Below are 55403 nucleotides of genomic sequence, written 5' to 3' on the forward strand. Positions count from 1 at the left end.
GATCAAACTCTCCATAAAATGGTTCCAACAGCACTCCGCACGCGGAGTGCAAGTGGATAAGTGTTGATCCATGCTTGTTCGCATGGCTGCTCCCGTAGGAGCTTCTGTGGTCCACAGATTCATCTGTGGGCCTTCACGAGTCTGGAGCAAACCGGGGGGTTTGCCGCTCGTACCCTCCTGTCGGAAGGCCCTGCTCTCGCTCTTCTTCGCCTGTCATGCTGCCCGCCTCGCTTGAGGCTCAGAAAAGATACACCCCACCCCCAGTCCTGTCAACACCCCCCACCCGAGTTCGGGGGATATCCCAAAACCAGCGGCTGGGCGGGCGTTGCCAGATACGCCACGCCGAGACGGTGGCAGTGGTCCTCTGTCCATACGGAGCCCTCACCTATACTCCCCGGTGGCAATCAGCCCGCGCTCCCGCTCAACGGGAAAGCTGCGGAAGGGAGGCACGCCCATGCAGGAATTACTTGAAAAACTGGCGTCGCTCCGGGAGTACCTTTGACATTCCCGGCAAGACAAGGCGCCTGAACGAACTCGACCGCGAACTCAGCGACCCCGAACTGTGGAACAACGCGGGCCGCGCCCGGCAGGTCACCCAGGAGGCCGGAAGCCTGCGCCGCATCGTGGAGGACTACACGTCTCTCCAGAGCGACGCCAGCGGCCTCTCGGAAATGCTGGAGATCGCCAGCGAGGAAGAGCAGGAGATGCTGGCCGAGGAGCAGGCGTCGTTGCAGACGCGGGTGGACGACCTTTACCGTGAAACGCTCTTCACGATGAAGCATTCGGACACCCCCGCCATCGTGCGCGTCAAAGGCGGAGCGGGCGGCACCGAGGCGCAGGACTGGGCCGGGATGCTGGCGCGGATGTACATGCGCTGGGCCGAGCGCCGGGGCTACAAGGTGGACATCCTTGACGAGCAGCCGGGCGACCAGGCGGGCTACCAGAGCATCGAGTTCATCATCCGGGGCGAAAAGGCCTTCGGGATGATGGCCCCCGAGCACGGCGTGCACCGCTTGGTGCGGGTGTCGCCCTTCGACGCGAACAACCGCCGCCAGACCAGCTTCGCGTCGGTGGACGTGGTGCCGGAGGTTCCCGAGGAAGAGATCGACATCCACATCCCCGATTCCGACCTGCGACGCGACGTGTTCCGCTCTCAGGGCGCGGGTGGGCAGGGCGTGAACACCACTGACTCGGCAGTCCGCCTGACCCACCTTCCGACCGGGATCGCGGTGGCCTCGCAGCAGACGCGCTCCCAGATCAAGAACCACGAGATCGCCCTGCAAATCCTCAAGCAGCGCCTCTACGACATCGAAATGCGCAAGCGCGAGGAGGAGGAAGCCAAAGCGAGGGGCGAGCAGAAGAAGATCGAGTGGGGCTCGCAGATTCGGTCTTACGTCCTCGACAAGCAGTACATCAAGGACCACCGCACCGGAGTCATGAAGCACAACCCCGACGACGTGCTCGACGGTGATCTTGACGACCTGATGTGGGCGGGGCTGGAGTGGATGGCGGGCAAACGCGCCGCCGACGATGCGGGAGACGACGAATAGAGAGGGCGACGCCCGAAGATTTCGACAGATTGCGGTGACAGGGCCGCTTTAGACTGGGGACACTGTAGGGGAACTTACGGGGTCCCCTTCACGTTGCCCCCTGCCATGACCCCAGAGCGTCCCTCCCCCTCCTCCGACCGAACCCCTCCGGGCTACCGCCTCCTGCAAGTGCTGGGGCGGGGGCAGACCTCGCTCGTGCACCTCGCGCGGGACCCGCAGGGCCGCGAGGTGGCGCTCAAGGTGCCGCTGGAGGGCACGCTGCGCCAGCAGGAGGCGGCCGAACGCTTTGCCAACGAGGTGCGGCTGACCCTGCAATTCCGGCACCCCCACGTGATTCGTGGGTACGCGGGCAGCCCGTTCGGGGCGCGGGCCTACCTGGCCCTGCGGCATTACCCGGAGGGCACGCTGGCCGACGCACTGGCCGGGCACGCGCGGGCGATGCGGCCGGTTCAGGCGCCGCTGCGCCTCCTCGCCGACCTCGCCTCGGGGCTGGCCTACCTGCACGCTCTGGGAGTGGTGCATCAGGACGTGAAGCCGCAGAACGTCTATCTCGACGGGGGGCGGGCCGCGCTGGGGGACCTGGGGAGTGCGTACTACACGGCGCAAGGCGGGTGCGCCAGCGGCAGCCCCTTCTATATGGCGCCCGAGATCTACCGGGGCGATCCCAGCAGTCCGGCGAGCGACGTGTACAGCCTGGGTGTCCTTGCCCACGAGCTGCTGACCGGAACGCGGCCCTTTCAAGGCGACACCTATGAGGACCTGATGGCCGCGCACCTCAACCGCTTCGCACCTCCCCTCTCGGCCCACTGCCCGGAGTTGCCCCGGCCCGTTGCCCGACTGTTTGAACTCTCTCTCGCCAAGCGGTCTGGCGACCGGCCCACGGCGGAGGCCCTGCGCCGCGCCCTGCTGACGGCTCTGGGGGAGGATACCGAGGAACCCGATCCACCTGCGCTCCCTGCGACCGAAGCCCCTGCCCCACGTCCCATCGGACGGCACGTGCCGATCGAGCCCCTCACACCTCCCACGCCGGAGACGGCCGCGGCCGGGAGCGGGAGCCGCTGGAATCCCTTCAGGCGCCGGAAGTAAGGACGGCGAAACGGTTCAGGCAGGGTGAGCCAGCGCCTTGACCATCTGCCGAATCGCCCCGAGGTGGTAGGCCACATGGGCGATGGCGCCCGCCAGTCCCCCGGTCGCGTCCCCGGACACCGGGAGGTCCGCCTGCGTGCGGGCGAAGACCACCAACTCGTCATAGGCCTGCCGCACCCGGGCCTGAAGGCCGACCCACTCCTGGGTGCTGACCTCGGCAGGATGAAAGCTCCCCTTCCAGTCGAAAGGTCCCCGGTCCCCGTCGCGTTCCCAGCGCACGACGACCTCCATATGCAGGGCCGTATGCCGCGCCTGCCCCGCGACCGACGTGCCGTTCACGTCCCGGCTGGCCTCCCCCGCACCGAGGCGGGCCAGGGTCGCCAGCAGGCCGTGGTTGCCCCCACCGTCCGCCGCCGTGCCGTCCAGAAAAGCCGTGCTCTGCCCCGGCTCACCGCCCTCGACCGCTTCCCGCAGGATGCCGAGCAGGCCGTCCATCCAGTGTTGTGCTTGATCGTCGCTCATACCCCAGCCTACGGGATGGCCCCGGCGAGGGCCTGCGCCGGGTGGCTCTGGCAGCCCGCCGGACACTCTGCTACAGTAGCCAGTTGCGCCGCCCGGCGAGGCTGGACCCTGCCATGCGCGGCGGAAAGCGAGGTGAACCATGAACCAGTACGACCTGAACCTGATCCTGAACCCCAACCTTAGCGCCGAGCAGGTGCAAATCGAGAAGGACTACATCGAGAACACCCTGCGCGGCAACGGGGCCGAGATCACGAACCTCGACGACCTCGGCAACCGCCGACTCGCCTACGCCGTGAACAAGGACCGCGAGGGCTACTACCTGATGTACACCATCCGGGCCGGGGGCAACCCCGAGCAAACCATCGCCGCTCCCCTGCGTCTGCGCGACAACGTGCGCCGCATCCTGGTGGTCAAGGACCGCCCGGAGTGGAAGACCAGGAAGGCCTGATTACGTTCTTGACGTAATGGGGCCGGAGTTGCTATGCTCCGGTCAACCCGCAAGGGCCAATTCCGCCAGCCAGCCAGAAGTTCAAGTTTTTCGCCAGCAAGTAAGGAGACCCAGTTATGGCCCGAGGCATGAACCACGTCTTTTTGATCGGTGCTCTCGCCCGTGATCCCGAACTCCGCTACACGCCCAACGGCACGGCGGTGTTTGAGGCGACCGTGGCCGGAGAGGACCACATCGTCGGCAACGACGGCCGCGAGCGCAAGCTCCCCTGGTACCACCGGGTCAGCATTCTGGGCAAGCCTGCCGAGTGGCAGGCCGAGCGTAACCTCAAGGGCGGCGACGCCGTGATGGTCGAAGGCAGCCTGGAGTACTCGTCCTGGGAAGCGCCGGAAGGCGGCAAGCGCAGCATGGTGCGCGTCAAGGCCCTGCGCATGGAGCAACTGGGTTACGCGCCCGAGCTCGTGCAGGATGCCGGAGGCGGCGTACGCATGGGCAGCGGCATGAACGAAGTGGTCCTGATCGGGAACGTGACCCGCGATCCCGAACTGCGCTACACCCCCGCCGGAGACGCGGTGCTCGGACTCGGCCTCGCCGTGAACGAGAGCTGGAATGACCGTCAGGGGCAGAAGCAGGAAAAGACCCACTGGATCGACGTGACGCTATGGCGTGAGCTCGCCGAGAGCATGAAGGACCTGCGCAAGGGTGATCCCATTCTGGTGCAGGGACGGCTCGTGAACGAGGCGTGGACCGACCGTGACGGCAATAAGCGCAACTCCACCAAAGTAGAGGCGACGCGAGTCGAAGCCCTTTCCCGAGGCGCGGGCGTACCCGGCAGTCCCGCAGCCACCCCCGCCGCGCCCCGCACGCAGACCGCGGGCAGCACGGCGCGTTCCCAGCCCAGCGGCGGTTACGGCGCGAGCCGCAGCAGCGCTCCGGCGCGGGGAGCGACCACGGGGACCCGTTCGGGGGGCTTGGATATTGATCAAGGTCTCGACGATTTCCCGCCGGAAGAAGAAGATCTGCCATTCTGAGCATGCTGGCGCGTACGTCTAAGGGTCGAAAGGTCCAAGCGTCCAAAAAATCAGGAATCTGGCCTTCTTAGACTCTTAGACCACGGCAAAGCGCCCCAGAACGCAGTTTTAGAGGACCCCCATGACCCAAGGAAATAACGCCGAGCGCAAGCCGCGCGGCAAGGGACCCAAGCGTCCCCGCAAGCCCAAGGTTGATCCGTTCTCCATCGGGGAACTGGAAATCACCGATTACAAGGACGTGAAGATGCTTCGCCGGTTTATTTCCGACACCGGCAAGATTCTTCCCCGCCGCCGCACCGGTCTCTCGGCCAAGCACCAGCGCCGCATCTCGCAGACGATCAAGATCGCCCGCCAGCTCGCGCTGCTGCCCTACACCGAGAAGCTGGTCCGGAAGTAAGGAGACTGGGACCATGCAGGTAATCCTTCTGGAACCCGGCCGCCTCGGCCAGACGGGGGACGTGGTGAACGTCAAGCCCGGCTACGCCCGCAACTTCCTGATTCCGCGCGGCATGGCGACCCCCGCCAACGCCGCCAACATGAAGACACTGGAAGCCCAGCTCCGTGCCCGTAAGAAGCAGCAGGAGAAGGAAAAGGCCCAGGCCGAGGACCTCGCCAGCCGCCTGACCGGCGTGGCCGTGGAACTCAGCGTCCGTGCGGGCGAAGGCAAGATCTACGGCGCCGTGACCCACAGCAACGTGGCCGACGCCCTCGACCAGCTCGGCTTCGACGTGGACCGCCGCCGGATCGAGATGCCCAAGACCGTCAAGGAGATCGGCGAGTACGACATCGTCTACCGCGCCCACCCCGAGGTCAGCATCCCGATGAAGCTCGTGGTGCACGCGCAGAAGTAAGCGCGAAACCCTTGCCCCAGGCCCCAGCTCCGGCTGGGGTTTTTTGTTGGCCTGGTGCGGGTGCCAGGAGGGCGTTCCCCAGGACGTAACGCCTGCGCCCCCTTCATCCGGGCTTAAAGTGAAGGCACCCACAACCCGAGCCTTTCCCCGGAGGTGCCCCCATGAAGACGCCCCTGACCCCCCTGGACCTCGTTCGGCGCGGCCTGAAGACGTACCCGCAGGAGATCGCGGTGACCCAGCCGGATGGCCCCAGCTTTACCTACCGCGAGTGGGGCAAGCGCATCTACCGCCTCGCGCGGGCGGTGGCGGGGGCGGTGCCGCCCAGGGCACGGGTCGCGGTCCTCTCGCCCAACACGCACGAGGGCCTGCTGACCTATGCGGGCGTGCCGTGGGCGGGCCGCGTGCTCGTGCCACTCAACACCCGGCTGGTGCCGGAGGAGTACGCCTTTCAACTGCGGCACGCGCGGGTCTCGCTGGTCCTCGCCGACGTGACGCTGGCCCCCAAGGTGGAGGACACCTGCCGCGAACTGGGCATTCCGCTCTGGACGCTGGGCCGGGGCAGCGACTTCAGCGAGCGGCTGGCGGCGCAGGACGCCTCGCCCCTCCCCTACGCGCTCGAGGACGAGGACGAGATCTTGACGATCAACTACACCTCCGGCACGACGAGCAGCCCCAAAGGCGTGATGTTGACCCACCGCAACTCCATGCTGAACGCGATGGGCGTGCTGTACTCGCTGCACTTCGACTCCGACAGCGTGTACCTCCACACCCTGCCCGACTTTCACGCCAACGGCTGGGGCGGTGTGTGGGCGCCTTTCGGGGTGGGAGCCACCCACGTGACCCTTCCGGCGGTGCGCGGAGACGCCATCCACGACGCGGTGCACACCTACGGGGTGACGCACCTCGCCGCGGCCCCCACGGTGCTGAGCCTGATCACCGACCCGGCGACCGCCCGGCCCACCCCCCGCCCGGTCCGCGTGGCGACGGCGGGCAGTCCGCCCCACGCCCGCACGATCGCGGACATGAGCGCCCTGGGGTTCGAGGTCTTGCAGGTCTATGGCCTGACCGAGACCAGCCCGCTGATCACGGTGGCCGAACTGTCCGGATCGCAGCGGGCGCTGCCCGTCCCCGACCGCGCCGCCCTGACCGCCCGGCAGGGGTTCGAGATGCTCCTCGCCGGGGAGGTCGAGGTGATGACTCCCGAGCTGACCCCGGTGCCGGCCGACGGCGACACGCTGGGCGAGATCATGGTGCGCGGCAATCTGGTGATGGCCGGGTACCTCGACAACCCGGAGGCCACCGAGAAAGCCTTTGGGGGCGGCTGGTTCCACACCGGGGACGTGGCGGTGCGGCACCCCGACGGGCGAATCGAGATCCGCGACCGCAACAAGGACGTGATCATCTCGGGCGGCGAGAACATCAGCTCGGTGGAGGTCGAGGGCGTGCTCTACGCCCACCCCGCCGTGCGCGAGGCAGTGGTGGTGGCCCACCCGGACCCCAAATGGGGCGAAGTCCCTTGTGCCTTCATCGCCCTGCACGAGGGCGCCGCCGTCACCCCGGAGGAACTCACCGCGCACGTCCGCGAGCACCTCGCCGGGTACAAGGTGCCCAGGCACTACCAGTTCCGCGACGACCTGCCCAAAACAGCCAGCGGCAAGTTCCAGAAGTTCCTGCTGCGCAAGGAGCTGTGGGCGGGGCAGGACCGCGCGGTGAACTGACGCTCCGGCGGGGTCCCCTGGTCCCTGTCCGGTCTGGGGGTGCCCACGCTCTTCTCTCGGCGCTGGGAGGCTTTTCCCGTGAGGGCAGGAACCGGGCGTTAGACTGCCGGGGTGGGGGCCGGACGGCCCCTCACGCTTCACGGTTTCGGGGCGCCCCCGGCCAGTTGGGACCGGGCGCCTCTGGTTAACATCAGCACGACAAAGGAGCCACCATGACCATTCTGTTTGTCATCCTGGCGCTCCTGGGGGGGGTGGTCGGTGGATTTTTCACCGGGCACACGCGGGGGCGCCAGCAGCAGCAGGCGCGGGACGACCACTGGGAGCGCGAGGCCCGCGCCGAGGCCGAGCGGATTCTGACCCAGGCCGAGGCCGAGGCCCGCCAGCTTCGCTCGCAGGCCGAGCAGACCCGGCTGGACGCGGCCCGCCGCCTTCAGGACGCCGAGGACCGCGAGCGGCAGGCCGCCGCTGGCGTAGACGCCGGGCGCGAGGAACTCCAGACCCTCCGCGCCCAGGTCGAGGCCGAGCGCTCCCGCGCCCTTCAGGAAGCGGCCCGTGAGCGCGAGACGCTCGGCAACGACCGCCAGGAAACCCGCCGCGAGCGCGACGAACTCAAGCGCGAGATCGAACGCCTCAACCGCCGGGCCGAGCAGCTCGACGCGCGGGGCGAGCGCCTCGACGCCCTAGAGGAGCGGCTGGAGGCCCAACTGCGGGCGCTGGCCGGACAGGAAGCGGAGCTGGGCGAACGCGCCCGGCAGATCGACCTGAAGCTCTACGAGGTGGCGGGCCTTTCGCCGGAGGCCGCCCGCGAGCAGATCCTCTCGCAGCTCGACGCCGAGCTGGAGGAGGAAAAGGCCATCCGCGTCAAGGCGATGGAGAGCCGCGCCAGCGCCGAGGCCAAGCGCACCGCCCGCAGCCTGATCGCGCAGGCGATTCAGCGCTCTGCCTCCGAGACGAGTGCCCAGCTCAGCGTGTCGGTGGTGCCCATCCCCAACGACGCGATGAAGGGCCGCCTGATCGGGCGCGAGGGCCGCAACATCCGCGCGTTCGAGGCACTGACCGGGGTGGACCTGATCATCGACGACACGCCCGAAGCGGTGATCCTGAGTTCCTTCAACCCGGTGCGCCGCGAGGTCGCCCGGCACGTCCTTGAAGCCCTCGTCGCGGACGGGCGCATCCACCCCACCCGCATCGAGGAGATGGTCACGCGGGCGCAGGACGAGATGAAGACCTTCATGCACGCCCAGGGCGAGGAGGCTGCCATCGAGGCGGGCGTGGTGGGCCTCAAGCCGGGGCTGGTGCAGTTGTTGGGCCGGATGTACTTCCGCACCAGCTACGGCCAGAACGTCCTGAAGCACTCGGTGCAGGTCGCGCACCTCACCGGGATCATGGCGGACGAACTGGGCCTGGACGCGGGGCTGGCCCGCCGCGCCGGGCTGATGCACGACGTGGGCAAGAGCATCGACCGCGAGATTGAGGGCACCCACGTCGAGATCGGCATCAACCTCGCCAAGAGATTCGGGGAGCCTGCTGAGGTCATCGACGCGATTGCCCACCACCACGACCCGGAAAACGGCGAGACGCTGTATTCGGTGCTTGTCGCCGCCGCCGACGCGATCAGCGCGGCCCGGCCCGGTGCCCGCCGCGAGGAACTCGAAGCCTACGTGCGGCGGCTGGAGCAGCTCGAACAGATCGCGGTGGCCTTTCCCGGCGTGCAGCAGGCCTACGCGATTCAGGCGGGCCGCGAGGTGCGCGTGATCGTGCAGCCCGAGCAGGTCACCGACGCGGGCGCCACCCTGCTCGCCCGCGAGATCGCCGGACGGGTCGAGCAGGACATGGAATACCCCGGCCAGGTGCAGGTCACCGTGATTCGGGAAAGCCGGGCGACGGGAGTGGCCCGGTAGGGCGGCCGAACGGCGAAGCCCTCTCCCCAAGGAGGGGGCTTTTTTGATGGGCTGAACGGTCCCTCATCCGGCCTGCGGGCCTTGACGCATACCGCATACCGCGCTATCTTGTTTTTATCACCGCCCGAGAAGGCGGCTTTTTTTATTGCGCCCGTGCCCGGTGTAACCTGCGGCCATGACCGCTTCACCACTGAAAACCGCCGAGTGGCTGATTGAGCATCTGGGCAAACCCCGCGTGCGCGTCCTCGACTGCCGCTATGCCCTGACCGATCCCCTGGTCGGGCGCATCGCCTATCTGGAAGGCCACGTGCCCAGCGCGATCTACGCCGATCTGGAGACGGACCTCAGCGGCCCGGTGCGCCCGGACGGGGCGGGGGGACGGCACCCGCTGCCGGAGCCGGGGGCGCTGGCGGCGTGGCTGGGCAGCGTCGGCATCGGCAACGACAGCGTGGTCGTGGCCTACGACGATCCGGGCACCGGGCAGGGCTTCTACGCGACCCGCGCGTGGTGGCTGCTGCGCTGGCTGGGGCACCGCGAGGTCTACGTGCTGGACGGCGGCTGGCCCGCCTACCTCGCGGCGGGGGGTGAAGCCAGCACGGCGGACCCGGACCACGCGCCCACCACCTTTACGCCGGACGTGCAGCCCGACATGGTCGCCACCGCCGAGGACGTGGCGAACCGGGAGCCGGGCACCCTCTTGATCGACGCCCGCGCTCCCGCCCGCTACCGGGGTGAGGTCGAGCCGCTGGACCGCAAGGCGGGGCATATCCCCGGTGCCGTGAACTGCGAGTGGGCCGGGGCGCTGGACGAGCGTGGGCACTGGCGGGACGGGGCGGCGCAGGCGGGACGGCTGGGCGCGGGCGCCGCTCCCACCGTCACCTACTGCGGCAGCGGCGTGAGCGCCACCCCCAACCTGCTCGCGCGGGAGCTGGCGGGCGTGCCGCTGGGACCGGACAACCGACTTTACGCGGGGTCGTGGAGCGACTGGGTCAGCGACGACGCGCGGCCGGTGGCGACGGGCGAGGAGGGCTGAACCAACAGTTTTACTGCGTTCCCCCGTATCCTCCCGAGCAGGCCGCGCCGCGTTCGGGGGCGGTCGCGCCCTGTTCGTATTTGTCGAGGAAAGGCTTCAGCCGTTCGTCGCTGGCGCTGTCCACCGCGAGCTGGGCATTCCAGGCGCTCATGACGATGGGGCTGGAGAGGCCGGTGTGCGGGCTGAGCAGGGTGTAGGGCCGCCCGTCGACCAGTTCCTTCAGGGCCGCCACATCCGACGCGGGGAGGTCGGGGCGGTAGGTGATCCACACCGCGCCGTGTTCGAGGCTGTGGACGGCGTACTCGTTGTAGAGGGGCTGGTCGTAGACGCCGCAGTTCTGCCACATGGCGTTGTGGGCGCCGCCCACCGGGGGCGTCTCGGCATAGACCAGCGAGCCGGTGCGGTGGTCGCCGCCCTTGTAGTCGAAGGTCTGGACGCCTTCCAGGGAACCGCCCGAGCAGGCGGCGAGCAGGAGGGGCAGGGCGAGGGGAATCAGGAGACGCTTCACCCCCCCAGGGTAGCGGGCGAGGGTGAAGGCTTGTGTACCCTGTTCCCCACCCCACCCGTGGCAGGCTGGAGCATGGCTCCGCCCCCTGCTGCCCCTGGCCCGCCGCCGCGCCTCGCCGGGCTGACGCAGCCCATCGTCTTTCTGGATACCGAGACGGGCGGGCGCGACCCCCGGCGTCACCCCCTGCTGACCGTCGGGCTGGTCACCCTGACCCCGGCGGGCGAGGTGACCCGGCCCCTGCACCTGCGGGTGCGTCACGACACCTACGATGTGGAGGAGGAGGCGATGGCCGTCAACGGCATCGACCTCACGGCCCACCACGCCCAGGCCCAGCCTCCGGAAGCCGTCGCCGACGCCATCCGCGCTTACGCCGCCAAGGAAGGACGGGTCATGCTGGGGGGGCACAATTTCGGCTTTGACCTGGGCTTCCTGCGCCCGCTGCTGCCCGACCTGGGCAGCGTGTTTCGGCGCGGGCAGGTGGACACCAAGGTCACAGCGCAGTTCCTGATTCATGCCGGGCTGCTGCCGCGCAAGGTGGGCACCGCGCTCGACGACCTCGCGGCGCACTTCGGCATCACCTACCAGGCCCACGACGCGCTCGAAGACGCCCGCGCCACCGCCGAGGTCTACGCGGCCTGCCTGCGGCGGGTGCGGTCCCCCCAGGGCTAGTTACTCCTCGGGCCGCCGCACCACCCCGTCCGCCTGGGGCATGCCCGGCGGGCGACCTGCTGGGAAGGTGGTCGTCAGCAGGTCCACCCGCTCGCGGTCCGGCACCAGGTTGGCGCTCAGACCACGGGCCTCCAGCACGGGCAAGAAGGCCTCCATCACCTCCGGCTCGCCGTGCACCAGCCACACGCGGGGCTGCCCCGCTGACTCCAAGAAGGCGAGAAGGTCGTCCTGATCGGCGTGGGCGGAAAAGCCGCCGATGGTGTGAATCTGGGCGCGGACGGCGATCTCCTCGCCCATGACTCGTACGGTGTCCGCGCCCGCGACGAGGCGCCCGCCCAGGCTGGACGGCGACTGGTAGCTCACGATGATCAGGCTGGTGGACGGCTTCCAGAGGTGGTGCTTGAGGTGGTGCTGAATGCGCCCCCCGGTCATCATGCCGTTTCCGGCCAGAATGATTGCCGGGCCGTCGTAGCGGTTCAGCCGCCGGGATTCCTCGCCGGTCAGGACCGTGTGGAGGGTCGAGGGGCGAAAGGGGTCCTCGCCGCGCTGCAACGCGTCCCGCACGGGCGGGATCAGCTCGTCCCCGAACTCGAAATAGGCGTGGGTGGCCCGCGCCGCCATCGGGGAGTCGAGGAAGACCGGGATGCGCGGCACCTCGCCCGCGTCCATCAGGTTCTTGAGCTCGGCGAGAATGAACTGGGTGCGCTCAATGGCAAAAGAGGGAATCAGGATCTTGCCCCCGGCCCGCACGCTCTGGCGCAGGGTGTCGCGCAACTCGGCCAGCGTCTCCGGCAGCGAGCGGTGCCGGTGGTCGGCGTAGGTGGACTCGATGACCACCGCGTCGGCCTCGGGTGGCGGGGCGAAATCGAGTTGCAGCCCGCTCTCGCGGTTGCCGAGGTCGCCCGAGAGAATCACCCGCGCGTCGCCGTCTTCGAGCAGCAGGTACGCGCTGCCCAGGATGTGCCCCGCCCGCCCCGGCGTGACCCGCAAGCGGCCGACCTTGAGCGTCTCCCCGAACTGGAAAGCGGGCCGCAGGAGGGCGAGGGTGCGGTGCACGTCTTCCTCGTCGTAGAGGGGTTCGGGCACCTCGTCCTCACGGCCCGTGCGGCGGGCACGGCGCAGGTCCTGGCGGTAGCCCTCGACCTGCAGGCGGGCGGAGTCCAGCAGCACCGTCTCGGCCAGAGCCGCCGTCGGGGGCGTGCAGTACACCGGCCCCCGGAAGCCTTGCCGGACCAAGAGCGGCAGCCGCCCGATATGGTCGAGGTGCGCGTGGGTGAGCAGCACGGCCTGAAGGTCGGCGGGGTCGAAGGGGAAGGGCTCGCGGTTGCGGGCCTCCAGCTCATCGCCACCCTGAAACATGCCGCAGTCCACGAGGACCGGGCCGCCGGGCGCGTCCAGCAGATGGGCACTTCCGGTGACGGTGAGGGCCGCGCCCAGACTTTGCAGGTGCATGGGGCAGTCTGCCCCTGTGGGGAACGACGGACCTTTACCCCGCCTTCAGAAAGTGGGCGCGTGCCGGGGGGTGGGTGTAGCGTCGGCCCATGACCGACCCTGTTTTCTCGCCCGGCGGCATGGGAAGCCAGCCCTTCTCACGGGTGCTTGTCGGCACCGACTTCTCGGCGGCAGCCGACCACGCCCTCGCGGTGGCCCGGCTGCGCTTCCCGGACGCCCTGCGGCGGCTGGTGCACGTGACCGACGCCCGCGTGACCGCCACCCCCGACCTGATGGGCGGCGTGACCCCGGCGGCGCTCGACCCCACGCTGCTCCACACCCTGGAGAGCGCGGACGGCGAGCGCCTGAAGACCCTCTCTGCCTCCGACGAGGAGGCCGAACTGCTCGTGGGCGACCCGGTGACGGGCATTCTCGACGCCGCCGAGCGCTGGGGGGCCGATCTGATCGTGGTGGGGACGCACTCGAAGGGAGCGCTGGAACATTTCTTCGTGGGCAGCAGCGCCGAGAAGCTGATCAGCCGCAGCCCGGTCCCGGTGCTGACCGTGTGCCTGCCGGGAGAGGGGCGGTGAAGGTCGGGGTCGTCGGCTCGGGGCTGGTGGGGGCAACCGCCGCCTACGCCCTGACCCTGCGCGGCTCGTGCAGCGACCTCATGCTGGTGGACCGCGACGAGGCCCGCGCCCAGGCCGAGGCGCAGGACATCGCCCACGCCGCGCCCATCAGCCACGGCACCCGCGTGAGCAGCGGGGGGTACGCGGCCCTGGAGGATTGCCGGGTCGTGGTCGTCGCGGCCGGTGCCAACCAGCAGCCCGGCGAAACCCGCCTCGACCTGTTGGAGAAGAACGCGGCCATCTTCCGCGACGTGATTCCGCAAGTCTCCCAACACGCCCCCGACGCCGTGCTGCTGATCGCCACCAACCCGGTGGACATCCTGACCGACCTCGCCGGGCGGCTCGCGCCGAACCAGCCAGTGCTGGGGTCGGGCACGGTGCTGGACTCGGCCCGCTTTCGCCACCTGATCGCGGAGCGGGCGGGGGTGGACGCCACCCATGTCCACGGCTACGTGCTGGGCGAACACGGCGACAGCGAGGTGCTGGCCTGGAGCACGGCGGCGGTAGCGGGCCTGCCCGTGGCGGACTTCATGCGCTCGCGCGGGCTGGAGTGGACGCCGGAGGTGCAGTCGGACATTGACCGGGGGACCCGCGACGCCGCCGCCGCGATCATCGGCGGAAAGCGGGCGACCTACTACGGCATCGGGGCCGCGCTCGCCCGCATCGCGGAGGCCATCTTGGACGACCGCCGCGCCGTCCTGACCGTCAGCGCCCCCACGCCCGAATACGGCGTGAGCCTCAGCCTGCCGCGCATCGTGGGGGCGCGGGGGGTGGAGGCCACCCTGACCCCCGTTCTGACCCCGGAGGAGCGCGAGGGACTGGAGGCCAGTGCCCGCGTCCTGCGCGAGAGCGGGGAGAAGGTGCTGGGGTAGGTGGCCTCTGGGCTGCGGGAGCAGGGAGAGGGTGAACCCGCCCTCGTCCTCCTCTCCGGCCTGGGTGACCCCGCCGCGTGGTGGTGGACGGCTCCGACGCCCCAGGAAGCGCGGCCACACTGGCGAGGACTGGAGGGCGAACCCCGGGCGGGCATCGCCCCCACCCTCGCGCAGTGGACGCGGGTCGTGGCCTACGACCGGGCGGGCGTGGGGGCCAGCCCCCTACCGGCCCAGCCCCACACCTGGGCGGATGTGTATGCGGAGCTGGACGCCGTGCTGGACAGCTTCCAGCCCTCACAACCACCCATCCTGGTGGGCCACTCGCTCGGCGGGATGATCGCTTCCACCTACGCCCGGCGGCGACCGGGGCGTGTGGGCGGCCTCGTGCTGCTGGACCCGACTCCACCGCCCCTCGCCGCTCCGCCGCCCATGCCTCTGCCGGAGCCGCTCGCGCTGACCCCGTTCGGGCCGGAGGAGGTGGCACCAGGGGCCCTGGGGGACCTCCCCCTGCTGCTGATCGCGCCGGATCGCCCCGCCACGCCCGCCGAGGCGCCGGGCCGCACCCAGGAGCAGCTGGACGCCCGCTTTCACACCCGCCGCGCCCGGCATCTGGAGTGGCTGACCCTGTCGGGCCGCAGCCGGGCGGTAGGGGTGGACCACTCCGGTCACTACGTGCATCTGGAGCGGCCGCAGGTCGTGGTGGAGGCGATTCGCGCGTTCTGGGAGAATTCGGCATAACAAAGCCCCCAGTGAGGGGGCTGAGCTTTATGGCGTTCGGGGCGCTGGGTTCGTCGGTTCGCCGTCCTGAAACTCTCCGGTGATCGTGCCGCCCTCGGGGGCGCGGGCCACCACCTCGTTGCGTTCGAGGTCGTACAACAGCTCCCCGGCCCGCAGCACGTCCCCGCGCAGGGTGCTCTCGGCGGGCTGCTCGGCGGTGCCGATCAGGCGGGCGAGGTTGGCCTCGTCGTCATACTCCACGCGGGCGGCGCGGCTCACGCGGCCACCGGGACTGTTCAGCACCACCGCGCCGATCAGCACGGTCTTCTCGGTGTCCACCTCCACCTCGATGCGCTCGCTCTGGCCGGTCAGGGGGCCGTCGTCGCCGGGGCGGGTGAAGGTGATGGGGCCGTCGATGCGGGCGATGCCGTCTGTCTCGTCGTAGACGAGCTTCTGGCCCTTGAGCTCGGTGCGGCCCTGGGTGACGAGCACGGTGTCAGGCGCGGGCTTGGGGGCGGCTTCCACCGCGCAGCGGCTGAGGCGGTCGGTCTTGCCCTGGGGCGCCTCGTCCAGAAAGCGGGCGGTTCCGGCGCTGGCTTCCACCCGGCCGTCGCTGCCCTCGCCCTCGGCAGCGGGGCGCTGGGTCACCAGGGCCAGCGGCACCCGGATGACATTCTGGTCGATGGTGATCTGCACGCCGCCCGGCCCCGACTCGGAGAAGACGGCCACGTTGGGCGACCCCTCTGGCTCGTCGTCCTGCGGGCTACAGATCGTGAAGATGCCCGTCTCGTCGCTGGTGCCCGTCCGCACGATGCGGATGCGCCGCTCCTGCCCGTCGTCGCCCCGGCGCACGAGTTCCAGGCTGGAGGTCTCGGCTCCCGGCTCGGCGGGCGCGGTCTCTTCCGGCTCGGCGGTCTCGGACGGCGGCGCTTCCGGTGCCGGGGATTCGGCGGGCTGGCTTTCCGTGGGCGGCGTGGCGGGAGGCGTCTCCTGTGCGTGTGTGACAGCAGGCAGGGCCGCCCCCAGCAGCAGGGTCAGCGTCAGCAGCAGGGGGCGGCGGGGCACGGCAGAGGCTCCCTTATTCGCCGCGCAGCTCGAACTGCTCGGTGGGAATCTTGTAGGCGGTGTTCAGCGCCCGCACGCGGCCGAGGTCGGTGCGCTGCTCCAGGGCGCCGCTGGCCGGGGCGCGGACCGTCACCTTGGTCTTGGAGTCGGTGCTGACCGCGTTGCCGACCACGTACGCGACGTTCTTCTTGTCGTCGTAGTACACGGCGTTGCCGGTGGTGGTCAGGGTGCCCTGCACCAGCTTGACCCCGCCGCGCACGTAGAGGGTCTTCTCTGCGGTGCGGGCGCGGACCTCCTGCCCGGTGATGGTGAGTTCCTTCTGGTTGCCCTTGGCGGCCCGGGTCAGGGTGGGGCTGCCGGTGAGCTGGGCGAGTTCGCGGTCCTCGTCGAAGACCAGCTTGTCGGCCTTGCCGCTCTGGATGCCGTTCTTGAGGGTCACGTTGCCCGTCGAGGTGGACATGTTGTTGTCCACGTCAAGGCTCATCTGCCCGGCCGTGATGGTCACGGTGTCGCCATTCGACTTGTCGTCGGGCACGAAGGTCGCCCGCGCGTTGCCGCTCATCACGCCCTGGCCGCTGGCCTCGCTGTAGGCGAGCCGGTCACCCTTGGCGGTCAGGCGGCCCCGGCTCACGGTGATGTCGTCGCTGAAGTTGGCCGTGCGCTTGCCCTTGGCGTTGGTGAGGGGGGTTCCGGCGGGCGCGGCCAGGGTGGCCTGCTTCGCCTGGATTTGCAGGCTGCTCACGGTCGCCTTGACCGGGCTGCCGGTGAAGGTCAGCGGCCCGTTGCGCAGGTCGCCGCGCGGCGCTCCCTGGATGTTGATGATGCGCTTCTCGGCGGCGGTCTGCGCGAGCACGGGCGTGACGGCGAGGGCCAGAATCAGGGCAGTGCGCTTCTTCATGTCGGTTCTCCTACTTGGGGAAAGGGTCACAGCGCCACGCGCTGGCCGTTCTCGCAGGTCTCGGCCGCGTCGAGGTCCCCTTCAAAGGTGGAATCCTCGCCCGCTTCCTCGATCTGGAAGTCAAAGGTCATTCGCAGGTTCGTCAACCGGGCCACCAGGGACGGCGAGTCCACCTGGGCGACAGGGGCGCTGAACCCCGACCCCTGCTCGACCCGCACGGGCCGTTCCCGCGTGCCGCGCAGGTCGATCTCAGCACACTGCTGCACCAGGGTGACCTGGGCCTGACGGGTGAGCAGGTTGTCCTGCGTGTCGATGGTGAGGTCCGGGGCGTCCAGCGTGGCGTCGAGAACAGCAGCACCACCGCCCTGGGGCGTGAGCCAGCGCCCGCCGTCCGCGAGGCCGGTCAGCCGCGTCTCCCCGCGCAGGGGATCACTGACCACCCGCTCGGCCGAAAAGCGCCACACCGCTCCCGGATCGCGGGCCGGGTAGAGGCTGAGCTGAACCCCGCTCAGCCGGGCGCCCGTCTCTGGCCCCGCTCCCGCGGACGGCATCCGCGAGAACACCAGCGCGAACACCGCCAGCGCCGCGAGCGCGTATACCCCGGTTCTCAGCACGGGCGCACTTTAGCGCCCCCCCCTCATGAGAGTGGTGGCATTCCCCTGACGGGGGTGAGGGACAGAAGGGGGACCGTGGGCGTCCGCCGCATCCCACAGCCCCCGTCCTGCTTTATCCAGGCAAGACAGACGGCAGCGCCGGGCGGTGCAGCGGTAGCGTGGGCGCGAGCCACACCCGCCCGGTGCCCCGGTAGGCCTGCACGAAGCCCTCGCCCGTGCGACCGCTGCCGATCAGGCCCCGGCTGCTGCGCTCCACGCTGAAGGCGAGGCCGCCCGTGTACGCCAGCACGAGGTTGCCGTCCACCTTCAGCGTCTCGTTCCGCAGGTCGACGATCTGAAACTCGGCGGGCGGCACCGGGCTTTGCAGGGCAAAGAGGCCCCGGCCTGACAGCTTGGGCTGCACCCGGCCCTCGCCGCTGCCGACCGCCGCCGCCAGCCCCGCGTTGACGTGCCGCCCCACGGTGATGTCGCCCGCGCAGGCGACGAAGGCGCCGTCGTCCACGATCAGGTCCTCGCCGGTCAGTTCGTCCAGCAGGAAATGCAGGGAGGTAGGCTCGGTGTAGATCACGCCCGCCCCCCGGTAGGCCGTTTTGTAGAGGCCCTCGCCGCTCGCCGCCGCCGTAACCGCCCCGCGCAGGAACCCGCCCAGGCCACCGCCCCCGCTGCGGGTCGCCTCCATCTCGATCTCGCCGCGCAGGTATTGGAGGGCGCCGGGCTCCAGGGTGACCGCCCCCGACCCGTCAGTATGGATCGCCAGTTGCCGCGACCGGGCGGGGCGGTTGACCGCTTCCAGATAGCCTTCCAGCGGCGGATAGGCGGGCCGCGCCTCGTACTCCACGACCTGAAGCTTCAGGCCAGCGGCGGTGCGTTCCTCGGTGACTTCGGGAAAGAGGCGGTATTCCATAGGGCAGGGTACGGCGTAGCGGGTGGGGAGGTTCCGGCTGGCCCCACCGCGTACCCTCTTCCCCATGATCGACACCCACTGCCACCTCGACTACCTCGACGACCCGGCCTCGGCGCGGGGGGAACTCGGCCTGACCGGGATGGTCTGTATCGGCGCGGGGCCGGAGCACGCGCGAAAGGCAGTGGCGCTGGCCGAGGCGTTCCCCGACGTGTGGGCGACGGTGGGCCTGCACCCGACGGGTACAGAGGACGATTCGCCGGACGCCCGCACCGATCTCGAAGCCCTGGCCCTGCACCCCCGCGTGGTGGGCATCGGGGAGAGCGGGCTGGACGACTACTGGGACGAGACGCGGCGGGGGCCGCAGCTCTCGGCCTTCGAGTGGCAACTCGACCTCGCAGCGCGGGTAGGCAAACCGCTGGTCATCCACGTGCGGGACAAGGCCGGGCAGGACTCGGCCCACCGGGGCGTGATGGACGTGCTCGGGGCGTGGCCGGACGTGCCCGTCATCCTGCACTGCTTTTCCGGGCATCCCGGCCTGCTCGCGTTCGGGTTGGAGCGCGGCGCGTACTTCGGCTTCGCGGGGAACACGACCTACAAGAACGCCCGCGAGATTCAGGAGGCCGCCCGCGTGGTGCCGCTGGACCACCTGCTGCTGGAGACGGACGCCCCTTTCCTCGCCCCGGTCCCCAAGCGCGGCAAGCCCAACCGCCCCGGCTACGTGCGGCACACGCTGGAATTTGTCGCGGGCCTGCGCGAAATGGACCCTGCTGAGCTGGAGCGCGTCACCGACGGCAATGCCCGCCGCATCTACCGCCTGCCCGGCGCGTAGACTCGCCCCGTTCCCCTCCCACTTCCCACAACCCACTCCCCACCCCCCGGAGCCTCCCATGATCGACGAATTTGCCGTCTCCGACCTGCTCTCCCCCGACGAGAAACTCATCCGCGAGAGCGTGCGCTCGTTCTGCGACGCCGAACTCATGCCGCAGATCGCCGAGTGGTGGGACGCGGGCACTTTGCCCGTGCGTGACGTGATGCGCCAGTTCGGGCAGATGGGCCTGCTGGGACCGACCACCCCGGAGGAGTACGGCGGCGCGGGCACGAGCTACAGCGCGTACGGCGCGATGATGTACGAACTGGAGCGGGTGGACAGCGGCCTGCGGTCGGCGGCGAGCGTGCAGGGCAGCCTGGTGATGTTTCCCATCCACGAGTACGGCTCGGAGGAGCAGAAGCGGAAGTATCTGCCCGGCCTCGCCTCCGGCGAACTGATCGGCTGCTTCGGCCTCACCGAGCCCGACGGCGGCTCCGACCCCGGCGCGATGCGGACCCGCGCCCGGCGGGACGGGGGCGAGTACGTCCTGAACGGCAGCAAGATGTGGATCACCAATTCTCCCGCCGCCGACCTCGGGGTGGTGTGGGCCAAGGACGAGGAGGGGGTGGTGCGCGGCTTTATCGTGCCCACCGACGCGCCGGGCTTCCACGCGCCCGAGATCAAGCGGAAGATGAGCCTGCGGGCCTCGGTGACGGGGGAAATCGTGCTGGAGGACTGCCGCATTCCGGCGGGGAACCTGCTGCCCGGCTCGGGGGGCCTGAAGTCGCCGCTCTCCTGCCTGACCTCGGCCCGCTTCGGAATCGCGTGGGGGGCGATGGGGGCGCTGGAGGCGGTGCTCCAGACGGCGCTGGACTACACCGGCAGCCGCACGACCTTCGGCAAGCCCATCGCCGGACGGCAGCTCGTGCAGGACAAGCTGGTGCGGATGGCGACCGACCACTCGGCCGGGCTGCTGCTGGCGTGGCGGCTGGGGAGGCTCAAGGACGCGGGCCGCATGAATTACGCGCAGGTCAGCTACGCCAAACGCAACAACGTGCGGGTGGCCCTGGGGGGCGCACGACTGTCCCGCGAGCTGCTGGGCGGCAACGGCATCACGACCGAGTACCCCGTCATTCGCCACATGCTGAACCTGGAGACGGTGGACACCTACGAGGGCACCCACGATATCCACACCCTGATCGTGGGGCGGCACCTGACGGGCGTGGGGGCGCTGGAGTGACCCCCAGGGTGGAGGCGGTCAGCCTCAGCCCGGAGCACCGCTTCAGCAAAACGCCCCGGCCGGAGGTGCGCCTGCTCGCGGGCCTGGGCGTGGAGGGCGACGCCCACGCGGGCCGCACGGTCAAACACCGCTCGCGGGTGGCGCAGAACCCGGAGCAGCCCAATCTGCGGCAGATTCATCTGATCCATGTCGAGCTGCTGGAGGAACTGGCCGGGCAGGGCTTCACGGTGCGCCCCGGCGATCTTGGGGAGAACGTGCTTACGCGCGGCTTGGACCTGCTGGCCCTCCCCACCGGCACCCGCCTGCATCTGGGCGAGGCGGCGGTGGTGGAGGTGACGGGCCTGCGGAACCCCTGCGGTCAGATCAACGCCTTCCAGCCGGGCCTGCTCGCGGCGGTGATGGGGCGCGACGAGCACGGCGGGCTGGTCCGCAAGGCGGGGGTGATGGGGGTCGTGTTGACGGGGGGCGTGGTGCGGCCGGGCGACCCGGTGCGGGCGGGGTGGCCGCCGGAACCTCACCGGGCGCTGGAGCGGGTTTGACGCCAGGGTTCTGGTGGCCCAGAAGCGAGCCGCACGGACGCCCTGGCGGATTTCCGCGTTCTAGGACCCGTTAGACCCAGACCACATGAGGCTGTATGCAACTCCAGCTAAGGAACGAGCTCATCAATGGTTTTGCCTGCCCCTCTAGGTTGTGGGTGGATAGCCACAATTCGGCGCTATCCGAGGGGCCGTGAAACCTCGTTCCCTATACGGGCACCTGGAACGGGTGGAGCCAGTGGTGCGACCGACTCGGGACATACCGGACTGGTGTGTCATTAGCCTTCGCTGTGTTATGGCAGCAGCCCCCACACATCCTGGTGGGCGCGGCACCGCTCGGCCATAACCCGTTTACGGAAGGAGGCGTGGAACCGGCTCGGGGAATTCCCCTTCCGGTAGGATGACTTTCATTGCTTTGAGACGGATTCCGGCCCAGCAGGGACAGACCCTGGACACCCCGAGCGGATGTGCAAAGCTGCGGAACAGAGCGCTTGACCGAAGCGGACATTGTTGAACCAGGGATTTCCCGATTCGGTCAGGGATTGCACACGAGCCGTATGGGCGCCCCGAGATCTCCGGTCCGCCTCACCACGCGCCAGGCGGGGTGAATGCTTCGCGGCCTCCGGACGCTGCCTTTTTCCCAGATCAGGTTTCCCAAGGACCACTCCGCCCCGGCGTGGTCCGGAGAAATCCTCATTCCCGATCAAGGAGACTGTCATGGCCCTTCCCCTTTCCCGATATGGATGCGCCGCTGCACTGCTGACCCTGACCCTGCTGGCCAGTTGCAGTACCCAGACTCCTAGCCCTGGCCCCAATCCCCAGCCCCCCGCAGGCTCAGCGGACACCGTCAGGCCGACGCTGACCCTGACCTCGCCGCAGGAGAGCAGCACGGCCAGTGGCAGCCTGCTTCTTCAGGGGACCGTCCGCGACAACGTGGGGCTCAGCCGCCTCACGTACCGCTTCGGCAACGGCAATGAGCAGGCGCTGACGCTGCTCGCGGACGGCGCCATCAGCCAGAGCCTCTGCCTGTGCGGCCTTTCGGCGGGGACCTACGTCCTGACCGTCACCGCCTATGACGCGGCGGGGAACAGCACCTCGGTGACCCGCACCGTGACAGTCACGACCGGCAACGGCACGGGGACACCTGCAGACACGCAGGCGCCCACCTTCACGCTGACCTCCCCCACCGCCGGGGCGAGTGTGCAGAATCCCGTGCGGCTGACCGGAACCGCGACCGACAATCAGGCCGTGACCCGCATCACCTACCAGCTCGGTAGCGCACCCGAGGTTGCGCTGGACGTGACTCCCGGCCCCACGGTCAACCTGGACACCCTGCTGCCTTCCCTCCCGGCGGGAGCGCAGACGGTCAGCCTGCGGGCCTACGACGCCGCTGGCAATGCTTCGAGCCCGGTGCAGGTCACGTTCACCGTCAGCCCGCCCAGCACCCAGCCCGGCGATACCCAGGCGCCCAGCGTGACCCTGACCTCGCCCGCCAACGGCGCCAACGTCACGGCGCCGGTGAGAGTGCAGGGCCGGGTCACCGACAACCAGGGCGTGACCCGCGTCGTCTACGCGGTCGACAACGGTCCCGAGACGGTGGTGCCCATCACGGCGGGTCCGGCGGTGGACCTCGACTTCACCCTGCCGTCCCTGCCAGCTGGCGCGCACACGCTGACGGTCAAGGCTTATGACGCGGCCGGAAACGTGTCGCCTGCGGCCAGCCGGACCTTCACCGTGACGGGAGGCGGGACCGGCACGCCCGGCGACACGGTGGCCCCCAGCGTGACCCTGACCTCGCCCGCCGACGGGGCGACCACCAGCAACCCGGTGCGCCTCACCGGCACGGCCAGCGACAACCTGGGGGTCACCCGCGTGACCTACGCCGTGGACAACGGCCCGGAGACGAACCTCCCGGTCGCGCCGGGACAGACGGTCTCCTTCGATGCGCCGCTGCCCACCTTGTCGGCCGGGACGCACACCGTGGTGCTGCGGGCCTACGACGCGGCGGGCAACGTCTCCAACGCGGCCAGCGCGACCATCACGGTGACGGCGGGCCAAACCACGGGACGCCAGCCGCTGACGGGCAGCGCCTACACCGTGAACTCGGGCCGGAGCGAACTGTGCCTGCTGTGCTCGGTGGACAACGCCGCCAACGTGATCAACGCCGACCTGGCTGACGAAGCCTCCATGAAGGTGACCGTGGGGGCGCTGGGCGATACCTACCTGCGGGTCATCGGCACGGCGCCCCAGACGGCAGGGCAGCGGGCCGGATTTGTCGTTCGCCGGGCGGGCAGCCTGCTGGACGTGAGCGTTCTCTCCGGGCTGACCGTGGTCACCCTGCTGGGGGGGCAGGTGCAGGAAACCCGGACGGGGGCTGGGCTGCTCGACCTCGCGCTGCTCGCTCCTGGCAGTGACCTCCAGACAGTCAGTTTCCAGACCAGCAAAGCCTTCGACAGCGTCGAGCTGCGCTTCGGTGCCGTCGTGGGCGCCCTCTCGGAGCTGCGCGTGCGGTACGCCTTCGTGCAATAACCGGGGGCAGTAACCGGGGCTCCCCGAACCCCCGGCGTCCCCTGAGCCCCCATCCCGGCTGCCTGCACCGCTGCCGGGGCGGGGGCACCGTGGGGTTCCGGCCGCCCGGCCCTCACCACCACCCGCGCCGTTTGAAATAGGCGGCCAGCAGCCCGCCGATCAGCAGGAAACTGCTCCACGCCAGCGCGTAGCCCCAGGGCTGGGTCAGCTCCGGCATATGCTCGAAGTTCATGCCCCACACCCCCGCCAGAAAGGTCAGCGGCAGAAAGACCACGCTGACGGCGGTCAGGGTCCGCATCACCTCGTTCATGCGCTGGCTCTGAAGGTTCAGGTGCAGGTCGAGCAGGCTGGTGAGGTGGTCGCGCAGCGTATCGAGCCGCCCCGCCGCCCGCGCAAAGGAGTCCTGCGCGTCGCGGTAGCGCACCAGATCGGCGGGCGTGCCGTCCGCGTGCCGGGCCAGCAGAATGGCGGCCTCCCGCGCGTCGGACGCGAGGCGGCGGGCGTGCGCGAGCAGGTGCTTGAGGTCGAACACGTCCGCGATCGGGTTCTCCCGGACATGGGTAAAGACCCGTTCCTCCAGCTCGTCCACCCGCGTCTCCAGCGTGTCGGCCAGGGTGAAAAAGGTGTCGGCCGTGTGGTCGAGCAGTTCGTAGGCGACCTCCGGCGGCGTGTTCACCGTCTCGCGGCCCAGCAGTGCCCAGACCTGTTCCAGGGCGCAGGTGGGACCGTGGCCCATCGTGAGGACCGCTTCCGGAAAGAGGAAGACGCTGACCCGCTCGGTGAACTCGTCGGCCTCCTCCGGGCGGGCGTAGGAGCGCACGGTGATGAAGGCGTGCTCGGGATATGCCTCGGCGCGGCTCCAGTGCCCGCGCTCCAGCACGTCCTCCACGGCGAGGGGATTGAGCCGGAAGGCTGAGCGCAGCCGGGCGAGTTCGTCCGGGGTGACCCCCTGCGCGTCCACCCAGACCCCGCGCGTCTGGCCCTGCCAGTCGAGATCCTGCCCCTCCAATGTCCTGGCCCGAATCATCGGGGACAGACTACGCGCCCGGCGGGGGCGTACCCTGGGGGCTGTGAGTGCGTGGCTGTGGGTGATGGCGGGCGGTGCCCTGGGCGCGGCGGCCCGTTACGGGGCAGGGCTGGGGCTGGCGCCGCTGGCCGCGCGGAGCGGCTGGCCGCTGCCCACCCTGCTCGTCAACGTGGTGGGGTCGCTGCTGCTGGGCCTGACCCTGGGGCTGGTGGGGCGCGGCGTGTGGCCGGAAGCGACGCGGCTGGCCTTCGGGACCGGGGTGCTGGGGGCCTTTACGACCTTTTCGGCGTTCAGCGCGGAACTGGACGGGCTGCTGAACCGGGGGGCGGGGGGCGCGGCGGCGCTGTACGCGGTCCTCAGCGTGGGGCTGGGCGTGGGGGCGGCCGTCACCGGGCGCCTGCTGGCGGAGCGGCTGTGACGGGGCGGCGCAAGAAGGGCGCGGCCCGGCCGCCCGAGCAGTTCCTCGACCTCGTGGACGTGCTGGGGTACGTCGAGCAGGTCATCGCGCGGGGGGTGCCGGGGGCGGTGTGGGTTCGGGCGGAGATCGCGTCGCTCACCGACCGCCGCCACCTCTACCTCGACCTCGTGCAATTTGGCGGCGGCGCGGAGGTCGCCAAGTGTCGCGCAACCGTATGGGCACGCGAACGCTTCGCGCTGGAGGGCAAATTCCGCCGGGCCACGGGCGGGGGGCTGACGGCGGGCCTCAAGGTGCTGCTCTTTTGCACCGCCGAGTTCCACGCGCAGTACGGCTTTTCCCTGAACGTGCTGGACGTGGCCCCCGAGTTCACCGTGGGGGACGCGGCCCTGCGGCTGGAGGCCCTGCGCGAGACGCTGGTGCGCGAGGGCGTCTACGGCCTGAACCGCACCCTGCCTGCCCCCACCGACTTCGCGCGGGTGGCGGTCATCAGCCCCCATGAGGCGGCGGGCCTGGGGGACTTCCGGCGCGAGGTGGACGCGCTGGAGGCGGCGGGCGTGCTGGACCCCGTGTATCTGGAGGCGACCTTTCAGGGGGGGGCGGCCTCGGAGAGCCTGACGGCGGCGATTGCCCAGGCGCGGGCCGCCCATGAAAAAGAGCCGCTGGACGCGCTCGTCCTGATTCGCGGGGGTGGGGCGGTGACCGACCTCGCGTGGCTGAACGACCTCGCGGTGGCGCGTGCCCTGGCGACCTTTCCGGCCCCGGTGATCACGGGCCTGGGCCACGCCCGCGACGACACCCTGCCCGACGAGGTGGCGCACACCCGCACCGACACCCCCAGCAAGGCCGCCGCGCTGATCGTGCGGACGGTGGCCTCGGCCGCCGCGCAGGCCAGGGAGGACGCCCGCCGCATTCGCGCCTGCGGCCGGGAAGCCCTCGTGAACGCCGAGGCCGGATCGCGCTGGGCACTGGACCGGCTGCTGGGAGGCGCCCGCCGCCAGGCCGACACCGGCCGCCTGAACACCGACGCCCTGATGCGGCAGGCGCTGGGCCTGACCCCGGAGCGCACCCTGGCGCGGGGCTACGCGCTCGTGCGGGACGGGGCGGGGAGGCCCGTGACGCGGGCGGCGGGGGTGGGACCGGGGGAGCGGCTGACGCTGGACTTCGCGGATGGAACGGCAACAGTCAGGGCAGAAGGGCGAGCTTCGCCCGCCACCCCCGTCCCCAACCCTCCCTCACAAGGAGGGAGGGAGTAGCCGCTGCTCTGCTCTTGCCAGAGCCCTCTTTTTCCTGTGTCAGCCGCTCTCACCGTCCCCGCCCGGCGAGTCCACGTTCCAGGCAGCCGAGCCGTTCGGCGCGTCAGCGCCGAGGCCTTTCACTCGGGCGGAAGGATGGCGTGGAGGGGGAAACGGGGGCGGGGTAAGCGGCGCCGCCATATGGGGGGATGACCTTTGCCGAGCGCAGCGCTGCTCCCCTCCACCCAGTACCAGACGCGCTGAATGAGTCAGCGGCAACGCGCGGGCCGCACCGCGCGGCGGAGACGTTGCCCCCTCTGGGGGGAGGGGCTGGGGGTGGGGGCAAACCGAATCAAGATGCTCTGCCTCGCCTCCTCAGTACCGCCCCGCCACTGCCTCCACCACCTCATCCTGAACCGCCCGCAGAGTCAGGATCGGCGTCTCACGCGCCCCGTTCATCAGCAGGGCGAATCCCAGCACCCGCCCACTTTTCGCGGTCACGTACCCCGCCAGTGCCGACACGCCCGGCAACGTGCCCGTCTTGGCCCGCACGTCCAGCCCCGTTCCCTGCATCCGCAGCGCGAGGGTACCTCCCCTCCCTTCCTTATCCCCCCCGGTGCCCGCCTGCGGCAGCGCCTCCGCGAAGGCATTGCGCCGCGCCCGGTAGGTCTCCCCCGGCACTTCGGCCCGCGCCTCGCCCCGGATGTAGGGCACGTCGTACATGTGGTCCAGCAGGTCCACCAGCGCCCGCGCGGTCAGGCGGTTGTCGCGGCTCAGGCCGCTGCCGTCGGCGAGGTTCACGCCTGCCGTGTCCACCCCGAGCTGCCACAGCGCCGCCCATTCGCGCCCCAGCGCCCGCGTCTGGGTGCCCGGCGGGGAGGCGAGGGAGGCGAGCAGTTCCTCCGCGCGGAGGTTGTCACTGGGACGCAGGACATCCGCCAGCGCCCGGAAGGGCCGCGCACTGCGAACGGAGGCGACCGCCTGCTCGGGCCGCATCTCTACGGGAATGAGGGGGTCGGGTGGCAGGAAGCGGCCCCGCTCGTCCCGGCGCAGGGGCCGCACGGGGGGGATGTAGCGGGGCGCCGTGCCCACCACGTCCGAGCGCACCTGTACCCCGGCCCGCCGCAGCTCCCGGATCAGCGCCGTCCCCGCCCATGCACGGGCCTGCGCCGCCGACGCGGGGGGCGAGGCGGACCAGTCGGTCAGCCGCACGGCGGTCATCGGGACCCCCAGCACGAGACCATCCCAGGCCGCCGCGTTCAGCCGCGTCTCGTCCAGCCGCACCGCGCCGACCTCACGCAGGCCACGGGCATACGCCTGTTTCGCCAGCGCCCGCAGGCTGTTGGGACCGTCCGAGGTGCTCAGCGTGGGGTCACCCCCGCCCCGCAGCGCCAGGTGCGACACCCGCGCCCGGCCCTGCTCGCTTGCGGGCACGGTCAGCTCGGTGCTCCACCAGCCCGCGTCGCCCCGGTCCAGTAGCACCGCCGCCGCCGTCACCAGCTTGACCGTGCTCGCGGGAATCAGCGAAAGACCTTCATCCCGCGTCTCCAGCACCTCGCCCGTCTCCAGATCGCGGACCAGCAGGCCCAGCCGCACGCCGGGCGGCATGTCCGACAGCGCCCGCCGCACCTCCGCGCTCAGGCCCGGCGAACGGGTCAGCGTGATGTGGAGGGGCGCGGACGGCTGCGGCGCCTGCGCCCGCGACAGCGCCCCCAGCGTGGGAAGCAGCAGAAGCAGGGGGAGGACGCGGCGCACGGGGAGCAGGATAGCGGGCGCGTGCGGGGCTTTACGCTTTCTGCTCGCCCGCGCCCGCCGCCTGCATCTGGAGGTACATCTGGTACTGCGGCGCCCCGCCCAGCATGTTCTGGCCGCCGTCCACCGGCAGAATCACGCCCGTCACGTAGCTCGCCGCGTCGGACACCAGAAAGAGGGCCGCGTTGGCGATGTCCTGCGGCACACCGAAGCGGCCCAGCGGCACGGTGCGGGTAAAGGCCGCGCGGGTGCGCTCGTCGGGGGCGAGGCGGGCCATGCCCTCGGTGCCGTCGATGGGGCCGGGAATAATCGCGTTGACCCGCACCCCGCGCAGGCCCCACTCCACCGCCAGCGTCTGCGTGAGGGCGTCCACCCCCGCCTTGGCCGCGACCACATGCGCCTGCATGGGCACCGGCACCCCGTAGGCGCTGATGCTCAGGATGGTGCCGCCGGGCGTCTTCAGGTGAGGCGCACACGCCTTGATGGTGTTGTAGGTGCCCAGCAGGTCGATGTCCACGACCGTCTTGAAGCCGTTGGGGCTGATGCCATCCACCGGAGCCGGGAAGTTCCCCGCCGCTCCCGCCAGCACGATGTCCAGCGGCCCGAAGGCGTCCACGCCTGCCTGCGCCGCCGCCTGGAGTGCGGCGAAGTCGCGCACATCGGCCGAAACGCCCAGGGCACGGCCCCCCGCCTCCCCGATGCCACGGGCGGCGGTCTGCGCCTTGTCCAGGTTGCGGCCCAGGATGGTGACCGCGCACCCGTGGGCGGCGAAACTCTGCGCGATGCCGAGGTTGATGCCGCTGCCGCCGCCCGTGATCAGGGCGTGCTTGCCGCGCAGCAGGTCGGGGCGGAAGGTGGTGGCGGGGTCAGCGGGTTGGGTCATGTCGTCATCCTCTCAAATTCCGCAATGAATGCCGCGACTGTCGCCTTATGCTTGTTACCCATCGGCTGAAGGCCAAAGCCCAAAATGCTCTTGACCTCTGGCATGTACGGCTCATCGGTAATGTCCTTTTTGTAGCCCGCAGGCAAAGTGGGTTTGCCACACAGCAAAATTCTGAATTCGCCCTGTGTAACCTCTGCTGGTTTCGTGTAGCGGCAACGGGTGTCAACGATGCGCTGATACAGGAAGTAGCGAGCTGCCCTGCCTTCCCCCCGCTTGCCAACACACCAGACGATAGCGTCCTCTTCGGCTGCCCGTTCAGCCACCCGCTCCTTGTCAGTACCAATACATCCGCTGAGAGCGATATGGCTAAAGTCTTCTCCCATTGTGTCAGGGTTGTGGTAACTGAGGTAGTGAGGCTGTCTCATAATTTACCCCCCTTGAGGGCACTCAGCAGCGCGTCCGCCGTCATGTGCCGCGCGTTCCACTCCACGGCGGCGGCGAGGCTCTCGGCGTGAGAGAGGCCATCTTGCAGGGTGCGTTTGGTGCCTTCCAGCGCCTTTGGGGGCAGAGCGGCGAGGTGGGCGGCCAGGGCGTCGGCGCGGGCGTAGAGGGCGTCCGCGTCGGGGAGCACTTCGGTCACGAGGCCCCAACGTTCGGCGGTGGCCGCGTCGATGGGTTCGCCCGTCAGCGCGAGGTGCGCCGCCCGCCCCCGCCCGATCAGATGCGGCAGGCGCTGGAGGCCGCCCAGATCGGCGGTGATGCCCAGCTTGACTTCGGGCAGGCTGAAGCGGGCGGGGGCGCTGCACAGCCGCAGGTCGCACGCGGCGGCGAGTTCCAGCCCCGCGCCGATGCACCAGCCGTCGATGGCCGCGACCACCGGAATGGGCAGCGCGGCCAGGCCCTCGATGGCCGCGTGCATCTCGGCCACCAGCGCCGCGAACCCCTCGGGATCGCCCAGCGTGGGGGCGATCAGGGGCGCGGTCGCCGCCACATCCAGCCCCACACTGAAGTGCCGCTCGCCGCGCACGACCAGCACGCGGGCTTCCCCCAGCTCGCCCAGGGCCTGGGGAAGGTCGCGCCACGTCGCCGGGCCGAAGGCGCTCTTGGGGTGCGCCAGGGTCAGGGTCGCCACCTCGCCCGCGTGGGAGAGGCGCACGCTTTCAAAGGTCATGGGGGGAGTGTACCGGGTCCGGCCCCGTGCCCCCTTGCGCCAGACTGCCCCATGCGAACGGTCGTGGCAGGCATTCTGGAGCGGGACGGCAAGGTGCTGGTGGGCGCACGGTCGGCCCCGGCGTGGGCGGCGGGTTTCTGGGAGTTTCCCGGCGGCAAGGTGGAAGGTGAGGAAACGCTGGCCGAGGCCCTGGCCCGCGAATGGCGCGAGGAACTCGGTGCCGAGGTCGAAGTGCTGGAGGAGGTCTACCGCTCAGCGCTGGAGACTCCGGTCGGTCCCTTCACGCTGGTGGCGCTGCGGCTGCGCCTGCTCTCGGACGAGCCCCGACCGCTGGAGCACCGGGCGCTGGCCTGGGTCGCCCCCGCCGACCTGACGCGGCTGCGGCTCTTGCCCAGCAACGTGCCCATCGCGGCGGCGCTGGTTGGGCCACACGGCCTGTAACGGGAACGTGACGCGGGCCGGGTAGGGTACCCACGCACCGACAATTCCCCGTTCTGGCCTGCGGCAAGCCCGCGCGGGCCGCCTTCCCCGCGTGAGGTCTGCCATGAAGCGTTTCCTGCCCCTGCTGTCCGCGTCCCTGCTGCTCGCCGCCTGCTCGCAGGCCCCGTCCGCCACCGCTCCCGCCCCCGGACTGCGGGCACAGGCGACGGGCACGTCCGTCACGGGGAGCGCCACGGGTGGGGGCGTGACCCGTAACTACACCCTCTACACGCCCCCGGCGGGTGCGGGCACACCCCGGCCCCTGGTCGTGATGCTGCACGGCTGCACCCAGTCCCCGGCGGACTTCGCGGCGGGCACCCGCATGAACGACCTTGCGGACCAGAAGGGCTTTCTGGTCGTCTATCCCGAGCAGCCGTCGAGTGCCAACCAGAACAAGTGCTGGAACTGGTTCGAGCCCACCCACCAGTCGCGCGGCCAGGGCGAACCCGCCGCGATCAAGGCCATCGTGGACGCGGTGAAGGGCCGCACCAGCGTGGACGGGTCGCGGGTCTACGTCGCCGGGCTCTCGGCGGGCGCGGCGATGAGCGTGATCATGGGCGCGACGTACCCCGACGTGTTCAGCGCCATCGGCGTGGGCGCGGGCCTGGAATACAAGGCGGCGACGAGCACGGCAGCCGCCTTCACCGCCATGAATTCAGGCGGCCCGAATCCCGACGCTCAGGGCATCGCCGCCTATAACGCGATGGGCACCGCCAAGCGGAACGTGCGGGCCATCGTCTTTCACGGCACCAGCGATTACACGGTCTATCCGGTGAACGGCGATCAGGTGGCCGCCCAGTGGGTGCAGACGAATGATCTCACCGACGACGGAGCCGACAACGGCAGCAAGGCGACCTCACAGGTCACGAGCCGCAGCGGCACGGTGAGCGGCGGACGCGCCTACACGGTCAAGACCTACGCGGGCGGCGTGGTCGAACACTGGACCGTGACCGGGATGGGCCACGCCTGGAGCGGCGGCAGCACGGCGGGCACCTACACCGACCCGCAGGGACCGGACGCCAGCGCCGAGATGTGGCGGTTTTTCAGCGCGGGGACGGCCACGCCGCCACCTTCCGGGGGGACCGACACCACCGCTCCCACCCTCAGCGTGTCCCCGGCGCCGGGCACCTACACCGGGCCGTTGACCGTCACCTTCTCGCTCAACGAGTCGGGCACTGTCTATGTCACGAGCGACGGCAGCGACCCGCGCACGAGCACCACCCGGACCACGCTGCCGGGAGGCGGTTCCCTGACCCTCAGCGGCAGCGCGACCGTGCGGGCCTACGGGGCCGACACAGCGGGCAACGCCTCGGCGGTGCAGGACCTCACGTACACCGTGGTCACCGCCGCCAGCACGACGACCTTCTCCTCGGTGGTCGCGGAGGACGGCTACGTCGCGGCGAACAGCAAGGCGGCCACGACGGGCGGGTACGTGGTGGCCTCCGGCGGCATCAGCGTGGGCGACAACGCAGACGCGCCGTGGAAGGGCGTGCTGTCCTTCGACACCTCCGGCCTGCCCGACGGGGCGACGGTGACCGGGGCAAAACTGACGCTGCGGTACAGCCTTGCCCCCAACGGCAACCCCTGGGCGGGTGGGGCCACCCTGAATGCCGACCTGAAGGCGGATTGCCTGGGGGCCGGGTGTGCCCTGGGAACCGACGACTGGGCGGCAGCGGTGACGGCGGCGGGCGCGGCCAGCTTCGCGGCCCCGGCGAGCACCGGGGCGGGAACGGTCCTGACCACCTCCCTGAACGCCGCCGCCCTGAGCGCCGTGAACCGCGCGGGCCGCACCCAGGTTCGGCTGAGTTTTGCGGGCGGCACGGCGGGCAGCAACGGGCTGAGCGATTACGTGACGTTCGGGGAGGGGACGCAGGCGACCCTGGAAGTCACGTACCGGTAATTCGGGCGGGACAGTGGCGTGGGAAGAGGGCTTCCCTTCCCGGCGCTCACCCCACCCGCTCTGCCGGGAACACCCGCGAGGGCCGGGCGTATTCGTCCTGCGCGGCCACGAGTTGAATCTCGCGGGTTCCGGCACGGTGGGTCAGCTCCAGCAACGCGTACAGGGCGCTCATGCTCAGGCTCAGGGCCTCGCCCGCGTCCCCGGTCTGGAGGTAGTGCCCGAAAAACAGCGCGGCGATGGCGTCTCCGGTCCCGTTGCGCGGCGGGTCCAGGGGCAGCAGCGGCGTGCGGCACAGCCACGCGCCCTCCTGGGTGACGGTGAGCGTCTCGATCACGTCCGCCGGGGCGTCCCCGCGCACCAGGCTGGTCACCACCACGATGCGGGGACCGCCTTCGCGCAGCCGCCCGCGAAGGGTCCGCGCCGCGTCCAGCGCGTCGTCCAGAGTCCTCACCGTGCGCCCGGTCAACAGCTCCAGCTCGAACTGGTTGGGCGTCACGAGGTCGGCTTCCGGCACCGCCCGCTCGCCGATCAGCTCCGGCAGCTCGGGCCGCACGAACACCCCGCGCCCCACGTCGCCCATCACCGGGTCGCAGCAGTACAGCGCCTCCGGGTTGGCCGCCCGCACCCGCCGCACCGCGCCCACCACGGCGTCCACGGTGCCCTCCGAGCCCATATAGCCGCTCAGGACCGCGCCGCACGAGGGCAGCGCCCCCCGCGCCTCGATGCCGTCGATGATCTGCGCGACGTGTTCAGGCGGAAACACCGTCCCGGTCCACGCCCCGTACCCGGTGTGGTTGGAAAACTGCACGGTGTGGATGGCCCAGACCTCGAACCCCAGGCGTTGCAGGGGAAAGACGGCGGCGGCGTTCCCGACGTGGCCGTAACTCACCCAGGACTGGATGCTGAGGATGTTCTGGGGCAGGGTGGTCTGTGAAAGGGCGGGGGGCGGGGCGGCAGGGTCGGCGGCGGTCATGCGCCGAGGATAACGGGCTCGGCCACCGCCAGCCGCAGCGGGCCGAACTCGCGGGTCCAGAGGTCGGCCTTGGCCTCCGCGCCCTCCTGGTCGAGGGGAGTCGCGCCCTCCACACTCAGGGTCCAGCCCCCGGCGTCCCGGCTCAGGTGGCGCACCCGTGTCTGCCCCGCGTGCGAGCGGTCCAGCCCGTCCGCGACCCGCAGCACGGCCGCCAGCCGAGAGACGAGGGCGCGGTCGGCGGGCGGCAGCGCCATGAACTCCGGGTGCGAGGGCTTGGGCGGGCTCTTGCGGTGGTAGCGGGCGAGTTGGGCGATCAGGTCAATCTCTCGCGGCGAGAAGCCGCGCAGCCCCGCGTGCCGAATCAGGTACGCCGAGTGCTTGTGGTGGCTGCTCTGCGCCACGATCTGCCCGACCTCGTGCAGCCCGGCGGCGGCGGTCAGCAGGCTGCGGGCCTCGGCGGGAAAGGACTCGCCCGCCGCCTCCAGCCCGGCCAGGAGCGCCTGCGCGAGCGACGCCACCTGCCGCGCATGGGCGAGGTTGGCCCCGAAGCGCTCGGCGGTCGCCAGCACGCTGCGCTGCCGGGGACTGAGGCCCGAGACGTAGGCGGCGGTGCGCTCCAGTTCCTCGATCAGCATCCCCTCGCGCAGCGCCCCCTCGCTGACGGTGAAGGTCCGGGCGCCCAGCTCCTCCAGCGCCGCATGCAGCACCGCGAAGCCCGCGACCACCGTGTCGGCCCGGCGTTCCAGTCCCGGCAGCCGTGCCCGCCGCGCCGCCGGGAGGGTGCGCACCCGCTCCAGCGCCGCGCCCAGTTCCGCCACCGTGAAACTCAGGCCGTTGACCCGCTCGGGGCCTTCATCGTCCCGCGCGGCCAGCAACGTCGCGGCGGCCTCGGCGGTGCCGCTCGACAGGATCACGCGGGTGCCTTCGCCGGGCCGGAAGCGCTCCACATGCGGAGCCAGGGCCGCCCGCACCGCCTCCCGCACCGCCCGCACCTCTCCCCCCTTCGGCGGGTCGCTGTGCAGGTGCGCCCGCCGCATCCGGATCGCGCCCAGAGGGAGACTCAGCACGTCCGCCGCCCGCTCGGGGCCGCCCCGCGCGAACTCCAGGCTGCCCCCGCCGAGGTCCAGCAGCACGTTGTCGGCGCCGAATTCCACGCTGTGCGCCGCCCCCAGGTACGTCAGCTCCCCCTCACGCTCCCCGCTGATGACGACCGGATACACGCCCACCTCGGCCCCCACGCGGGCGGCGACCTCGGGACCGTTGGGCGCCTCGCGCAGGGCGGAAGTCGCGTAGACCTGCACCTCGGCCACCCCCGCCGCTCCTGCAAGGTCGCGGAAGCGGGTCAGGGCTTCGCGCAGTCGCCGCTCGCCCTCGGGGTTCAGGTTCCCCGCCGCGTCCAGGCACTCGCCCAGGCGGGTGCGTTCCTTCAAGGCGTCCAGCACGCGCGGCTCGCCCCCCTCGCCGCGCACCTCGGCGATCAGCAGATGGCTGGAATTGGTGCCCACATCGGCGACAGCGACCCTCATGGGAGCAGGGTACGGCACCGGCCCCCTCCCCCCAACTTGATTGCATTCTGCAACGGTTCACATCTGGGGGCGCCATCCTGGGAGGCGTGCGCGACCCCGACCCCCTCCAGACCCCGGAGCTGGCCTTTCTCACGGCCCTCTGGGACGTGTGGCAGGCCCTCAGCGAGCGGGGCGAGGCCGAGCTGCGCGGGCGGCACGGGCTGGACCTGCGCTCCTTTATCGCGCTGGCCTACGTGCAGGGCGGCACCACGCAGCCCGCCGCCCTCGCCCGCGAGCTGGGGGTGCCCCGCTACGAGGTCAGCCGGGTCCTCGCCGCGCTGGAATCGCTGGGGGCCGTCACGCGCGGCCACGGCGGCCCCGACGCCCGGCGCGTGACCGTCCGTGTGACCCCGGCGGGCCGTGCCCTCTGGGAGGGGGCGCTGGAGACGGTGCGGGAGGTCACTGGCCCCGCCCTCGCCGCCCTGCCGCCCGCCGCCCGCGCGGGCCTGCCCCGTTCCCTCTCCGCTGTTGCCCAGGCGGCCCGTTCCCCCACCCCCTCCCAGGAGATGACCCCATGACCACCGCCGACGCTGCGCCCGACGCCCCCCGCTGCCCCTTTGGATTTGACGACACCGCCGCCCTGACCCGCCGTCCCGGTCCCGACCCGCGCGACCTTCCGGCGGTGAAAGCTGAGCCGGGCGGCGTCTACCGCCTGCACGCCTTCGGCCCGGCCCGCGAGGTGCTGCGCTCGGAGGGCGTGCGGCAGGCGGGCTTTATGTCGGAGATGACGCGCGACGTGGCCTTCCTGGGCCGCGCCCCCGTGCTGTTCGCGGAGGGCGAGGAACACCACGAGATGCGCCGTTCGACCGCCCGCTACTTCACGCCCAAACAGGTGGACACCTACGCCCCGATGATCGCCGGGTACGTGGAGGAGCTGCTGACCCGGCTGGCCCGGCGCGGGGAGGCGAATGTGGACGACCTCAGCCTGGAGCTGGCCGTGACGGTTGCCGCGCAGGTCGTGGGCCTGACGAGCAGCCTGCTGCCGGGCATGGAGCGGCGCATCACGGCGTTCGTGGAGGGCGGCGGCGACAGCGAGCCGGGCCGCCAGCGCCGGGGCAGCCGCGCCGAGTCGCTGCGCCAGCAGGCCAACCTGGGCCTCTTTTACCTGCTCGACGTGAAGCCCGCCATCGCCGCCCGCCGCCGCGAGCCGAAGGGCGACCTGATCTCCCACCTGCTCTCGCGCGGCTACAGCGACGTGGAGATCATGACCGAGTGCCTGACCTACGGCACGGCGGGCATGGTGACCACCCGCGAATTCATCAGCGTGGCGGCGTGGCACCTGCTGCGGGACCCCGAGCTGCGGGCCGCGTATGTCCACGGCACCGAGGGCGAGCGCCACGCGATCCTGCACGAAATCCTGCGCCTCGAACCCGTCGTGAACACCCTCTACCGCCGCGCCGAGGAGCCGCTGACCGTGGGCGGCCAGACCATCCCCGCCGGGAGCCTGCTCGCGCTGGACATCCAGGGCACCAACGTGGACCGCGAGGTGGTGGGCGAGGACGCAGACGCGATCTGCCCGGCCCGGCCCCTCCCGCGCGGGGTGTCGGCCCCGGTCCTCTCCTTCGGGGACGGGCATCACCGCTGCCCCGGCGCCTTTCTGGCGATCAAGGAGTCCGACGTGTTCCTGCGCCGATTGATGATGTGGCAGGGGCTGGAGGTCGTCTCCGAGCCGCGCGTCACCTTCAACGAGGTGGTCAAGGGGTACGAGCTGCGCGGCTTCCGGGTGCGGGTGAGGTAAGCGGGCGGCACAGACAAGAGCGCGGAGGATCACCCCCTTCCGCGCTCTGCCGTTTTACGTCCCCTCTGTCTTACATCCCCTTGTCGTCGCCGCCCGTGCCGAACGTGGTTCCGGTGTCGTTTATGGCTCCAGAACCGGGGGTGTCGGTGGGCGCGGCTGGGTTTCCGGGGAAGGTCGGCGTATTCCCCATGCCGCTCTCGGACTCGTCGTAGTAGCCGGAGCGTTCGCTCAGCTCGTTGCCGAGGTCGTCGGGAAGGGCGGGCTGGTCGATGCCAGAGGGGGGGGGGGGGGGTGCGGTCGTCCTGGGTCATGGAGGCTCCTGTGGGTGGGGAGGGCCGCCAACCCCGGTGGTGCGGCAGGGTCGGCGGCCCGGTCAGGGAAGATTCAGGCGCGGGTGGGGACGCCCTTACTTCTTGGTGTCGTCATTGCTGCGGTCGCTGTCCACACTGCTGCCCAGCGACCCGGCGGGGGTATCGGTGCCCGAGCTGTAGCCGGCGCTGCCGGTGCGCGAGACGCTGGAGTCGCTGCCCCCGCCCATCCCGGTGCCGCCCGCCGTACTGCCCATGCTGGTCTGGCTGCTGCCCGTCTGACCCATGCTCGTCTGGGTGTCGCCCATCATGCCGCCGGTGCTGCTGCCGCCCATGCCGCTGCTGCTCTGGCCCATGCTGGACCCGCCGAGGCTGGTCTGGCCCATGCCGGAGGTGTCCATGCCCCGGTTGTCCATGTCGCCGCTCATGCCGGACTGGCCCATTCCCGACTGGCCCATGCTCGACATCACCATGCCGGAGCCGCCCATCCCGGACTGGCTGCCCTGGCCCATGCCGCCCTGCGACACCCGCAGGTGGTTGTGCACGTCGCGCACGCCGCGCAGGTGCTCGATGGCTTCCTCGGCGCGGCGCTTCTGCTGGCGGTCGCGCACGGTCCCCGTCAGGGTGACCTCGCCGCCCTGCACCTGCACCTCGATGTCGCTGGCGTCCACGTGATCGTCGTCCTCGAGGGCGTCGTTCACCATCTCGCGGATGCGGTCGTCGCTGCGCTGGTAGCCCTTGGGACCCTTGCCCCGGTGGCTGTCCATGCCGCTCATACCGGACATGCCGCCCGACATGCCCATCCCGCCCGAGCTGTACGAGCCGCCCGACTGCCCGCCCCCGGACTGACCGTACTGGCTACCCATCCTCCCCATCGAGGAACGGCCGTAACGGTCATCCATGCCGCCCATGCCCCGGCCCATGTCGCCCTGGGGGTCGGCGACGTAGGTCTGGCGGCCATAGCGGTCGTCTCCCATCCCCATGCCCCCCGACATTCGGCGGTCGTCGGAGTACGAGGAGGAAGACGAGCGGAAGCCGCCCTGCCCGTACCCCCCCTGCCCATACCGGTCCTGGCCGGAGCCCATGCTCTGGCCGCGCCCCATGCCGGAGCTGAAACGGTCGTCGTCCATCCCGCGGCCCTGGCCCATCCCGCCGCCCATACCCGAGCGGTCGGCATACAGGTAACGCTCGCCCCGGCGGTCGTCGTCCCGGCCCTGGTCGCGGCTCCAGCCACCGTCCATCATGCCGCGCTGATCGTCCTGTCCGTAACGGTCATCGCGGCCATAACGCTGGTCACGGTCCCCCTGCATGCGGCGGTCGTCGCTGGTCATATCGCGGTCGTCGTAGCGGTCATCACGGTAACGGGTCATGTGGTCCCTCCGTCGGGCTTGGGCACGGCACCCCCGCCGGAGCGTCCGGCGTTCCTGGGCAACCCTGCTTAGGTCGTGCGTGTTCCTTGATACCCGTCTAGACACCTGTCGGAGATGACAGGCAGCCTAAGGCACCCGGTCCCGCCTGCTCATGAAGAAACCCGGTGTTACCGCCGTGGGGGCAGAGGTGCTAAAGGAGCCGGGGCACACGGGGCCTGGGGCGGGGCAGGGGTATGCTGGGGAGCGTTATGACGCAGTCGCAGACCATCATGTCCGGCGCGAACGCGGCCTTTATCGAGGGGCTGTACGAGGCGTATCTGGCCGACCCGGCAAGCGTGGACCCGGCCTGGCGGGACTACTTCGACGAGGTGCGGGGCGGCGCCCGTGAGACGGCGCACTCGCCCGTGCAGCAAGCCTTCTACCAGCTCGGCACCCAGCGCCGGGGCGGGGGCGGGGCCGTCGTGCCTGCCCCGCAGGGGGTCAGTGGGGCGCAGCAGGCCGCCGGGGCCATGATCACCGCCTACCGGGTGTACGGCCACATCAGCGCCAAGATGAACCCGCTGAAGATGCGCGGCCTGCCGGTCGTGCCCGAGCTGACGCCGGAATATTACGGGCTGTCCGAGGCCGACCTGAACGAGCCCGTCCACGACGGCGTGTTCCAGGGACCCCTCCGGGACGTGATCGCCCAGCTTCAGGAGACGTACTGCGGGGCGATCGGCTTCGAGTACAACTACCTCCCGGCCAATGAGCGGCAGTGGTTTCAGGAGCGCATCGAGGCCGGGCGCGGCCGGGGCCAGTACAGCGCCGAGGAACGCCGCCGCCTGATGACCAAGCTCAACGCCGCCGAGGGGCTGGAGCGCTACCTGCACGTCAAGTACGTGGGCCAGAAGCGCTTCTCGCTGGAGGGCAGCGAGAGCTTTATCCCCTTGATGGACCGCCTGATTCAGCAGGCGGGCCAGCACGGGGTCAAGGAAACCGTGATCGGGATGGCGCACCGAGGGCGCCTGAACGTCCTCGTGAACATCTTCGGCAAGAAGCCCTCGGACCTCTTCGCGGAGTTCGAGGGCAAGAAGCGCCTCAGCGACGATCCCGATGTCGCGGGCGACGTGAAGTACCACATGGGCTTTTCCAGCGACGTGCGGACCCCCGGCGGCCCGATGCACCTCGCGCTGGCCTTTAACCCCTCGCACCTCGAGATCGTCTCGCCCGTCGTGCACGGCAGTGTCCGCGCCCGCCAGGACCGCCGGGGCGACACCGAGCGCCGGGCCGTGCTGCCCATCACCGTGCACGGCGACGCCGCCGTGAGCGGGCAGGGCGTGGTCATGGAAACGCTGAACCTCTCGCGCCTGCGCGGCTTCACGACGGGTGGGGCGGTTCGCATCGTCATCAACAACCAGATCGGCTTCACGATCTCCGACCCGCGCGACACCCGGAGCAGCCGCTACTGCACCGATGTCGCCAAGATCGCCAACGCGCCCGTCCTGCACGTCAACGGGGATGACCCCGAGGCGGTGGCTTTTGCGGGCGACCTCGCGCTGGAGTACCGCCAGACCTTCGGCAAGGACGTGTTCATCGACCTGATCTCGTTTAGGCGCCACGGCCACAACGAGGCCGACGACCCCACCATGACCCAGCCCATCATGTACCGCGAGATCAAGGCGCACCCCGGCACCCGCGCCCTGTACGCGCAGGCGCTGGAGGGGGCGGGCGTGCTGCAAGTGGGCGAGGCCGACGCGCTGATCGAGCGCTACCGCGACCAGCTCGACGCGGGGGGCGCAGTGGTCGAGGAAATGGAGAATCAGGAACAGAGCCGCCTCGCCGCCGACTGGAAGAGCTACACGGACACGCACTGGACGGACGAGACGGCGACCGCCGTGCCGGAAGAACGGCTGCGCGAGCTGGGCCTGAAGCTCGCGCAGGTGCCCGACGGCTTTACCCCGCACCGGGGCGTCAAGCGGGTCCTCGACGCCCGCGCCGCCATGAGCCGGGGCGAGCAACCGCTGGACTGGGGCATGGGCGAGATGCTGGCCTACGCCTCGCTGCTGGTGGAAGGCTACGGGGTGCGCCTCGTCGGGCAGGACTCGGGGCGCGGCACCTTCGTGCACCGCCACGCCGTGCTGCACGACCAGAACGCGCAGAACCCGCTGGAGGGGGAATACCTGGGCCTCGCGCACCTCGCGCCCGAGCAGGGCCGGGTGGAGGTGATCGACTCGACCCTCTCCGAAGAGGCGGTGATGGCCTACGAGTACGGCTTCTCGACCTCCGAACCCAAGGCGCTCGTCGCGTGGGAAGCGCAGTTCGGGGACTTCGCGAACGGGGCGCAGGCCGTCGTGGACCAGTTCCTCTCGGCGGGCGAGAGCAAGTGGCAGCGCCTCAGCGGGCTGACCCTGCTGCTGCCCCACGGCTACGAGGGCGCGGGGCCGGAGCACTCCAGCGCCCGGCTGGAGCGGTACCTGCAACTGTGCGCCCAGAAGAACATGCAGGTCGTGGTGCCCAGCAGCGCCGCGCAGATCTTCCACCTGCTGCGCCGTCAGGTGCTGCGGCCCTACCGCAAGCCCCTGATCGTGATGACCCCCAAGAGCCTGCTGCGCAACAAGCTCGCCATGAGCCCGCTGTCCGAACTCACGGACGGCCGCTTCCACGAGGTCATCGGGGACCCCACCGTCGAGAAGGCCCGCCGGGTGGTCATCTCCTCCGGCAAGCTTCACTGGGAACTCACGGAAGCGCGGGACGCCGACAAGGAAGGCTACGCGGGCACCGCGCTCGTGCGGCTCGAGCAGCTTTACCCCTTCCCCGCTGAGGCGCTCGCGGCCGAACTCGCCCGGCACCCCGGCGCGGCGGTCGTGTGGGCGCAGGAAGAACCCCAGAACCAGGGGGCATGGCTGATGATCCGTGACGATCTGGAGCGGGCGCTGGCTGACGGCCAGACCCTCACCTACGCCAGCCGCCCCCGTGCGGCGAGCACGGCGGTGGGCTACGCCAGCGTGCACGCGCAGGAGCAGGCCCGCGTGATCGCGGACGCCCTGGGCGAGCGCGTCAGCCGCGAGGACTTCGAGGCGCAGATCGAGATCGCCGAGGAGGCCAAGGCGCAGGGCTGAGCCGCGCCTGTGCCGGGGTCGGGGCCACGTGCTCCGGCCCTTTTCGCTGCCTCTGGGGGAGGCCCAAGCCCGTCACCCGGCCAGTCACGCCCGCGTGGGGGTATAAAGGAGCACGTTATGGCCGACATCAAGGTTCCCGTATTTTCCGAGTCGGTGAGCGAGGGCACGCTCCTGACCTGGCACAAGAAGCCCGGCGACGCCGTCAAGCGCGGCGAGGTGCTGGCCGAGATCGAGACCGACAAGGTCGTGCTGGAGGTCACCGCCCAGCAAGACGGAGTGCTGACCGGCATCGCCAAGCAGGAAGGCGACACCGTGCTCAGCGAAGAAGTGCTGGGCACCGTCGGCGATGCGGGCAGCGCCCCGGCGGCGAGCACTCCGGTAGCCACGCCGGGCGCGGACCAGGCCAGTGGCCCCGTCGCGGGCGAGACGAGCGCGGGCGGCACGGCCGTTCAGCCCGACAGCCAAGGCACGGCTCCCGCCCGCCGCGATGACCTTTCCCCCGCCGTTCGCAAGATCGTGGCGGAAAAGGGCCTGGACCCCGCGCAGATTCCCGCGACCGGGCCGAAGGGCAACATCACCAAGGAGGACGCGGTGGTCGCGGCCCAGGGCGGCCTGACCTATCAGGGACCGCAGGACGCCGCGCAGCCCCCCAGCATGCGCGAGGCGGAGGGGACCAGCGGCGGGCAGCCAGCGGCCAGCAGCCCGCCCGCCGCCGAGAGTGCCCCCGTCCCCCAGGGCGCCCGGCCCGAGCAGCGCGTGCCCATGACGCGCATCCGCGCCCGTATCGCCGAGCGCCTCAAGGACGTGCAGAACACCGCCGCGCTGCTGACGACCTTCAACGAGGTCAACATGAAGCCCGCGATGGACCTGCGCAAGAAGTATCAGGACCAGTTCGTGGCCAAGCACGGGGTCAAGCTGGGCTTTATGAGCCTCTTCGTGCGGGCGGCGACCGAGGCCCTCAAGCAGTTCCCGGTCGTCAACGCCAGCGTGGACGGCAAGGACATCATCTACCACGGCTATTACGACATCGGCATCGCGGTCGCGAGTGACCGTGGCCTGGTGGTGCCCATCCTGCGAGACACCGACGGCATGAGCCTCGCGGCCATCGAGAAGCAGATTGCCGAATACGCGACCAAGGCGCGGAACGGCAAGCTCACGATGGAGGACATGTCGGGCGGCACCTTTTCCATCACGAACGGCGGCACCTTCGGCTCCATGATGAGCACCCCGATCATCAACGCGCCCCAGAGCGCGATTCTGGGCATGCACAACATCATCGAGCGGCCCATCGCCCAGAACGGGCAGGTCGTGATCGCCCCGATGATGTACGTGGCGCTGAGCTACGACCACCGCATCATCGACGGCAAGGAAGCGGTGCAGTTCCTGGTGACGATCAAGAACATCCTCGAAGATCCGGCGCGGATGCTGCTGGAGATCTAATGCCACCCGTCAGGGGCGAGCAGAGCGAGTAGGCACAGGAGACGCGGGCCGCCCCGCGTCTCTTCTCAGCCCTTCGCCGTCAGCGGTCAGCCCCCAGCGGGGTTGGCCGCTTTCGTCTACCGGGTTCGGCCAGTTGGCGGACGCATGGGCCGGGGAGGGGCGGATAGGGTCAGGTATGGCGAACGTGCTGCACCTGATGAATGCGGGCGGGCTGCTCTCCCCGCCGTTGGCCGATGAAGTGCGGGCGGTGGCCGAGGCCGCCCTCGCCCGGCATGCGGCGCGGCTGGACCTGGACGGGGTGGATGTGGCCGTGCGGGTCGCGCCGTGGACCCTGCCAGAGACGGGGGTGCTGGGGTACGCTCCCCTGCCGCATTACATCGACATCACGCTGACTCCCGACAATCCGAACTTCGCGGGCGGCTGGCGCACCGAGCTGCCCGCTACCCTCGCCCACGAACTGCACCACGCGCGGCGCTGGCGGGGGCCGGGGTATGGGCAGACGCTGCTGAAAGCGCTCGTCTCGGAGGGACTGGCCCAGCAGTACGAGGCTGGGGAACGGGGCGGGCCGCCGCCCTACGCTGTCATTTCGGCCGATCTGGACGCCCTCTGGGACCGGGCACAACCTCTACTGGATTCTCCCGACTACGGCCACCCCGCCTGGTTCTACGGCTCGGAGGCGGAAAGCTTGCCCCGCTGGGCCGGGTACGCCCTCGGTTACGAGCTGGTGCGCCGATTTCTTGTGCGGCAGGGCGGGGACGCCGTGAGCTGGGCCGACGCCCCCGCCAAGGAGTTCCGGAGCGCTTGGAGCGGTTAAATCTCCCGGAGCGGCACCTGCGCCAACCACTCCGGCACCTCGTCCGGGGCGTAGGTGTCGAAGGTCAGGCGGGTAAGGGAAACGAGCGGGTACCCGGCGAGCGGCCCCTCCTCTGCCCGGCGGTCCACGATGCAGGCGACGGCCACGCACCGCCCGCCGAGGGCTTCTACCGCGCGAACGGCCTTCAACACGCTGCCCCCGGTCGTCAGCACGTCCTCCACGGCGATGAAGGGTTCGCCCGGGTCAATGCGGAACGCCTCGCGGACCTTCATCCCGCCCTGGCCGTCCTTTTCCGCGAAGATCGCGCGGGTGCCGGGCAGGTGGCGGCTCACCTCGTAGGCGAGGACCACGCCGCCCATCGCGGGGCCGACGACGAGGCGGGGGGACAGCCCGGCCTCCTGCACCTTCTGGGCGAGGGCCTGCCCGATTTGCCCGGTGAGGTGCGGGTATTGCAGCACGGTGGTGGATTGCAGGAACTTGGGCGAGTGGCGGCCCGAGGCGAGCAGGAAATGCCCCTCGTGGTACGCGCCCGCCTCGCGGTAGAGGGCCAGGACATCCATGCGGCGAGTATCGCATTGTGGGTCACTCCAGGCAGGCATGATGGGAGCTGACATGAACCACGCCTACGTGGACGCGAGCTGGCACGAGACGCAGGGCGGGCACGGCGTGGGCGGCTGGGGGCTGATTCTGCTGACGCCGGGGACCCTCCCGGTGGGCTACCAGGGCCAGATGGCGGCCCCCGACAACAACGCCGCCGAGCTGCGGGCGGTCCTCGAAGCCGTGCGGCACGCGCCCCCCGGCGAGGGGCTGAGCGTGCACACCGACAACGAGGCCGTGATCGCCTCGGTGGGCCGGGGGCGGGGGCCGTGGCTGCTCGCGGACCTCGCGCGGGAAGTCATCGACGAGGCGGAGGCGCGGGGCATCGCGCTGCGGGTGGGGTACACCCCGCGCACCCGGCGGCACATGCTCTCGGCGCACGACCTCGCCAATGCCGCCCGCCGGGGGCTGAGCGTGCCCGCGCTGGAGGGGCCGCAGGCGGAAGTCCTGATTGAGCAGCGCCCCGCCGTCCCGGAAGCCCGCGTGAGCCTGCGGCGGCCCGGCGAGCGGGTGACAGCCCACGTGCCGCTGGACCCCCTCTCGGATGTGCCGCCCAGTGCCCAGGCCCTGCTCGCGGCGATCACCCTGGCGCGGCCCGGCGAGCATCTGCTGGTGCGCCGGGCCAGCAAGGTCGCCCAGGCCCTGTGGCAACGGCCCGAGCGGGCGCTGCTGCCCGCCGCGCACTCCGCACTGGCCCAGGCGCGGCAAGCGGCGGACGGGCAGGGGGTGGAGGTGCAGTTTCAGGGGATGGCGTAGGAGCGGTCCGCCCTCCGCTTTCAGCCGTCAGCGGAATAGGCCCAGGCTGATTGCGGAGAGCGGAGCGCTTACAGCTCTGTCGTCTCCCCCGGCTTCAGCACCCGCACCTCCACCCCCTGCGCCTGCCCCGCCGCCGCGAAGACCTGCGGGTCGCCGGTCAGCGGCGGGAAGGTGCCGTAGTGCATGGGCACGGCCACGCGCGGGCGCAGCAGCTCCAGGGTGCGCCCGGCTTCCTGCGGCCCCATGGTGTAGTGGTCGCCGATGGGCAGCAGGGCGGCGTCCAGCCCCCGGTCCCCGATCAGGCGCATGTCGGAAAAGACGCTGGTGTCGCCCGCGTGGTAGACGCGCTTCCCGTCCATCTCCACGACCAATCCGGTGGGCATGCCGCCGTAGGTGCCGTCGGGAAAGGACGAGGAGTGCCATGCGGGCGTGAAATAGACACTCCCCCACTCGCCGCGCACGGTGCCGCCGATGTTCGCACCGATGGCATTCGTGGCCCCGTGCGCCGCCGCGTATCCGCCGATCTCGGCCGTCCCGATGACCGGCACCCCGGCCCGGCCGAAGTCCAGCGCGTTGCCCCAGTGGTCGCCGTGCGCGTGACTGATCAGCACGGCGCTGAGGTTCCAGCCCAGCGCTTCTTCCAGGCTGACCGGGCACTGCGGATTGCCCGCGAGGAAGGGGTCGATCAGGATGCGGTGCCCCCCGTGCGAGAGCAGGAAGGTGCTGTGGCCCAGAAAACGCAGTTCCATACGGCAGTGTAGCGGGGCGGCGCCCGGCCTCCCCCCCCGCGTATAGTGGGCGGCGTGCCGCAGGCCCCTGTGCGGGGCGGCCCGGTGGAGCGCCGCCCATGTCCCTGATTCCCGGCTCGGTGAGCCTGCGGGACGTGCTGGACGTGCTGCTGGTGGCCTTTCTGGTGTATCAGGGCTACCTGCTGGTGGTGGGCACCCGCGCGGTGAACGTGCTGCGCGGCATCGTGGTCTTCGCGGGGGTGTGGGCGGCGGCCGAGCTGTTGGGCCTGACCACGCTGAGCTACATCCTGGGACGGGCGGGGACGGTGGGTCTTTTCGCGCTGGTGGTCCTCTTTCAGCCGGAGCTGCGGGCCGCGCTGGAGCGGGTGGGCCGCCCGCGTGGGCGCGAGACGGGGCCGAGCGGGGCCGCGCTGCAAGACCTCGCGCGGGCGCTGGAGCGGCTGGCCGAGCGCAAGACGGGGGCCTTGATCGCCATCGAGCGCCGCACGCCGCTGGGGGAATATGCCGCGACCGGGGTGCAGATTGACGCGGTGATCAGCGTGCCCTTTTTGGAGGCGCTCTTTGCCCGCAACGCGCCCCTGCACGACGGCGGCGTGATCGTGCAGGGGTCGCGGGTGGTGGCGGCGGGGTGCCTCTTTCCCCTCCAGTCCAGTGACGGCACCTACCGCCGCTACGGGACCCGGCACCGGGCGGCCATCGGGCTCTCCGAGGTCACCGACGCCGTCGTGCTGGTCGCCAGCGAGGAGCGCGGCAGCATGCGGATCGCGCTCGCGGGGCGGCTGGGGCCGGACCTCAACGGCACCGAGTTGCGCGAGCAGTTGCGGGCGCTGCTGTATGACCGGCCGGTGCTGGGGGACCTGCCCTTCGCCCGCCGTTCCGAGCCGCCGGAGCCCACCCCGGCGGGCCGCTCCTCCGGGGGCGAGAGCGGAGGGCCGGGGTGACCGGGCCGGAGCGCCGCTGGACCCCGCTGCGGCTGTGGCGGCGCTTCCTGCATAACCTCCTGCCCAAGCTGCTCGCGCTGGGGGTGGCCCTGACCCTGTGGTTCGTGGCGACCACCGACCGCCGCGCCAACGTGGAGCAGGGCTACGACGTGCCCGTGACCGTCAGCGACACCACCGCCGAGCGCGGGGCGGGCGAGCGGGCGGTGCGCGACCTCAACCCGCCCACCGTGCGGGTGTACCTGACCGGGCGGCCCGAGCGGCTGCGCGAGCTGCGCGGCGACAGCATCGAGGCGGTGGTGGACGTGACCGGGGTGCCGGAGGGCAGCTTCACCCGCCCGGTCACGGTGCAGGCGCCCACAGGGACCATCCTTCAGCGGCAGGTGCCCGAGCGGGTGCAGGGTTTCGTGGACGCGCTGGTCACCCGCACGCTGGAGGTCACCCTTAGCGTGGCGAACCCTCCCGAGAACAGCCTTCCGCGCTACGAGGTGGCCCCCGCGCAGGCCACCGTCAGCGGACCGGGCCGGGTGGTCGCCACCGTGGCGCGGGTGGTCAACGCGCCCGTGTCGCTGGGGCCGGGCGAGACGCGCGAGGCGCCGCTGATCGCCCTGGGCGGGCGGGGCGAACCCGTCGCGGGCCTCACCCTGACCCCCGCGACCGTCACCGTGCGGCGGGTGGACAGCGGCGAGGTGCCCGTCAAGACCCTTCCTGTCGTGCTGGAGGACCCCCCGCCCGGCCTGCGGGTCACGGCCCTGAGCGTGCAGCCCAGCGGGGTGCGGGTGGTCGCCGACCCGGCCCTGCTGGCCCGGCTGCGGGAGATAGAGGGCGAAGTCCCCTACCGGGTGGGCAGCTATACGGCCCCCGTCACCCTGCGGCTGCCCGCCGGGGCACAGGCGCTGGAGGAGATCCGGGTGCGCCTCACCGTGCAGGCGGCGGCGCCGCCCGCCGGGGAAGGCGACGCGCCATGACGTCCGAGTGGATAAAGATGCAGAAGCGACCGCGACCTCTCTTCCACATCGCCGGGGTGGGGGGCGTATACTCCGCCCATGGTGTGGCGTCTGACCCACGCGGCCCTATGATCGCGGAGCTGAAGTTTCCCCGGCATCCCCTCGCCGAACTGGCGGGCTGGGATGAGCGGGTACGCCTGATGGTGCGGCCTCGGCGCTACGAGCATGTGCTGCGGGTGGCCGAACTCGCCTGCCAGATCGCCTGCGCCAACGGGCTGGACGAGGCGCGGGCCTACGCTGCCGGGCTGCTGCACGACATCGCCCGCGACCTACCCGACGCCGAACTGCTGCGCCTCGCGCCCCCCGAATGCGCCATCGATGTCGGCCATCCCCTCGCCCTGCACGGGCGGGCGGCCCGCACCCTGCTGGAGCGCTGGGGCTACCCCGACCCGGTGGTGCTGGAGGCCGTGGAGGACCACACGACCGGGCCGCGCGGGGGCAATGCGGTCGCCGCCTGCGTGTATATCGCCGACGTGTCCGAACCGGGCCGGGGCGTGAATGCCGACATTCGCGAACTCGCCCTGTGCGACCTGGGAGCGGCGCTGGGGCAGGCCATCGTGTCCAAGGTGACCTACCTCCAGGGCCGGGGCATTCAGGTGCATCCGCGCACCCTGCGGGCCTACTACGCGCTGCCGGAGGTGCGCTCTCCCGCCTGTGACCTGCCCGGCGTCTCATGACCGAGTCTCCCGCCGGACCCGGCGTGCCGGGCAGCTTTCAGTTCGACTTCGCGGCCCCGGCCTCAGCGGCCGCCTCCCACTCCCGGCGCGGCGTGCGGGCGCTGCAGCTCGGCGGGCTGACGCTGGCGGCGCTGTCGCTGGGCGGCCTCGCGGTGCTGAACAGCTCGGGGAACGCCTCGGCGGCCGGGGCGGGGGGCGTGCCGCAGTTCACGCTGCTCGTCGCTGGGCGCGACATCGTGTACTGCGCCGTCCGCACCCCCTGCGCGGACCAGGACCAGCGCACCGGCCTGCTGCAACCCCCCAACACCGACACCCTGATGCTGGTCAAGGTGGACGGCTCGGCGGTCAACGTGCTGAACATTCCCCGCGATACCAACGTCGGCCCCTTCAACCCGGAGCTGCGCTGGGCCGAGCAGAAGGTCAACGGCCGCTACTGGGCGGGGGGTCCGGCGGCGCTGGTGCAGGCGGTGGAGACGATCACCGGGGAGAGCATCGACGCCCACGTCATCGTGCGGACCGACTACGTGGCCCGCGTGATCGACGCGCTGGGCGGGCTGGACGTGACCGTGCCGGAGGGCGGCATCGAGTGGGTGGACCGGGCGGCGGGCGTGGACCTGCGCCTGCCCCCCGGCCCCCACCACCTGACGGGCGAGCAGGCGGTGCTGTACCTGCGCGTGCGTAAAGGCGTGGGGGACGATTACGGCCGCATCGACCACCAGAAGCAGGCGCTGACCCAGCTCGCCTCGCGCCTGACCTCCGCGCAGGGGCTGACCGCGCTCCCCACCATCCTGGGTGGGGTCGGCAACGGGGTGGAGACGGACGCTGACCCCGCCCTCCTCACCACGCTGCTGCCCGAACTGCCCGAGCTGCGGCTGAGGTTCGCCACCCTGCCCACCACGCCGATTCCGGGAACCTCCAACCTCGCGGTGAACCCAGAAGCGCTCGCGCGGGTCTGGGGCAGCGGGGGCGAGGCGGCGGCGGGTCCGGCGGCGGCCACCCCCGGCGACCTCGCAGACGTGACGGTCCGCATCCGGGACGCGAGCGGCGCGGACCTCGCCTCGCGGCTGGCAGCAGCGCTGCGGACGCTGGGCTACGCGCGGGTAAGCGCCCAGACGGTGCCTGCCAGCCGCGAGGCGAGTCAGGTCGTCACCGGGCCGGACGTGGCGGCGGCCTCGCAACTCGCCGACGCTCTAGGGCTGCCCCGGCTTCAGGGCGAGCGGTTTCCCGTGGCCGCGGGCGAGGTGGGTATCCTGCTGGGTGCGGACGCCCGGCAGAGCCTCGCGGCCCTCAGCGCCCTGCCGCCTTCCCCCGACCCTTCCCCACCCCCCACGGAGACCCCATGACCCAACCCCAGAACGACACCGAACTGCACCAGCAACTCCGCGCCATCGTGGACGCGGCCCGCGAGCGCCGCGCCGAGGACGTGGTCGTACTCGACCTCACCGAGGTCAGCAGCACCCTCGAATACTTCGTGATCTGCACCGCCACCGCTGGTCTGCAGCTCAACGCCGTGCAGGAGAACATCCGCGAGAAGGCACAGGCCGCCGGGCTGCCGCGCCCCAGCGTGGAAGGCCCCAGCGAGCGCTGGCTGCTGCTGGCCTTTGGCGGCTCGGTCGTGGTGCATATCATGACCAAGGACGCCCGCGAGTACTACGACCTCGAGGGCCTGTGGAGCGACGCCCGCGTGCTGAACTTCCCAGAGGCAGACGGCCCCGGGGACGGGGCGGGGCGCACGGGCACGACGGCCTGACCACCCTGACCTGACTTCCCCGGCCGGGCCGTCCCCCCCGCCTGACACGCCCCTGACCCTCCCGCCCCCAGAATGAGGACCGATGAGCCACGTGGTCGTGATTGAGGACGAGGGCACCGTGCGCGACGTGGTGCGCTTTCATCTGGAGCGGGCCGGATTCCGGGTCAGCGCTTTCGAGACGGTTCCGGCGGCGCAGGAGGCGCTGGCGGGCGCCGACGCGTTGGTGCTCGACTGGATGCTGCCCGGCGAGAGCGGCCTGACCTTCCTGCGGCGGCTGCGCTCGGACCCTGCGCTGCGCCGCCTCCCGGTGCTGATGCTGACCGCCCGTGCCGCCGAGGCCGAGCGGGTCGAGGGGCTGGAGTCGGGGGCGGACGACTACCTCACCAAGCCCTTCTCGGCGGCGGAGCTCGTGGCGCGGGTGCGGGCGCTGCTGCGGCGCTCGCTGCCCGACGTGCCTCCCCAACTTTCCCACGGCCCCCTTGTCCTCGACCTGGGGGCCGCCGACGCGCGGCTGTCGGGCCGGGGCCTGCCGCTGACCCGGCGCGAGTTCGATCTGCTGGCCTTTCTCGCCGCGCACACCGGGCGGGTGTACTCGCGGGCCGAACTGCTCGACCGGGTGTGGGGGCCGGACTTTCTGGGCGGCGAGCGCACGGTGGACCAGCATGTAACCCAGCTCCGGGCGCACCTGGGGGATGACCCCGCCCGGCCCCGCTTCCTGGAAACGGTGCGCGGCAAGGGCTACCGGATGCGCCCCTGGATGGGGGAGGCATGACGGAGACCGCCGCCACCCCCCGCCCCGACGCCTGGATGGACGCGCTGGGGCAGGCGGTGCTGCTGTTCGAGTCGGCGGGCGGCGCTCCCACCGTCCTGCGGGTGAACGCCGCCGCCGCCCGGCTGTGGGGGGTGCCGCAGGAACGGGCCGCCGGGCGCCCGCTGCTGGAGGTCGTGCGCCGCCACACCCTGGAGGCGCTCGCCGAGCGTGGCGGCGAACTGGAACTCGAGATGGCGGGCCGCACCCTGCGCTGCACCGCGACCCGCGCGGGGCCTGAGGAACCCGGAGCGCTGATCGTGGAGGACGTGACCGAGCACCGCCGCCGCGAGGCCGAGCTGCGCGAGGCGGCGGCGGTGCTCTCGCACGAATTCCGCACGCCCGTCGCTGGGCTGCGCGGGGTGCTGGAGGCGCTGGAATACGACCTGCCCCCCGAGCTGGCCCGCAAGTTCGTCGGCCAGGGCTTGCAGGAGGTCGAGCGCCTCGGACGGCTCGTCGAGGATCTCGCCGTGGGCTTCCGGCCCACCCGTGCCCGCACCCTGCCGCTGGCAGAAGCCTTCGCGCGGGCCGGGCGGCTGCTGGCCTCCGAGGTCACGGCGCGGGGGGCCACGCTGACCTTCGGCGACGACCACCTCGTCCGCGCCGACCCCGACAAGCTGTTGCAGGTGCTGCTCAACCTCGTCGAGAACGCGCTGCGCTATGGCCCGCCCGCCTCGGCGGTGGAGGTCGTCACCGCGCCGCGCGGGGCCTGGGTGGAGGTCGCGGTGCTCGACCACGGCGCCCCGCTGGGGGAGACGGGCAGCCTCTTCCGCGCCCATACCCGTGGCCCCAGCGTGGGCGGGCAGGGCAGCGGCATGGGCCTGTATATCGTCCGGTCCATCGTGGAGGGCTGGGGCGGGCAGGTCTGGGCCGAGCGCCGGGGCGAGCGCAACGCCTTCTGTTTCACCCTGCCGGGCGGGGGGCACCGTGACCTGTAGGCCGCCCCCTCCCGCCGCGTCCCTTACCCCAGCCACCCCAAGGAGTCCCCATGCGTGAAGCCCTCGACACCGACCTCCGTAGCGTCCTGAACAGCGCCCTGAACATGCTGGGCACCGTCGAGCGAATGCTGCCCATCGCGGGCGAGGTGCTGCTGCATGCCCGCCCCGAGCGGCTGGAGGAGGTCCGCGCCATCGACCGCGAGGTGGACGCGATGGAGGCGCAGATCGAGGCCGAGTGCCTGCGGATCATCGCCTTGCATCAACCTGTCGCGCGGGACCTGCGGCTGGTGGCGCTGATTCTCAAGAGCCTCAGCGACATCGAGCGCATGGGCGACTACGCCGTGCACGTGGCCCAGGACGGCGCCGAACTCGCGCAGCAGCCTGCCCTGAAACGCTACGTGAACCTCGCGCGGATGCTGGAGCGCCTCTCGGAGATGAGCCAGAACCTCCGCACCGCGATTGCCGACCGAGACGTGTCCCGCGCCGAGGCCACCCTGCGAATGGACGACGAGGTGGACGAGTTGTACGAGCAGACCCAGCGCGAACTCGTGACCTACATGCTCGAAGACCCCCGCCACATCTCCAAGGCGCTGACCCTGATGCGGGTGGGCCGCAGCCTGGAGCGGGTGGGGGACCATATGGAGAACGTGGCCGAGCGGGTCAGGTACTGGGTGACGGGGCAGCGGGAGGGGTAGAGAACGGGAAGAGCCGCCGGAATGGGCGGCCCTTGTCACTGGGGTCCAGCGGATTCACCCTGGACAACTTTCAGAGGACCCCTCACCTGAGCCTCGTACTGCTCGGCGCTGAAGACGAACGGGCCGAAGCCGTCATAGGACCACGAAGCGCGGCGGTGCGGTTGGACAAATTCGCTCCAGATGACGCGTTCGCCCTCACGGGTCACCTGAGCCTGGAGGGGCCAGCAGCCCCAGACTCCACACCCGCATTCCAAGAGATTGACCCTGACTGGTTCCAGAGCGAACCCGTGTTGCAGAAAATCAGCCTCCCAGTGCTGAACGCCTACATACCCACCCGCCAGCCCCGGCTCCGGCGTGTGGGTGGTCTCCCAGGCACGGGCGAGGTCTAGCAGGTTCACGCCGTCAATCAGAACCTCGACCTCTTTCCCCTCGCCCACGCTGCTGGGAACCCACCGTAAGCTCAGTCTGCTGAGGGTCACCCCTCCAGCCCCTCCTCCGCCCACAGCGCCCGCATCTCGGGGCTGCGCGGGAGCAGGTCTTCCAGCGTCCCCTCATCCGTCAGGCGGCCGTGCTCCAGCAGCAGGATGCGGTCGGCCCGCGTCAGGGCCGCGCGGCGGTGCGAGACGACCAGACACGTCGCATCCGTCTCGCGGAAGAGGCCGTCCCACAGCTCGGCTTCGGTGCGGGCGTCCAGCGCACTGGACACGTCGTCGAAGACGAGCAGATCGGCGGGCGCCGCGAGCATCCGGGCCACCGCTGCCCGCTGCATCTGCCCGCCGGAGAGCTTGACGCCGCGTGCCCCGACCTGGGTGTCCAGCCCGTGCGGAAGCTGCGCGAGGTCGGGTTCCAGTACGGCCAGCCGCACGGCGCGGTTCAGGCGCTCGGGGTCACTGCCGGTCAGCACGTTCTCGCGCAGCGTGTCGGAAAAGAGGTTGGGAAGCTGCCCGGTGTACGCGCTGCGCGGCGGCACGAAGAAGGTGGCAGGGTCCGCAACCTCCTCCCCGTTCCAGAGGACGCGCCCACCGTCCGCAGGCATCAGCCCCAGCAGCGCCCGCAGCAGGGTGGTTTTGCCGCTGCCGATGCGCCCGGTGACGACCACGAACTCGCCCCGGCGCAGGGTGAAGCTCACGTCGGTGACCCCCGTGCCGTCGGGGTGGTGGGCGGTGAGGCCCTCGACCCGCAGTTCCTCCAGCGGGAGGGCAGATGCGGGCTGGCCCTGCACGGGCGGCTCCTCCCGCAGGTAGACGGGGTGGTGATCCACGAGGGTGTCCTGGGGCGCGTCTTGCAGGAGCCGGGTCATGCGGTCGTAACTCACCCCGGTGCGGCGGTGCCGGGCGATGGCGTCCCCGAAAAAGCCCATGCTCCCGGTCAGGCGCGGCAGCAGGCCAATGAACAGGACGAAGTCTTCGACCCGCATCCCACCCCCGCGCACCTGGTTGGCCCCCAGCAGCAGCACCAGCCCCACCGCAAGGTTGACCATGTTGACGTTCACGCCCCGGATCAGCTCGGTGAGCAGCACGTCGCGCAGGGCCGAGTGCCGCCGCGTCTCGCCCAGCCGGGCGAAGTGGGCGATCATGGGTTCCTCGCGGGCGGCGAGTTTGACCGCCGAGACGGCCCCGAACGTCTCCCCGATAAAATCGGTCACGCGGGCGGTCGCCTCGCGCATGCGGCGGCGGTAGGCCCGGATGCGGGGCGAGAGGCGGCCGACGAACACGATCATCAGCACAAGCGGTGTGCAGACCAGCGCGGTGATCACCGGGTCCACCCGCGCCATCAGCACGACCGCCAGCACGCAGTACAGGGCGATGCCCAGGCTGTCCACCCACACCTCGGTGTAGGCGGCCACGTCGTCCACGTCGTCGCGGAAGCGGCTGACCGCCTCGGCGGGGGTATCGGGGAGTCGGCGCGAGCCCTGCGCGGTCAGGAGGTAGTTCAGCAGATTGCGCCGCATCAGCGCGTCCAGCGTGTACAGCAGCTCGATCAGCCCCCGGAAGGCCCCGTAGAACAGCCCGAAGCGGCTCAGCCGCACCAGGGCGAACCACCCCAGCGCGACCCACGCGGCGGCAATGGGCACCGTGATGGGGTCCCCCGCCAGCCGCAGCCGGTCGGCGTCCTCCAGCCGCCCGAAGAGATTGCTCACCGCCACCGTGAGCAGCGCCGGGGCCATGTACACCACCGCCCACATGCCCACGTTGAAGGCGAACAGACCGGGCCGGTACGCAAAGAGCCGCCGCGAGAGCGCGAGGGTGCGGGAGGGAGGGGTGACGGCGGGCGTGCTGGGGGTCATGGGAGGCTCCGGGAAGGGCGCGTGGCGTGTCGCTGGCGGCGTGTGGAGGCAGAAGGCGGAAGCTCTGGCCGGTTCACTGCCCTCACGCCAGCACCCCCCCGTCCTCCGCCAGCGTTCCGGCCCGCAGCAGCGCCGCGTAGTGGCTTTGCCCGTCGGCGGCGAGGACCACGCGGGCGCCGTCCTCCACGACCCGGCCTGCGTCCAGCACCAGAATCCGGTCGGCGCGGGCCACCGTGTCGAGGCGGTGGGCGATCACGATGGCGGTGCGCCCTGAGAGCAGCCGGGTCATGGCGCGGGTGAGCTGCGCTTCGGTCGCGGGGTCGAGGCGGCTGCTGGGTTCGTCGAGGATGATCACGGCGGGGTCACGCAGCATCACCCGCGCGAAGGCGAGCAGTTGCGCCTGCCCCGCGCTGAGGCTGCCGGTGGGCAGCGGCGTCCGCACGCCCTCGTGCAGCCGCGCCAGCCAGTCTCC

The 55403-nt window shown here is 70.9% G+C and carries 54 protein-coding genes and 1 riboswitch (1 of these 55 running past the window's edge); of the genes, 35 read left to right on the plus strand and 19 right to left on the minus strand.

Translation table 11 applies throughout. The features are described 5' to 3' along the window. Positions 1-454: 454 nt before the first annotated feature. Together prfB and L1280_RS11035 are read left to right on the plus strand one after the other, a co-directional pair. A protein-coding gene (gene prfB / locus L1280_RS11030) for a peptide chain release factor 2 (RefSeq protein WP_253582335.1) occupies positions 455-1550 on the plus strand; the annotation gives its coding sequence in 2 pieces (ribosomal slippage) (positions 455-499 and positions 501-1550; 1095 coding nt in all). A 105-nt stretch (positions 1551-1655) separates the two neighbouring features. Further along, positions 1656-2636 carry a serine/threonine-protein kinase gene (locus tag L1280_RS11035; RefSeq protein WP_253582336.1) on the plus strand — a complete coding sequence of 327 codons (981 nt, stop codon included), beginning with the start codon at positions 1656-1658 and terminating at the stop codon, positions 2634-2636. Positions 2637-2651: 15 nt separating this feature from the next. Here the strand turns inward: L1280_RS11035 and L1280_RS11040 are convergent, their stop codons facing one another. Continuing rightward, positions 2652-3158, minus strand: coding sequence for a DinB family protein (locus L1280_RS11040; RefSeq protein ID WP_253582337.1), 507 nt, complete (start codon positions 3156-3158; stop codon positions 2652-2654). A 139-nt stretch (positions 3159-3297) separates the two neighbouring features. Between L1280_RS11040 and rpsF the strand changes: the two genes are divergently transcribed. The 7 genes from rpsF to L1280_RS11075 all read left to right on the plus strand — a co-directional run bounded on the left by rpsF (position 3298) and on the right by L1280_RS11075 (position 10140). Further along, on the plus strand, positions 3298-3606 hold the full coding sequence (gene rpsF / locus L1280_RS11045; RefSeq protein ID WP_253582338.1) for a 30S ribosomal protein S6: 309 nt from the start codon (positions 3298-3300) through the stop codon (positions 3604-3606). A 116-nt stretch (positions 3607-3722) separates the two neighbouring features. After that, positions 3723-4637 (plus strand): single-stranded DNA-binding protein, encoded by a 915-nt coding sequence (locus L1280_RS11050; RefSeq protein ID WP_253582340.1) that lies wholly within the window; start codon positions 3723-3725, stop codon positions 4635-4637. Positions 4638-4758: 121 nt separating this feature from the next. After that, a complete protein-coding gene (gene rpsR / locus L1280_RS11055; RefSeq protein WP_084047874.1) occupies positions 4759-5034 on the plus strand; it encodes a 30S ribosomal protein S18 in 276 nt (91 codons plus the stop codon). Positions 5035-5047: 13 nt separating this feature from the next. After that, positions 5048-5488, plus strand: coding sequence for a 50S ribosomal protein L9 (gene rplI, locus L1280_RS11060; protein WP_253582342.1), 441 nt, complete (start codon positions 5048-5050; stop codon positions 5486-5488). Between the two features lie 161 nt (positions 5489-5649). Then, on the plus strand, positions 5650-7206 hold the full coding sequence (locus L1280_RS11065; protein ID WP_253582344.1) for an AMP-binding protein: 1557 nt from the start codon (positions 5650-5652) through the stop codon (positions 7204-7206). A gap of 212 nt (positions 7207-7418) precedes the next feature. Then, entirely contained in the window at positions 7419-9107 is a 1689-nt protein-coding gene (gene rny, locus L1280_RS11070) for a ribonuclease Y (protein WP_253582345.1), read from the plus strand. 175 nt (positions 9108-9282) lie between these two features. Further along, the gene (locus L1280_RS11075) at positions 9283-10140 is read left to right on the plus strand and encodes a sulfurtransferase (protein ID WP_253582347.1); all 858 of its coding nucleotides are present in this window, start codon (positions 9283-9285) and stop codon (positions 10138-10140) included. A 10-nt stretch (positions 10141-10150) separates the two neighbouring features. Here L1280_RS11075 and L1280_RS11080 read toward each other — a convergent pair whose 3' ends face one another. Then, the gene (locus L1280_RS11080) at positions 10151-10648 is read right to left on the minus strand and encodes a DUF3105 domain-containing protein (protein ID WP_253582349.1); all 498 of its coding nucleotides are present in this window, start codon (positions 10646-10648) and stop codon (positions 10151-10153) included. Positions 10649-10720: 72 nt separating this feature from the next. Between L1280_RS11080 and L1280_RS11085 the strand changes: the two genes are divergently transcribed. Next, on the plus strand, positions 10721-11317 hold the full coding sequence (locus L1280_RS11085; RefSeq protein ID WP_253582350.1) for a 3'-5' exonuclease: 597 nt from the start codon (positions 10721-10723) through the stop codon (positions 11315-11317). Here the strand turns inward: L1280_RS11085 and L1280_RS11090 are convergent, their stop codons facing one another. Next, on the minus strand, positions 11318-12769 hold the full coding sequence (locus L1280_RS11090; RefSeq protein WP_253582351.1) for an MBL fold metallo-hydrolase RNA specificity domain-containing protein: 1452 nt from the start codon (positions 12767-12769) through the stop codon (positions 11318-11320). Between the two features lie 89 nt (positions 12770-12858). On the opposite strand from L1280_RS11090, the gene L1280_RS11095 reads away from it, so the two are divergent. From L1280_RS11095 to L1280_RS11105, 3 genes are read left to right on the plus strand one after another with little or no spacing between them, the layout of a single operon-like run. After that, on the plus strand, positions 12859-13338 hold the full coding sequence (locus tag L1280_RS11095) for a universal stress protein (RefSeq protein ID WP_253582353.1): 480 nt from the start codon (positions 12859-12861) through the stop codon (positions 13336-13338). Further along, the gene (locus L1280_RS11100; RefSeq protein WP_253582355.1) at positions 13335-14249 is read left to right on the plus strand and encodes an L-lactate dehydrogenase; all 915 of its coding nucleotides are present in this window, start codon (positions 13335-13337) and stop codon (positions 14247-14249) included. Before L1280_RS11095 ends, L1280_RS11100 begins: the two co-directional genes overlap by 4 nt. Next, the gene (locus L1280_RS11105; RefSeq protein WP_253582357.1) at positions 14250-14987 is read left to right on the plus strand and encodes an alpha/beta fold hydrolase; all 738 of its coding nucleotides are present in this window, start codon (positions 14250-14252) and stop codon (positions 14985-14987) included. Positions 14988-15014: 27 nt separating this feature from the next. Here the strand turns inward: L1280_RS11105 and L1280_RS11110 are convergent, their stop codons facing one another. The 4 genes from L1280_RS11110 to L1280_RS11125 all read right to left on the minus strand — a co-directional run bounded on the left by L1280_RS11110 (position 15015) and on the right by L1280_RS11125 (position 18447). Next, entirely contained in the window at positions 15015-16031 is a 1017-nt protein-coding gene (locus L1280_RS11110; RefSeq protein ID WP_253582359.1) for an LptA/OstA family protein, read from the minus strand. Between the two features lie 13 nt (positions 16032-16044). Next, complete coding sequence (locus tag L1280_RS11115; RefSeq protein WP_253582360.1) at positions 16045-16929, minus strand: LptA/OstA family protein; 885 nt, start codon at positions 16927-16929, stop codon at positions 16045-16047. A gap of 26 nt (positions 16930-16955) precedes the next feature. Continuing rightward, a complete protein-coding gene (locus L1280_RS11120) occupies positions 16956-17543 on the minus strand; it encodes a hypothetical protein (RefSeq protein WP_253582362.1) in 588 nt (195 codons plus the stop codon). A 112-nt stretch (positions 17544-17655) separates the two neighbouring features. Further along, on the minus strand, positions 17656-18447 hold the full coding sequence (locus tag L1280_RS11125; RefSeq protein ID WP_253582364.1) for an AIM24 family protein: 792 nt from the start codon (positions 18445-18447) through the stop codon (positions 17656-17658). Between the two features lie 64 nt (positions 18448-18511). Between L1280_RS11125 and L1280_RS11130 the strand changes: the two genes are divergently transcribed. From L1280_RS11130 to L1280_RS11145, 4 genes are all read left to right on the plus strand, one after another. Further along, positions 18512-19276, plus strand: a complete 765-nt coding sequence (locus L1280_RS11130) for a TatD family hydrolase (RefSeq protein WP_253582365.1) — start codon at positions 18512-18514, stop codon at positions 19274-19276. Positions 19277-19334: 58 nt separating this feature from the next. Next, complete coding sequence (locus L1280_RS11135; RefSeq protein WP_253582366.1) at positions 19335-20495, plus strand: acyl-CoA dehydrogenase family protein; 1161 nt, start codon at positions 19335-19337, stop codon at positions 20493-20495. Next, positions 20492-21034 (plus strand): MOSC domain-containing protein, encoded by a 543-nt coding sequence (locus L1280_RS11140; protein ID WP_253582367.1) that lies wholly within the window; start codon positions 20492-20494, stop codon positions 21032-21034. Before L1280_RS11135 ends, L1280_RS11140 begins: the two co-directional genes overlap by 4 nt. Positions 21035-21208: 174 nt before the next feature. After that, a riboswitch (cyclic di-GMP riboswitch) is annotated at positions 21209-21293 on the plus strand. 455 nt (positions 21294-21748) lie between these two features. After that, entirely contained in the window at positions 21749-23560 is a 1812-nt protein-coding gene (locus L1280_RS11145; protein WP_253582368.1) for an Ig-like domain-containing protein, read from the plus strand. Positions 23561-23672: 112 nt separating this feature from the next. Here the strand turns inward: L1280_RS11145 and L1280_RS11150 are convergent, their stop codons facing one another. Beyond that, positions 23673-24587 (minus strand): magnesium transporter CorA family protein, encoded by a 915-nt coding sequence (locus tag L1280_RS11150; protein WP_253582369.1) that lies wholly within the window; start codon positions 24585-24587, stop codon positions 23673-23675. Positions 24588-24651: 64 nt separating this feature from the next. On the opposite strand from L1280_RS11150, the gene L1280_RS11155 reads away from it, so the two are divergent. Both L1280_RS11155 and xseA read left to right on the plus strand, forming a co-directional pair. Then, complete coding sequence (locus L1280_RS11155) at positions 24652-25005, plus strand: CrcB family protein (protein WP_253582601.1); 354 nt, start codon at positions 24652-24654, stop codon at positions 25003-25005. Beyond that, positions 25002-26258, plus strand: a complete 1257-nt coding sequence (xseA, locus tag L1280_RS11160) for an exodeoxyribonuclease VII large subunit (RefSeq protein WP_253582370.1) — start codon at positions 25002-25004, stop codon at positions 26256-26258. Before L1280_RS11155 ends, xseA begins: the two co-directional genes overlap by 4 nt. Before the next feature lie 354 nt (positions 26259-26612). On the opposite strand, the gene L1280_RS11165 is transcribed toward xseA, so the two are convergent. From L1280_RS11165 to L1280_RS11180, 4 genes are read right to left on the minus strand one after another with little or no spacing between them, the layout of a single operon-like run. Continuing rightward, a complete protein-coding gene (locus L1280_RS11165; RefSeq protein ID WP_253582371.1) occupies positions 26613-27992 on the minus strand; it encodes a D-alanyl-D-alanine carboxypeptidase in 1380 nt (459 codons plus the stop codon). A 31-nt stretch (positions 27993-28023) separates the two neighbouring features. After that, positions 28024-28872 (minus strand): SDR family oxidoreductase, encoded by an 849-nt coding sequence (locus L1280_RS11170; RefSeq protein ID WP_253582372.1) that lies wholly within the window; start codon positions 28870-28872, stop codon positions 28024-28026. Next, positions 28869-29255: a hypothetical protein gene (locus L1280_RS11175; RefSeq protein WP_253582373.1), complete on the minus strand. Its 387-nt coding sequence runs from the start codon at positions 29253-29255 to the stop codon at positions 28869-28871. Before L1280_RS11175 ends, L1280_RS11170 begins: the two co-directional genes overlap by 4 nt. 38 nt (positions 29256-29293) lie before the next feature. Continuing rightward, on the minus strand, positions 29294-30043 hold the full coding sequence (locus L1280_RS11180) for an enoyl-CoA hydratase-related protein (protein WP_253582374.1): 750 nt from the start codon (positions 30041-30043) through the stop codon (positions 29294-29296). Between the two features lie 51 nt (positions 30044-30094). Here L1280_RS11180 and L1280_RS11185 point away from each other — a divergent pair, with 51 nt between their 5' ends. Both L1280_RS11185 and L1280_RS11190 read left to right on the plus strand, forming a co-directional pair. Next, positions 30095-30484, plus strand: a complete 390-nt coding sequence (locus L1280_RS11185; protein WP_253582375.1) for a (deoxy)nucleoside triphosphate pyrophosphohydrolase — start codon at positions 30095-30097, stop codon at positions 30482-30484. 103 nt (positions 30485-30587) lie between these two features. Further along, positions 30588-32423, plus strand: a complete 1836-nt coding sequence (locus L1280_RS11190; protein ID WP_253582376.1) for a PHB depolymerase family esterase — start codon at positions 30588-30590, stop codon at positions 32421-32423. A gap of 46 nt (positions 32424-32469) precedes the next feature. Here the strand turns inward: L1280_RS11190 and pdxY are convergent, their stop codons facing one another. After that, entirely contained in the window at positions 32470-33396 is a 927-nt protein-coding gene (gene pdxY, locus L1280_RS11195) for a pyridoxal kinase PdxY (RefSeq protein WP_253582377.1), read from the minus strand. Beyond that, a complete protein-coding gene (locus tag L1280_RS11200; protein WP_253582378.1) occupies positions 33393-34922 on the minus strand; it encodes a Ppx/GppA phosphatase family protein in 1530 nt (509 codons plus the stop codon). The genes pdxY and L1280_RS11200 overlap by 4 nt, the downstream gene beginning before the upstream one ends. An 86-nt stretch (positions 34923-35008) precedes the next feature. Here L1280_RS11200 and L1280_RS11205 point away from each other — a divergent pair, with 86 nt between their 5' ends. Both L1280_RS11205 and L1280_RS11210 read left to right on the plus strand, forming a co-directional pair. Then, complete coding sequence (locus L1280_RS11205) at positions 35009-35479, plus strand: MarR family transcriptional regulator (protein ID WP_253582379.1); 471 nt, start codon at positions 35009-35011, stop codon at positions 35477-35479. Continuing rightward, positions 35476-36699, plus strand: coding sequence for a cytochrome P450 (locus tag L1280_RS11210; RefSeq protein WP_253582380.1), 1224 nt, complete (start codon positions 35476-35478; stop codon positions 36697-36699). The genes L1280_RS11205 and L1280_RS11210 overlap by 4 nt, the downstream gene beginning before the upstream one ends. Before the next feature lie 406 nt (positions 36700-37105). Here the strand turns inward: L1280_RS11210 and L1280_RS11215 are convergent, their stop codons facing one another. After that, positions 37106-38377 (minus strand): BON domain-containing protein, encoded by a 1272-nt coding sequence (locus L1280_RS11215; RefSeq protein WP_253582381.1) that lies wholly within the window; start codon positions 38375-38377, stop codon positions 37106-37108. 248 nt (positions 38378-38625) lie between these two features. Here L1280_RS11215 and L1280_RS11220 point away from each other — a divergent pair, with 248 nt between their 5' ends. The 3 genes from L1280_RS11220 (at position 38626) to L1280_RS11230 (ending at position 43729) form a co-directional block, all read left to right on the plus strand. Beyond that, positions 38626-41475 (plus strand): 2-oxoglutarate dehydrogenase E1 component, encoded by a 2850-nt coding sequence (locus tag L1280_RS11220; protein ID WP_253582382.1) that lies wholly within the window; start codon positions 38626-38628, stop codon positions 41473-41475. A gap of 117 nt (positions 41476-41592) precedes the next feature. Further along, positions 41593-42915, plus strand: coding sequence for a 2-oxoglutarate dehydrogenase complex dihydrolipoyllysine-residue succinyltransferase (gene odhB, locus L1280_RS11225; RefSeq protein ID WP_253582383.1), 1323 nt, complete (start codon positions 41593-41595; stop codon positions 42913-42915). Between the two features lie 175 nt (positions 42916-43090). Continuing rightward, entirely contained in the window at positions 43091-43729 is a 639-nt protein-coding gene (locus L1280_RS11230) for a DUF2268 domain-containing putative Zn-dependent protease (RefSeq protein WP_253582384.1), read from the plus strand. Here the strand turns inward: L1280_RS11230 and pyrE are convergent. After that, positions 43726-44289 (minus strand): orotate phosphoribosyltransferase, encoded by a 564-nt coding sequence (pyrE, locus tag L1280_RS11235; protein ID WP_253582385.1) that lies wholly within the window; start codon positions 44287-44289, stop codon positions 43726-43728. The genes L1280_RS11230 and pyrE overlap by 4 nt on opposite strands. 52 nt (positions 44290-44341) lie before the next feature. Between pyrE and L1280_RS11240 the strand changes: the two genes are divergently transcribed. Further along, positions 44342-45082: a ribonuclease H gene (locus L1280_RS11240; protein ID WP_253582386.1), complete on the plus strand. Its 741-nt coding sequence runs from the start codon at positions 44342-44344 to the stop codon at positions 45080-45082. A gap of 68 nt (positions 45083-45150) precedes the next feature. Here L1280_RS11240 and L1280_RS11245 read toward each other — a convergent pair whose 3' ends face one another. Continuing rightward, positions 45151-45831, minus strand: coding sequence for a metal-dependent hydrolase (locus L1280_RS11245; protein ID WP_253582387.1), 681 nt, complete (start codon positions 45829-45831; stop codon positions 45151-45153). Positions 45832-45929: 98 nt separating this feature from the next. On the opposite strand from L1280_RS11245, the gene cdaA reads away from it, so the two are divergent. The 8 genes from cdaA to phoU all read left to right on the plus strand — a co-directional run bounded on the left by cdaA (position 45930) and on the right by phoU (position 52644). Continuing rightward, positions 45930-46772 carry a diadenylate cyclase CdaA gene (cdaA, locus tag L1280_RS11250; RefSeq protein WP_253582388.1) on the plus strand — a complete coding sequence of 281 codons (843 nt, stop codon included), beginning with the start codon at positions 45930-45932 and terminating at the stop codon, positions 46770-46772. Beyond that, positions 46769-47737, plus strand: a complete 969-nt coding sequence (locus tag L1280_RS11255) for a CdaR family protein (protein ID WP_253582389.1) — start codon at positions 46769-46771, stop codon at positions 47735-47737. The genes cdaA and L1280_RS11255 overlap by 4 nt, the downstream gene beginning before the upstream one ends. 107 nt (positions 47738-47844) lie before the next feature. Then, positions 47845-48453, plus strand: coding sequence for a bis(5'-nucleosyl)-tetraphosphatase (symmetrical) YqeK (gene yqeK, locus L1280_RS11260; RefSeq protein ID WP_253582390.1), 609 nt, complete (start codon positions 47845-47847; stop codon positions 48451-48453). Continuing rightward, positions 48450-49796 carry an LCP family protein gene (locus L1280_RS11265; RefSeq protein WP_253582391.1) on the plus strand — a complete coding sequence of 449 codons (1347 nt, stop codon included), beginning with the start codon at positions 48450-48452 and terminating at the stop codon, positions 49794-49796. The genes yqeK and L1280_RS11265 overlap by 4 nt, the downstream gene beginning before the upstream one ends. Then, positions 49793-50203, plus strand: coding sequence for a ribosome silencing factor (gene rsfS / locus L1280_RS11270; RefSeq protein WP_253582392.1), 411 nt, complete (start codon positions 49793-49795; stop codon positions 50201-50203). The genes L1280_RS11265 and rsfS overlap by 4 nt, the downstream gene beginning before the upstream one ends. A gap of 82 nt (positions 50204-50285) precedes the next feature. Beyond that, complete coding sequence (locus L1280_RS11275; RefSeq protein WP_253582393.1) at positions 50286-50975, plus strand: response regulator transcription factor; 690 nt, start codon at positions 50286-50288, stop codon at positions 50973-50975. Continuing rightward, entirely contained in the window at positions 50972-51949 is a 978-nt protein-coding gene (locus tag L1280_RS11280; RefSeq protein ID WP_253582394.1) for an ATP-binding protein, read from the plus strand. Before L1280_RS11275 ends, L1280_RS11280 begins: the two co-directional genes overlap by 4 nt. A 50-nt stretch (positions 51950-51999) precedes the next feature. Next, complete coding sequence (phoU, locus tag L1280_RS11285; RefSeq protein ID WP_253582395.1) at positions 52000-52644, plus strand: phosphate signaling complex protein PhoU; 645 nt, start codon at positions 52000-52002, stop codon at positions 52642-52644. Positions 52645-53119: 475 nt separating this feature from the next. Here phoU and L1280_RS11290 read toward each other — a convergent pair whose 3' ends face one another. Together L1280_RS11290 and L1280_RS11295 are read right to left on the minus strand one after the other, a co-directional pair. Next, entirely contained in the window at positions 53120-54931 is a 1812-nt protein-coding gene (locus tag L1280_RS11290) for an ABC transporter ATP-binding protein (protein WP_253582396.1), read from the minus strand. Positions 54932-55013: 82 nt separating this feature from the next. Next, positions 55014-55403, minus strand: the 3' portion of a protein-coding gene (locus tag L1280_RS11295; protein WP_253582397.1) for an ABC transporter ATP-binding protein. The gene runs 1404 nt beyond the window's last position; 390 of the gene's 1794 nt are visible here — the last part of the coding sequence; the start codon falls outside the window, past its right edge; the stop codon is at positions 55014-55016.

Origin of the sequence: Deinococcus sp. HSC-46F16 (genome assembly GCF_024171495.1) — a bacterium.
Lineage (GTDB): Bacteria > Deinococcota > Deinococci > Deinococcales > Deinococcaceae > Deinococcus.

Coding starts and splice junctions, on each gene's coding strand:
- L1280_RS11075 (WP_253582347.1), top strand. CDS start 9,283: ATGACCGCTTCACCACTGAAAACCGCCGAGTGGCTGATTGAGCATCTG.
- L1280_RS11215 (WP_253582381.1), bottom strand. CDS start 38,377: ATGACCCGTTACCGTGATGACCGCTACGACGACCGCGATATGACCAGC.
- L1280_RS11240 (WP_253582386.1), top strand. CDS start 44,342: ATGAACCACGCCTACGTGGACGCGAGCTGGCACGAGACGCAGGGCGGG.
- L1280_RS11095 (WP_253582353.1), top strand. CDS start 12,859: ATGACCGACCCTGTTTTCTCGCCCGGCGGCATGGGAAGCCAGCCCTTC.
- L1280_RS11190 (WP_253582376.1), top strand. CDS start 30,588: ATGAAGCGTTTCCTGCCCCTGCTGTCCGCGTCCCTGCTGCTCGCCGCC.
- L1280_RS11275 (WP_253582393.1), top strand. CDS start 50,286: ATGAGCCACGTGGTCGTGATTGAGGACGAGGGCACCGTGCGCGACGTG.
- L1280_RS11280 (WP_253582394.1), top strand. CDS start 50,972: ATGACGGAGACCGCCGCCACCCCCCGCCCCGACGCCTGGATGGACGCG.
- L1280_RS11245 (WP_253582387.1), bottom strand. CDS start 45,831: ATGGAACTGCGTTTTCTGGGCCACAGCACCTTCCTGCTCTCGCACGGG.
- rny (WP_253582345.1), top strand. CDS start 7,419: ATGACCATTCTGTTTGTCATCCTGGCGCTCCTGGGGGGGGTGGTCGGT.
- L1280_RS11040 (WP_253582337.1), bottom strand. CDS start 3,158: ATGAGCGACGATCAAGCACAACACTGGATGGACGGCCTGCTCGGCATC.
- L1280_RS11230 (WP_253582384.1), top strand. CDS start 43,091: ATGGCGAACGTGCTGCACCTGATGAATGCGGGCGGGCTGCTCTCCCCG.
- yqeK (WP_253582390.1), top strand. CDS start 47,845: ATGATCGCGGAGCTGAAGTTTCCCCGGCATCCCCTCGCCGAACTGGCG.
- L1280_RS11085 (WP_253582350.1), top strand. CDS start 10,721: ATGGCTCCGCCCCCTGCTGCCCCTGGCCCGCCGCCGCGCCTCGCCGGG.
- odhB (WP_253582383.1), top strand. CDS start 41,593: ATGGCCGACATCAAGGTTCCCGTATTTTCCGAGTCGGTGAGCGAGGGC.
- L1280_RS11125 (WP_253582364.1), bottom strand. CDS start 18,447: ATGGAATACCGCCTCTTTCCCGAAGTCACCGAGGAACGCACCGCCGCT.
- L1280_RS11175 (WP_253582373.1), bottom strand. CDS start 29,255: ATGGGAGAAGACTTTAGCCATATCGCTCTCAGCGGATGTATTGGTACT.
- rsfS (WP_253582392.1), top strand. CDS start 49,793: ATGACCCAACCCCAGAACGACACCGAACTGCACCAGCAACTCCGCGCC.
- L1280_RS11090 (WP_253582351.1), bottom strand. CDS start 12,769: ATGCACCTGCAAAGTCTGGGCGCGGCCCTCACCGTCACCGGAAGTGCC.
- L1280_RS11185 (WP_253582375.1), top strand. CDS start 30,095: ATGCGAACGGTCGTGGCAGGCATTCTGGAGCGGGACGGCAAGGTGCTG.
- L1280_RS11200 (WP_253582378.1), bottom strand. CDS start 34,922: ATGAGGGTCGCTGTCGCCGATGTGGGCACCAATTCCAGCCATCTGCTG.
- L1280_RS11135 (WP_253582366.1), top strand. CDS start 19,335: ATGATCGACGAATTTGCCGTCTCCGACCTGCTCTCCCCCGACGAGAAA.
- L1280_RS11035 (WP_253582336.1), top strand. CDS start 1,656: ATGACCCCAGAGCGTCCCTCCCCCTCCTCCGACCGAACCCCTCCGGGC.
- cdaA (WP_253582388.1), top strand. CDS start 45,930: ATGTCCCTGATTCCCGGCTCGGTGAGCCTGCGGGACGTGCTGGACGTG.
- L1280_RS11220 (WP_253582382.1), top strand. CDS start 38,626: ATGACGCAGTCGCAGACCATCATGTCCGGCGCGAACGCGGCCTTTATC.
- L1280_RS11155 (WP_253582601.1), top strand. CDS start 24,652: ATGGCGGGCGGTGCCCTGGGCGCGGCGGCCCGTTACGGGGCAGGGCTG.
- L1280_RS11170 (WP_253582372.1), bottom strand. CDS start 28,872: ATGACCCAACCCGCTGACCCCGCCACCACCTTCCGCCCCGACCTGCTG.
- L1280_RS11065 (WP_253582344.1), top strand. CDS start 5,650: ATGAAGACGCCCCTGACCCCCCTGGACCTCGTTCGGCGCGGCCTGAAG.
- L1280_RS11130 (WP_253582365.1), top strand. CDS start 18,512: ATGATCGACACCCACTGCCACCTCGACTACCTCGACGACCCGGCCTCG.
- pyrE (WP_253582385.1), bottom strand. CDS start 44,289: ATGGATGTCCTGGCCCTCTACCGCGAGGCGGGCGCGTACCACGAGGGG.
- L1280_RS11265 (WP_253582391.1), top strand. CDS start 48,450: ATGACCGAGTCTCCCGCCGGACCCGGCGTGCCGGGCAGCTTTCAGTTC.
- L1280_RS11290 (WP_253582396.1), bottom strand. CDS start 54,931: ATGACCCCCAGCACGCCCGCCGTCACCCCTCCCTCCCGCACCCTCGCG.
- L1280_RS11145 (WP_253582368.1), top strand. CDS start 21,749: ATGGCCCTTCCCCTTTCCCGATATGGATGCGCCGCTGCACTGCTGACC.
- rpsF (WP_253582338.1), top strand. CDS start 3,298: ATGAACCAGTACGACCTGAACCTGATCCTGAACCCCAACCTTAGCGCC.
- phoU (WP_253582395.1), top strand. CDS start 52,000: ATGCGTGAAGCCCTCGACACCGACCTCCGTAGCGTCCTGAACAGCGCC.
- rplI (WP_253582342.1), top strand. CDS start 5,048: ATGCAGGTAATCCTTCTGGAACCCGGCCGCCTCGGCCAGACGGGGGAC.
- L1280_RS11050 (WP_253582340.1), top strand. CDS start 3,723: ATGGCCCGAGGCATGAACCACGTCTTTTTGATCGGTGCTCTCGCCCGT.
- L1280_RS11115 (WP_253582360.1), bottom strand. CDS start 16,929: ATGAAGAAGCGCACTGCCCTGATTCTGGCCCTCGCCGTCACGCCCGTG.
- rpsR (WP_084047874.1), top strand. CDS start 4,759: ATGACCCAAGGAAATAACGCCGAGCGCAAGCCGCGCGGCAAGGGACCC.
- L1280_RS11180 (WP_253582374.1), bottom strand. CDS start 30,043: ATGACCTTTGAAAGCGTGCGCCTCTCCCACGCGGGCGAGGTGGCGACC.
- L1280_RS11210 (WP_253582380.1), top strand. CDS start 35,476: ATGACCACCGCCGACGCTGCGCCCGACGCCCCCCGCTGCCCCTTTGGA.
- L1280_RS11150 (WP_253582369.1), bottom strand. CDS start 24,587: ATGATTCGGGCCAGGACATTGGAGGGGCAGGATCTCGACTGGCAGGGC.
- pdxY (WP_253582377.1), bottom strand. CDS start 33,396: ATGACCGCCGCCGACCCTGCCGCCCCGCCCCCCGCCCTTTCACAGACC.